Here is a 57671-nt window from a genome sequence, read left to right as displayed (position 1 = left end):
GCTGAATTTACAGAGCATAATATTAATACGTTCCGTAACCAAATTAAATCATTAGGTTTCTCTTACGATTGGGACCGTGAAGTAAATACAACAGATCCAAACTACTATAAGTGGACGCAATGGATCTTCCTAAAACTATTTGAAAAAGGCTTAGCTTACGTTGATGAAGTACCTGTAAACTGGTGCCCAGCACTTGGTACAGTACTTGCAAACGAAGAAATCATTGACGGTAAGAGTGAGCGTGGTGGACATCCAGTTGAGCGTCGTCCGATGAGACAGTGGATGTTAAAAATTACAGCTTACGGAGATCGTCTATTAGAAGATCTAGATGAGCTTGATTGGCCTGAAAGCTTAAAAGATATGCAACGTAACTGGATCGGTCGTTCTGAAGGTGCAGAAGTACACTTCAACATCGATGGTACAGACGAGAAATTCACAGTTTTCACAACACGCCCTGATACATTATTTGGTGCAACATACTGTGTACTAGCTCCAGAACATGCACTTGTTGCAGAAATTACAACAGCAGAACAAAAAGAAGCGGTAGAAGCTTACATTAACGCTGTAAAAATGAAGAGTGATCTAGAGCGTACAGAACTTGCGAAAGAAAAAACTGGTGTATTCACTGGTGCTTACGCAGTTAACCCAGTAAACGGTGAGAAATTACCAATCTGGATTGCTGACTATGTTCTTGCAACTTACGGAACAGGTGCTGTAATGGCAGTTCCAGCTCACGATGAGCGTGACTATGAATTCGCATCAGTATTTAATCTTCCAATGAAGGAAGTTGTAAAAGGCGGAGATATTACGAAAGAAGTGTACACAGGTGATGGTGCACACGTAAACTCAGCATTCCTTGATGGTTTAAATAAAGAAGAAGCAATCGCAAAAATGATTGAATGGCTTGAAGTAACGAGCGCAGGAAATCAAAAAGTAACGTACCGTCTACGTGACTGGTTATTCAGCCGTCAACGTTACTGGGGTGAGCCAATTCCAGTAATTCACTGGGAAGATGGTACAATGACAGCTGTGAAAGAAGAGGAATTACCATTAGTTCTTCCGAAAACAGAAAACATCCGTCCTTCAGGTACAGGTGAATCACCACTTGCTAACATTGACGAGTGGGTAAATGTTGTTGATCCTGAGACTGGTAAAAAAGGTCGTCGTGAAACAAATACAATGCCGCAATGGGCTGGTAGCTGTTGGTATTACCTACGTTACATCGATCCAAACAATAGCGAAGCACTTGTAGATCCTGAAAAAGTAAAACAATGGCTTCCAGTTGATATTTATATCGGAGGAGCAGAGCACGCTGTACTTCACTTACTATATGCTCGTTTCTGGCATAAAGTATTATACGATATCGGTGTAGTTCCAACGAAAGAACCGTTCCAACAATTATTCAACCAAGGTATGATTCTAGGTGAAAACAACGAGAAAATGAGTAAATCAAAAGGTAACGTTGTAAACCCTGATGATATCGTAGCAAGCCACGGTGCAGATACACTTCGTCTATACGAAATGTTCATGGGACCATTAGATGCTTCAATCGCTTGGTCTGAAAATGGTCTTGACGGAGCTCGTCGTTTCCTAGACCGCGTATGGCGTCTATTCGTTCAAGATAACGGTGAATTAAGTGAGAAAATTACTGACGCACCAAATAAAGAGCTTGAAAAAGCTTACCATCAAACAGTGAAGAAAGTAACAGAAGACTATGCAGAGCTTCGCTTCAACACAGCGATTTCTCAAATGATGGTATTCATCAATGATGCATACAAAGCTGAAACACTTCCAAGAGAATATGTAGAAGGTTTCGTAAAAATGATTGCACCAGTTGCACCTCATATCGGGGAAGAGCTATGGAGCAAACTTGGATACAATGAAACAATCACATATGCAAGCTGGCCAACATTTGATGAGTCTAAACTTGTAGAAGATGAAGTTGAAATCGTTGTTCAAGTTATGGGTAAAGTTCGCGCAAAACTAACAATGAGTAAAGACGCATCAAAAGAAGAAATGGAACAACTTGCACTTGAAGCAATTCAAGACCAAATTGAAGGGAAAACAGTTCGTAAAGTAATTGTTGTTCCTGGAAAACTTGTTAACGTTGTTGCAAACTAAATCATTTGAAAAAGCTCAGAGCGTTTATGTTCTGAGCTTTTTTGTATAGAAAATAATCTCAGGGTCACCTTCATCTAAGTTTTCAACTATTCCGCTACGTATAAAACCATTCGAGTTAAATACTTTCTGCATACTTTCATTCGATTCGTTCGTTGAAGAAAATATTTTTTGAGTAGGAGAATGACTTAACATATATGAGATTAACGAGCTTGCATAGCCTTGCCTTCTTTTAGTTGGTGAAACAATGATTAATGAGAGGAAAGTACAACCAAAGAAATTTGTATCGTATGTTAGAAAGCCAGAGATAGAATTTTCTTCTGTTACAATGATGCATCTGCCTTCATGGATAGTGTGCTTAATATAATTTCGTCTACTATCGTTTCCAATTACGTCAATATCTATATGGACGATTGAATCTAAATCATTGATAGAAGCCTTTGTTACATTCTTCAATATAAATACCTCCTAGAAAAAATATTCAGTTAATTAATTTTATCATGAATGAAGAAAAAGAAGCGGAATTCTAGTGCAGACAAACACCTATTCTTCTATAGGAAATATGATAAAAAAGGTAGGCTAAATTGAGTAGAAGAGGTGAAAGGAATGAAAGGGATGGACAATAATGCACCACATGGTTTCTTCGGGAGTGGATCGGATAGTTATGAACAAATGATGTTAATGGGAGGAGGACAACAAGGATACGGTGGAATTCCGAACTGGATGGGCGGAACACCTGGAGGGTTTTCTACATCAGTAGCGGGTGTACAAACTGGAATTCCAACATTAACAGGAGGATTTCCATCATCGGTAGCCGGAGTGCAAACTGGAATCCCAACATTTGTTGGCGGAGCGGCGGGAGGAGTACCAGTAGGCGTACCAACTGCATTTCCATCTTTCGTTGGAGGAGTACAGACAGGATTTCCTGTACCGGGAGTAGGTGTTGTAGCAGGAGGAGTAGGTGGATATCCGCAAGTAGTTCACGGCTACCATGGTCATCATCACCACCATCAAGGTCAACATGGCCATCATGGACATCACCACCATCAAGGTCAACACGGCCATCATGGACATCACCACCATCAAGGTCAACACGGCCATCATGGTCATCACCACCATCAAGGTCAACACGGCCATCATGGTCATCACCATCATCAAGGTCAACATGGTCATCAGGGGCAACAAGTACATCACCACGGTCACCACCACATTCATCCGCAAGCTGTTCTTTATCAAACTCACCAAGGCCAACATGGTCACCATGGACATCACCACCAAGGCCAACATCATGGACACCAAGGTCACCACCATCACCAAGGTCATCAAGGCCAACACGGTCATCATGGGCACCAAGGCCACCAAGGCCAACATCATGGACACCAAGGTCAACATCATGGACACCAAGGCCAACAGCACCAACAGCACCAACAGCACCAACAGCACCAACAGCACCAACAATATCAGCAATATCAACAACAACAACAATCTTCTCCTTGGACAGGTGGAATTGGAGCAGGAGGAGCAGGGGCAGCAGCAGGAGCAGCTAGTATTAGTGGAGCAGCAGGACACGCAGGGCACGTGGGTCATTAATGATTGGCAGAAAAAAAGCCATAATAAAAAACTGCTAGGAAATCCTAGCAGTTTTTTTCAGCTTCTTGACGCTGACGTTCAATTTCAGCACGAAGTTGTGGTTCCGGTGCTTGCCAGCCTTCTGGCTTTAGAATCTTACCGTCGCCTTCACGGAATCGAGGCTTCCCATCAGGGAATAGTTTTGCCATGTTGGCGTTGTTTACAATTTCGAATCCTTTATCTGGACGTACGCCCATTTCTGCAAACGTTCCGAATGCAAAGTAAATAAGGTCAATCAGTGCATCGTATTGATCTTCAACAGTCGTTGCCTCTAGAAATTCTTCTAGTTCTTCCTGCATAAAACTTGCACGGATTTTTGCACGCTCTTCTGTTAATTTTGTTGGAGTATTTGTCACAGGATGTCCGAATACTTCATGCATTTTCGCAACAAGTTCGTATCCTTTATCTAAACCTTTTTCGTTTGTCATGTTGTTTCATCCTTTCTTACGTTATGCCGAAGTTTATTGTAACATAAGGTGATTATGAAATGAAAAGAACATCTTATCGAAATAAGATGTTCGCTCGTTATTCTTCTTTTTTTATTAAAAGCGATGAAATAAGATCGATGCCAAAAATACCGACGAGTAACATTGGTATAACGACAAGTAAGTAACGTGTGAAGGAAACATTTTTTAAGTATGTATGAGCAAATAAAAAGACGCCGAGAAATAAAATACCATTTAAAATAGGCTTTACTAATTTTTTAGACATAAGCTCCCCCATAAATATCTTCTCTCTCTATTTGATAATAAAAAACTCCTCTCTCCGTTGTATCATGCTGGAGAGAGGAGTTCAATCATTTCTCATTCAATAACACCAGAATTTGTAATATTTACGGTGTATTTTATATGAACCGGAACATCTTTATACATTTGTCTCCATTCTTCTAATTTGAATGGGCGATAATGTTGTTTATACTTTGCACCTAGCCCGAGAGGATCGACGCCTAAAGATTTAAGTTGCTTAATTAACTTAGCAGCTTGTTTATCTAATTGTTTTTGGACATCTTTTTCAATATTTTTTGTATTCTTTTTATTTTCTAAGTTAATTTGTTTCGATAGTTCTTGAATACGTGCATCAAGACGAACGTGAATGAAAAAAGAAGGCTTCCCATTTTTAATTTTTATATCGTAAGTTGGAACAGAACGAATATTATTAATCATTACGTACGCAGAATCTGTTTTAAATTCATGTGAATCTAATTTATGTTTTTCTAATAGTCCTTTAAATATGAACATATCTTTTTCCGCAATTTTACCGATATATTTATCTTTTTTAAAAAGGCCAATTCCAGTGATTTTTATTTTATCACCATGCTTTTTTAGAATTGGAATGTAGTAGTCTTGCCCTTCTTGATAATAACGGAATGCTCCTACATGCAGATTATCCGTTGGTAAAGGACCAGTTTCCATGTTATGTTCTAGCAATTTTTTTATATAAATTGCAACGTTGTATGAAGTCGAATATTTGCCTTTTAAAAGTTCAGTACCATTCCCCTCTAATAAACCAACACATAAAGCGTTCCCTATATTCACATCTCGGAGTAATGTATCGAATGAAGTAGACATTCCTTTTTTTGCAAGTCTTATCGTATATAGAGCGACACGCATTTGTCCGCTAGCAAATGGTTGAGAAGACTCTAAAGATGTGTTTGCTTTTACTTGTTTTACCGCATTTGCGCTTCCTTCAAAAACTTGAACTTTATTTCCTTTTTTCTGAATGGGACAAACGAATGTTACTTTTACTTTATTATCTTTTGCTGCATCAAAAACTGTTCCTTGAATCAGCTGTACATCGTCGATAATATTTTTTTGTAAACATCCAGTTAGACTGAAGAATGTTATACAAGAAATAAGTATTAATTTGCTTGTGCTTTTGATTTTTTCCATTTTCTTTTCACCCACACAATAATAAATAGGATTGGGATGTATACATAAATGAGCCAAAAACTAACCTTTGATACATTGCTAATAAAGTTATTAATATCTTGTCTGTTTGTTAAAAGTTGTGAAACAATGAGAGTGATAAAGATAAAAGCGATTAAAACACCCCTTTGTTTTACACGGAATATTTCATGAGTTGCTCTCATTGACGCCCATAAAGGGAGGATAAAACTTGAAATAATAACGAGTGCGTAGCCTGAAATTGCAATATATTCGAGTCTTTCTATAAATGGTAATTGAATGACTTGGGTCATAGAAAGTTGTGCCCATATCGTTTTTAACAATTGTTTTTCACTAAAAAATGCAAAGGCTAAAAGGGTGCTAAATAAATATAGAAGATTTGAAAATAGTGCTCCAAGCTGAGCGTATTTATGAGATTGCATAGGCTTTTTCACAAATGGATATACCATGAGGTAAATCTCAAAACCGGTCATACTGTAGATTGACAGTTGAGCGGATTTTAAAATGTCTGAAAAAGAATGTGTGAATATAGGTAGTAAATTATCCCAATGTGAATATTTCAAAACGAATAAGCTTAGAAATAAATATCCTAATGTACCACCAACAGAGATGACACAAATGCCAGTAATGACACGAAATCCAGAAGAGATAATGTAATAGCTAACTAAGCACAAAAAGAGTGTTAACATAAAGGTGGAAGCGGTAGGAAACATCCATACTTGAATGATTTCAACATATGTTCGGATGACTGAAATACTAACGATTAAAAAATAAGCCATAAAGATGATGCTAATGCCATTTCCTAGCCATTTTCCAAATGTTTGCCGATGTAAATCAACTAAATTCCCATTTGTTTCTTTTAATAAGACATACATCATCCATATAAGAATATGGATGAAAATTCCTGTGATTATAACTCCTATCCATCCGTCGTATCCAGCGGCCTTTGCGATGATTCGAGCGAAGCCGAGAACGCCAGCACCAAACTGTGCACCGTGAATTAAGAAGAAAACAAAGACAGGAGATATTTGATATTTTTCTTGAACTTTACTCATCAATGCACCTCATTTCTTAATCATCAAAATCCGATCTATGTTTTGTTGAAATTCCTTTCGCTGCTTTTTTTACATGTTGTGGCCTTGCTTGTACATCTCTTGTATCAATCATTGTTAAAGGAAAACGGATCCAAGAATCTTTAACAGATTGTTGTCTTGTTGGATAAAACAAAGCGTACGGCTTGCGTAAAGAAGTAAGTCTAAATAGATGGGTGAATAAAAAGATAAATCCAAGTGAAATACCGAAAAGTCCTCCTATTTCTGCAAATATGAGAAACGGGAAACGTAGTAATCGAACCGCATTACCCATTTTATAAATAGGTGTAATAAAGGAAGCGAGTGCTGATAAGGCAACGATAATTAATAAAATATTACTCGTTAAACCTGCTTGTACAGATGCTTGCCCGATTACGATACCCCCTACGATACCGAGCGTTTGACCAACTTTCATCGGTAACCTCGCGCCAGCTTCTCTCAGTAAGTCGATCGCAAGTTCTAAAAAGAGAGCTTCAATTAAAGGCGGGAACGGTACTTGTGCTCTTGATAAAATTAAAGTTTCAAGTAAATCACTCGGAATAAGTTCATAATGATAATTTAAAACTGCAACGTATAACGGTGTAGCGCAAATTGAAAATAGAACGGCAATTAATCTTAAAATCCTTGAAAATGTAGCGTACATCCAGGAGACGTTATAGTCTTCTGGTGAAATGAAAAAATCGAAATAGGATACAGGTGTTAGTAAAACACTCGGAGAACCATCAACAAAAATAGCAATTTTCCCATCAATTAGTGCTTTTGTAACTCTATCAGTACGTTCTGTATTGATATAGAGAGGGAAAATCGATTTTTCACCCATTAATTCTTGTAAATAAGCACTATCATTAATTTGATCATATTCAAGAGCGCGTAATGACTCTTCTAGAAAATCTACATTATCTTTTTCAGCAAGGTTGTCTAAGTACATCATGACAACTTTTGTTTTGGAAAACTCGCCGATAATCATTTCTTTTGTTTGTAAATCTAAAACAGGAAGACGTTTTCGAACTAAATTAATGTTTGTATCAATATCCTCTACGAAACCTTCTTGCGGACCAATAACAGTTGATTCGTTTAAAGGAGGGGTTGGTGCACGATAATTATCAATTGCAATGTTTGCAAGCATACATTTTTGATCTTGCTGATTCAATTGAATGATCGCATGTCCCTTTAAAACCATGTCTTCAATTTTTTGCAAGTCGTTCGTAATTGTAATGCCACTCATCGGAATATGTTCTTTTAGTTCTTCTAGCGAAGTACAAGGTCTCTCTAAAAGAGTAGGCATTAAATATTTTTGTAATTTCTCCCCATCAAGTGAAGGGCGATAGTAAGAAATCCAATAAGGCATCGTTTCATCGTCAGATGTATGGTAATTAATAAAATCACTAGACTTTTTAAGTTTCTCTATTAAATCTTGTAGAGAATGAATACGGTCTTTTTCTGGTTTTGTAAAGTCATAAATACTATTACCTCCAGAGCTTTGTTGCTTACTTTGAGAAGGTTCATCTTGCTTAGCGTTTTGTTGTTTATCTTGAGACGAATCACCTTGTTTAGCACTTTGTTGTTTATCTTGAGATGAATCATCTTGTTTAGCACTTTGTTGCCTATCTTGAGACGAATCATCCTGTTTAGCGCTTTGTTGCTTATCCTGAAACGAATCATCTTGTTTAGCGCTTTGTTGCCTATCTTGAGACGAATCATCTTGTTTAGCACTTTGTTGCCTATCTTGAGATGAATCATTCTGTTTAGCGCTTTGTTGTTTATCCTGAGAAGATTCATCTCGTTTAGATTTTTGTTGTTTATCTTGAGAAGAATCATCTTGTTTAGCACTTTGTTGTTTATCTTGAGATGAATCATCTTGTTTAGCACTTTGTTGCCTATCTTGAAATGAATCATTCTGTTTAGCGCTTTGTTGTTTATCCTGAGAAGATTCATCTTGCTTAGAACTTTGTTGCTTATCCTGAGAAGAATCATCTTGTTTAGCGCTTTGTTGTTTATCCTGAGAAGAATCTTTTTGCTCGTTATTTTTACCTTTATTATGTTTTATACTTCTAGTCTGTTCTTTGTTATCATCCTCTTCATTGTTAGAATGTTGCTCCTGGTTATCTCTTTCGTTTGCTTCTGGTTTATTTAATTTTTTTTTCTTACGTAACCAATTCCAAATCATATGTATGCCCTCTTTAATCTTGTAATATAGTGCTATTTTGTGGCTAATTTTGTATATTATTCATTTATTTATGAAAAGAAGAAGGAGATTAGTTGCATGGAAAAAAATCTTTAGTAAGCAGTTCATACTATAATGGGGAGAGGGAGAGTCTGTGCAAATTGTAAAAAAAGAGAAGTTTGTTTTAAAAGAGTTTACGTTTGAAAATGGCAGGGAAATTCCTGTTCAAATGGGATACGAGACATATGGTACGTTAAATAGAGAAAGGTCAAATGTGATTTTGGTTTGTCATTATTTTAGTGCAACAAGTCATGCGGCGGGAAAATATACAGTGCATGATGAGAAGTCTGGTTGGTGGGATGGGCTCATTGGACCTGGGAAAGCAATTGATACAAATAAGTATTTTGTTATATGTACGGATAATCTTTGTAATGTGCAGGTGAGGAATCCATATGTGATTACAACAGGACCGAAATCAATTAATCCAGAAACTGGAGAAGAATATGCTATGGATTTTCCGATTTTTACATTTCTTGATGTAGCTCGTATGCAATATGAGTTAATAAAAGGTATGGGAATTTCAAGGTTACACGCTGTAATTGGACCGTCGGCGGGGGGAATGATTGCACAACAATGGGCGGTTCACTATCCACATATGGTAGAGCGGATGATTGGTGTTATTACGAACCCACAAAATCCAATTATTACGTCAGTAAACGTAGCGCAAAATGCGATTGAAGCAATTCAACTGGATCCAAGTTGGAAAGATGGAAAATATGGAGAACAGCAACCGATAAAGGGGCTTCATTTAGCAAATAGAATGATGTTTATGAACGCGTTTGATGAGCATTTTTATGAAATGGCATTTCCTCGTAATAGTATAGAGGTAGAACCTTATGAAAAGTTTTCTACACTAACATCATTTGAAAAAGAGATAAATAAAGCGACATATACAAGTATAGAGCTAGTAGATGCAAATTCATGGATGTATACTGCGGAGGCAGTTTTATTGCATGATATTGCACATGGGTTTTCTTCACTAGAAGAATCTCTTTCTAACATAGAAGCGAATGTGCTTATGATTCCGTGTAAACAAGATTTGCTTCAGCCGTCTCGTTATAATTATAAAATGGTAGATATTTTGCAAAAACAAGGGAAATATGCGGAAGTATATGAGATAGAAAGTATAAATGGGCATATGGCAGGAGCACTTGATATTTATTTATTTGAAAAAAAAGTTTATGAATTTTTGAATCGGAAAGTATCTAGTTTTGTGTAGAAGAAAAATGATGGGGAAAAGGTGCAATGTTTGTAGTAGGCACCTTTTTTCACATGATTTGTAGACGGAAAATATATGTAGCTATTGCTATACCAAAGAACGCTATGCTAAGCAATAGAAATAAGAATGACATTTCTTGTGAGGATTTTATTTTTTTATTATTTTTCATACTGAGAGTAATAATTGCAGCGATTAAGAAAATGATGCCCATAATGAAAAGGGAAAGTGTCATTTTCATTGGCTCCTTTCATAAAACAAGTATATTGAGGATACAATGCAAGAGTTATGTTTGTAAAGAATAAGTTTTGCGGGAAAATTGAGAAATAGTTTTTCGATTCTTTGCGTTCTTTCTTTTGCATGCTAAAATTGGTAGAGAATGTTTGTGAAAAAGAAACTAAAGGTTTTATTGTATATAAGGAGGAACTACATATGACAGAAGTTAAAACAATTACTACAGAAGAAGTGCAAGAGCGTTTAGAAAATGGAGAAACGTTATTTTTAGTGGACGTAAGAGAAGATGAAGAAGTAGCGGCAGGGAAAATTCCAGAAGCTGTACATATTAAAATGGGTGATATCCCACATAAAGTAGATTTCTTTAATAAAGAGAATGAATATATCTTTATTTGTCGTTCAGGAATGCGCAGTGAAAATGTATGTCATTATTTAAATGAGCAAGGATTTAAAACAGTGAACATGGTCGGCGGTATGCTTCAATATGAAGGTGAAACGAAATAGTAAATAGTTAAAAACTTGAAACGAGTATGTTTCAAGTTTTTTTTCTTTTGCATACAGTATATAAAAGGAGGATGGAGAAGATGGGAATTAACATGCGTAAAGTAAAAATTATAAATAATACAGGAGCTGTTAATGTTGGCGATTGTTATGATCTCTCACCTTTTGCTGTATCAAAAGCGTATGCGGGTGCTGGAGGGGCGAGTGCGGCTATTTTTTTAAATGGGAAAAGGCAGCCAGAAGCGGTAATTAGAACATCAGTATTTCTTCCACCATTAGCAACAAGTACACGTACGTTAGGTTCGTAAAGGAAAGGTAGTGTGTAAGTATGCCGGCACATATAAAAGAGTTTGTTATCGTTAATAATACAGGAAATATATTTACGGGCGATAATTTAAGAGACACTTCATTTACTGCTTCGAAATCGTATAGTGGTTCAATGGGGTGTACTTGGATTGATGTTGTTACTGTAATAGGGACGGAGACAAAGCTTTGTTTACAGCCAGGAGATTCTGTCACAACAACGTATACGAGAGGTACTCCTGCTGGTACTGTAACAGGAACGAATACTGGGCAAGGTGCAAATGTGTCGAGTACTATGCAGGCGGTGCCAAATACAGATAATATGGATTCAGTTGCTGGACTCCCTTAAGGAATTAAGGGAGTTTTTATTATTTAAAATAAAAATAGTCTTGGAAATTATTTTTGTAAATAGATTAAGAAGAGGTTTATTTATTATGAAAAAGAAGGTTTGTAGGTGGTGAAAGTGTGAAGAAACGTGATAATAATGGGAAGCAAAATTCGTTAAGCTCTAATTTTAGAATTCCACCCGAACTTATTGGACCTACTTTCCCTCCTGTTCCAACTGGATTTACAGGTATAGGGATTACTGGCCCAACAGGTCCACGGGGTCCAACTGGTCCTCAAGGACCGAGAGGGTTACAAGGTCCGATGGGGGAGATGGGCCCGACAGGACCTCAAGGTGTGCAAGGGATACAAGGACCAGTTGGTTCAATAGGTGCAACTGGACCAGAAGGACAGCAGGGACCACAAGGGTTAAGGGGGCCACAAGGAGCAACAGGAGCGACAGGTTTACAAGGGGTGCAAGGAATTCAAGGTCCGATTGGTTCGACAGGAGCAACTGGAGCGCAGGGGATACAGGGCGTACAGGGATTACAAGGTCCGATTGGAGCTACTGGACCTGAGGGACCTCGAGGAATCCAAGGTGTGCAAGGAGTGCCAGGGGTAACTGGTCCTCAAGGAATTCAAGGAGCTCAAGGAATTCAAGGGGCACAAGGACTAACTGGAAGTACGGGGTTAACGGGAGCAACTGGTCAGGGGATAACAGGCCCGACTGGAATAACAGGTCCAACTGGGATAACTGGACCATCTGGAGGACCTCCTGGTCCGACGGGGCCGACTGGTGCAACAGGTCCGGGCGGTGGACCGAGTGGAAGTACAGGTGCGACTGGAGCAACTGGGAATACTGGAGCTACAGGAAGTACAGGGATAACAGGAGCAACGGGAAGTACAGGTCCGACTGGAAGCACGGGAGCACAGGGCTTGCAAGGAATCCAAGGGATTCAAGGGCCAATTGGTCCAACAGGTCCAGAAGGTCCGCAGGGTATTCAAGGTATTCCTGGTCCGACGGGAGTAACTGGTGAACAAGGAATACAAGGAGTTCAAGGTATTCAAGGGGCAACGGGAGCAACAGGGGATCAAGGTCCACAAGGTATACAGGGGGCTATAGGGCCTCAAGGGGCCACAGGAGCAACAGGAGATCAAGGTCCACAAGGAATACAAGGAGTACCAGGGCCATCAGGAGCAACAGGCCCACAGGGAGTTCAAGGAATACAAGGTCCGATGGGTGATATAGGACCAACAGGTCCAGAAGGCCCAGAGGGACTTCAGGGCCCGCAAGGAATACAAGGTGTGCCAGGGCCAGTTGGAGCAACGGGTCCAGAGGGTCCTCAGGGGATACAAGGTATTCAAGGATCGGTAGGAGCAACAGGCCCACAAGGTCCACAAGGAATTCAGGGAATACAAGGTGTGCAAGGGATAACGGGAGCAACTGGAGTACAAGGAGCAACTGGAATTCAAGGGATACAAGGGGAAATAGGAGCAACGGGTCCAGAGGGTCCCCAAGGAGTGCAAGGTGCTCAAGGGGAGATTGGTCCAACAGGTCCGATGGGTCCCCAAGGTGTGCAAGGAGTACAAGGAATTCAAGGAGCGACGGGCGCACAAGGAGTGCAAGGTCCACAGGGAATTCAAGGAATCCAAGGTCCGACGGGGGCAACAGGAGATACGGGAGCAACTGGGGCGACAGGGGAAGGCACTACAGGTCCAACAGGAGTAACCGGTCCAACAGGGGTAACAGGCCCATCTGGAGGACCAGCAGGACCGACCGGCCCAACGGGGCCATCAGGTCCGGCGGGAGTAACAGGTCCATCTGGTGGACCACCTGGCCCGACAGGAGCAACCGGGGCGACAGGAGTAACAGGAGATACTGGGGCGACAGGCTCAACTGGAGTGACAGGAGAGACAGGAGAAACGGGAGCAACCGGAGTGACGGGTTTGCAAGGTCCGCAAGGAATCCAAGGTGTGCAGGGAGAGATAGGTCCGACCGGTCCCCAAGGTGTTCAAGGTCCCCAAGGAATTCAAGGAGTAACCGGGGCTACTGGAGATCAAGGTCCGCAAGGGATTCAAGGCCCACAAGGCGACATAGGTCCAACCGGCCCACAAGGAATTCAAGGCCCACAAGGTTCTCAAGGAATCCAAGGAGCGACAGGGGGAACAGGAGCACAAGGTCCACAGGGAATCCAAGGTCCGCAAGGTGACATAGGTCCGACTGGGCCACAAGGTCCAACTGGAATCCAAGGGATACAAGGAGAGATAGGTCCAACAGGTCCAGAAGGCCCAGAGGGACTTCAGGGCCCGCAAGGAATACAAGGTGTTCAAGGGCCAGTTGGAGCAACGGGTCCAGAGGGTCCTCAGGGGATACAAGGCATTCAAGGACCGGTAGGAGCAACAGGCCCACAAGGTCCACAAGGAATACAGGGAATACAAGGTGTGCAAGGGATAACGGGAGCAACTGGAGCACAAGGAGCAACTGGAATTCAAGGGATACAAGGGGAAATAGGAGCAACGGGTCCAGAGGGCCCCCAAGGAGTGCAAGGAATACAAGGGGCGATTGGTCCAACCGGTCCGATGGGCGCACAAGGAGTGCAAGGAATACAAGGGATTCAAGGAGCAACAGGTGCGACAGGAGTAACAGGAGATACCGGGGCGACAGGCTCAACTGGAGTGACAGGAGCGACAGGAGCAACGGGAGCAACCGGAGTGACGGGTTTACAGGGCCCGCAAGGAATCCAAGGTGTTCAAGGAGAGATAGGTCCAACCGGTCCACAGGGTATTCAAGGTCCACAAGGAATCCAAGGAGTAACGGGGGCAACCGGAGCACAAGGTCCCCAAGGAATTCAAGGCCCACAAGGCGACATAGGTCCAACCGGCCCCCAAGGAATTCAAGGTCCACAAGGTCCTCAAGGAATCCAAGGAGCGACAGGGGCAACCGGGGCACAAGGCCCACAGGGAATCCAAGGTCCGCAAGGTGATATAGGCCCGACCGGCCCACAAGGCCCGCAAGGAATTCAAGGCCCGCAAGGAATTCAAGGTCCAACGGGAGCTACAGGAGCAACCGGATCGACAGGTCTCCAAGGAATTCAAGGCCCACAAGGAATCCAAGGCCCGCAAGGAATTCAAGGTCCAACGGGAGCTACAGGAGCAACCGGAGCGACAGGTCCCCAAGGAATTCAAGGCCCACAAGGAATCCAAGGCCCGCAAGGAATTCAAGGTCCAACGGGAGCTACAGGAGCAACCGGAGCGACAGGTCCCCAAGGAATTCAAGGTCCCCAAGGAATCCAAGGTCCAACGGGGGCTACAGGAGCAACCGGTTCACAAGGTCCAACTGGAGATACAGGTCCAACTGGAGCTGGAGCCACTGGAGCGACCGGGGCGACTGGAGTTAGTACAACTGCAACGTATGCATTTGCGAATAATACATCAGGAACCGCTATTTCCGTTTTATTAGGTGGTACGAATGTACCATTACCGAACAATCAAAATATTGGTCCAGGAATAACCGTTAGTGGTGGAAATACTATATTTACAGTTGCGAATGCAGGAAATTATTATATAGCTTATACAATTAATTTAACGGCAGGATTAGTTGTAAGTTCTCGTATAACTGTAAATGGCAGTCCGCTTGCGGGAACGATAAACGCTCCGACAGTGGCTACTGGTTCATTTAGTGCAACAATAATTGCTAACTTGCCTGCTGGAGCTGCTATTAGTCTGCAGTTATTTGGATTAGTTGCAATAGCTACATTATCTACGGCAACGCCAGGAGCTACTCTAACGATTATTAGATTAAGTTAATAAAAAGAAAACCTTGGGGCTTTTATGCTTCAAGGTTTTTTTATCCTTGTATTTGTAAGTAAACCTCGTTAACCAGGGGGAGTGGATCCCCTCTAATTATTTAAAGTTTCACTTTATTCACTTGAGCAAAAACATCGCAGTTCGAAAATATATTATAATAGAATGAAAAGAAAGAAATTTGGCAGAAAGGGAGGGTGGCGATGCAGGAGATGGTTAAAGATTTTTTTGGACGCCCACTTCAAGATTTACGTATATCTGTCATTGATCGTTGCAATTTTAGATGTACATATTGTATGCCAGCGGAAATATTTGGGCCAGAATATGCTTTTTTGAAAGACGAGTTTTTACTAACTTTTGATGAAATTGAGCGTTTGGCAAAATTATTTGTTAGCATCGGTGTACGGAAAATTAGACTTACTGGCGGTGAGCCACTGCTTCGTAAAGATTTAACAAAACTTATTGCACGTCTTGTGAAAATTGATGGGCTAATAGATATAGGGTTAACGACAAATGCTATTCATTTAACGAAACAAGCGAAGGCATTAAAAGAAGCTGGATTACATAGAGTGAATGTTAGTTTAGATGCGATAGATGATGACATATTTAAGAATATTAATGGTCGAAATATTAATACGAAACCGGTAATTAAGGGAATTATAGCAGCTAAAGAGGCGGGCTTGGAAGTAAAGGTAAATATGGTTGTGAAAAGAGGGATGAACGATCATCAAGTACTACCGATGGCTGCGTATTTTAAAGAGCAAGGAATCACGCTTCGGTTTATTGAGTTTATGGATGTTGGTAGTACAAATGGGTGGAATTTTGATCAAGTCGTTACAAAGCGAGAATTGATTGAGATGATTCATAAGGTGTATCCGCTTGAGCCAGCTGAAGCGCATTACTTTGGTGAAGTTGCGAAGCGATATCGGTACGTTGGAACAAATGTTGAAGTTGGTTTTATTACATCTGTTTCTGAGTCATTTTGTGTCTCTTGTACGAGGGCGAGAATTTCGGCAGATGGAAAGTTTTATACGTGCTTATTTGCGACAGAGGGTTTGGATGTAAGAGAACTTCTTAGAGGAAATCTTTCGGATGAGGAGTTATTAAGTGTTATACAAGATGTATGGATGAATAGAAAAGATAGGTATTCGGATGAACGAACAGAAGAAAGTGCAAAAAATCGTCCGAAAATCGAAATGTCTTATATAGGAGGATAAGAAAGGGGGGTATCGCATGCAGGAGCGATATTCAAGACAAATATTATTTTCTGGTGTTGGAGAAGAAGGACAGAGAAAAATAAGAGAGAAGCATGTGCTTATTATTGGTGCTGGTGCTCTCGGTGCGGCAAATGCAGAAGCGATTGTTAGAGCGGGTGTTGGAAAAGTAACGATTGCTGATCGTGATTATGTAGAATGGAGTAATTTACAAAGACAACAACTATATACAGAAGAAGATGCAAAGCAGTATAAACCGAAGGCGGTAGCGGCAGCAGAGCATTTAAGAGCGATTAATTCTGAGGTGGAAATAACTCCTGTTGTGACGGATGTAACGGTGCAAGAAATGGAAGAATTAGTGAATGATGTAGATTTAATATTAGATGCGACAGATAATTTTGAAACGCGTCTTCTCATTAATGATATTTCACAAAAGTATAATATTCCGTGGATATATGGTGGGTGCGTTGGAAGCTACGGAGTAACGTATACAATTTTACCAGGGAAAACACCGTGTTTTCGCTGTTTAATGGAGCATCCGGCGAGCGGAGCAACATGTGACACAGCTGGTATTATACAACCGGCAGTACAATTAGTAGTTGCGCATCAAACTACGGAAGCGCTGAAAATATTAGTAGAAGACTACGGAGCGCTTCGTGAAACGATGTTATCATTTGATCTTTGGAATAATCAACAGATGGCATTTAAAGTGAATAGGCAGAAAAAAGATACTTGTTTATCTTGCGGAAGGTTACGTACATATCCGAGTTTAACATTTGAAGCACAAACGAAAACAGAAGTGTTATGTGGGCGAAATACAGTGCAAATTCGTCCAGGTGTGCGGAAGAATTTTAATTTGGAAGAAATTAAAAAGCGCTTACAAAGAAGCGTAGAGATAAAGGCGACACCTTATTTATTGTCGTTTCTGGTAGAAGAATATCGTTTTGTTTTATTTACAGATGGCAGAGCTTTCATTCATGGGACGAATGATATAAATGTAGCGAAAAGTTTATATGCAAGATATATAGGTTGAACCTAAAGGAAATCCTTTAGGTTCAACGGAGAAAGGATTATGAATTTCTCGTATAATCTCCACTTTTTCCACCTGTTTTTTCAAGTAAGTACGTTTCGCCGATAATCATACCTTTATCGACAGCTTTACACATATCATACACAGTAAGAGCGGTAGCCGAAGCAGCTGTTAAAGCTTCCATTTCAACACCGGTGCTACCTTCTGTTTTAACTTTTACTTCAATGAGTAAACGATATTGTTCTTCTGATTGTTTCCAATCGAAAGAAACGTCAACACCTTTTAATAGTAAAGGATGGCACATTGGGATAATATCAGAAGTTCGTTTCGCAGCCATAATGCCTGCGATTTGCGCAACTGCTAATACGTCACCTTTCCCAATTTCATTGTGAGAGATTTTATCGTAAATTTCTTTCGTAACGACAATGCTAGAGCACGCAATTGCTGTTCGAACGGTTGCTTTTTTGTCACTTATATCAACCATCTTCGCGCGTCCTTGGTCATTAAAGTGTGTAAATGAAGACATGGAATTCCTCCTTGAAGTAATTTCTATTGAATATATAAAGTTTAATCGAGATAAAAAAAATTGCAAATATGAGGTGAGAAACGATGGTAGAAAAACGAATTCCAATTCAAGTTGCTGAGGCAGTAGAACGGGTAATGAAATATGCAAAGCATGGTGAAGTAGAAGAAATTTCTATTACGGAAAGTTACGGGAGAATTCTCGGGGAAGATGTTGTCTCAGATCATGACGTTCCTCATTTTGATCGTTCCCCTTACGATGGTTTCGCCATTCGAGCAGAAGATACGAAAGAAGCAACTCAAGAGAATCCAGTTGAATTTGAAGTAATAGGAGAAATCGGGGCGGGTTCTGTTTTTACAGAAGAAGTAGGATCTTTTCAGGTGGTTCGTATTATGACAGGAGCAGCTATTCCAAAAGATTGCAATGCAGTCGTAATGCTAGAGCTGACAGAAGGGTTTGAGAAGAACGGGAAAACATATATGAAGTTAAAACGCCCTTTTAATAACGGTGACAATGTGTCGTTTAAAGGAGAAGATATAAAACAAAATCAAGTTCTCGTTCAGAAAGGCGTTGCAATTAATCCAGGTGTTGCCGCCTTATTAGCAACGTTTGGATATAGCACTGTGAAAGTTGTAAAACAGCCTGTTGTCGGTATTGTAACGACAGGAAGTGAATTATTAGAAGTACATGAGCCGTTAGAGCCGGGGAAAATTAGAAATAGTAACTCGTATATGATCGCAGCTCAAATTATGAAAGCTGGCGGGAAAGTTCGTTATTATGGTCAACTCGCGGATGAGTTAGATGCATGTTTTACAGCTGTTCAATCAGCGGTGGATGAGGTCGACATTTTAATTACAACAGGCGGTGTATCAGTAGGAGATTATGACTACTTACCAGCTATTTATGAAAGGTTACAGGCAAATGTACTCTTTAATAAGATAGCCATGAGGCCCGGAAGTGTAACGACAGTAGCTGAAGTTGATGGAAAGTTACTCTTTGGTTTATCAGGAAATCCGTCTGCTTGTTATGTAGGCTTTGAATTATTTGTGCATCCAATTATAAAAACGTATTTGTATGCGAAGGAACCTCACGTATATAGAGCGGATGCTATTTTACAAAAAGATTTTCCAAAGCCAAATCCATTTACTCGTTTCGTAAGAGCGAACGTAACAATTGTGGACGGGGCGTTACAAGCGATGCCAGTTGGTTTAGATAAATCGAGTGCGGTATCTTCACTTGCAGATGCGAATGCTTTTATCGTGTTACCTGGAGGAACGAGAGGATTTGAGACCGGAATGAAAGTATCCGTATTATTGTTAGAGCACTCTGAGGGATGTGATTGGCCATGGGCAAAGCCCCTTCAATCTTACAAATAGTAGGATATCAAAATAGCGGGAAAACAACACTTGTTGAGAAAGTGGTGCATGCATTAGCTGAACGAAAAATGAAAGTTGCTACAATTAAACATCACGGGCACGGAGGCTTTCCAGAAGTAGCGCAAAAAGATAGCGAAAGACACCATAAAGCTGGTGCTGTCGTAAGTAGTGTAGAAGGTGCTGGATTGCTTTCACTTTCTTCACTAAGAAAGAAATGGTCCTTGCAAGAAATTATTCGCTTATATGAGTTTTTTGAAGTGGATACAATTTTAATAGAAGGCTATAAAAAAGAGAATTACTCGAAAGTAGTGTTACTTCGTTCTGCGGAAGACATTGAGCTTTTACATAAAGTAGAAAATATAGTGGCGGTTATTACGTGGTATGATGTTCCGGCAAATATACGAGAAGAATATAAAGTATTTCATATAACAGAAGAAGAGTTGTACATAGACTGGTTTTTACAAACGGTTAGGAGTGCGAAATGATAAATACATATTATGAAGTAATTGATACAGAAATCTCAATTGAAGAAGTAACGAAGAAAGTAATTCGACGTGAATGCGGTGCTGTTACAACATTTATTGGAACGGTTAGAGAGTTTACGAAAGGGCGTCGTACATTATACTTAGAGTATGTTGCTTATAAGACGATGGCAGAAAAGATGCTAGAGAAAATTGGCTTGGAAGTGAAAGAGAAATGGCCAGGTACATATGTTGCGATTACACATCGCATCGGTACGTTGCAAATTTCTGATATAGCGGTTGTTGTTGCTGTTTCAACACCACACCGTAAAGCGGCTTATGAAGCGAACAAATATATTATGGAACGCATAAAACAAATTGTTCCGATTTGGAAAAAGGAGTTTTGGGAAGATGGTGACTCATGGATTGGTGATCAATTAGAAAAAACACCATATCCGGCGGGAGAGCCTGGGAAGGAGCTATAAGTATGATTAGAGTATTGTTATTTGCGCACTTGCAAGAAGAAGCAGGGACAAGTGAATTACAAATAGAGAAAGAAAATATTACGGTTGCACAGTTAAAAGATGTTGTTGCGAACGAATATAATGTACCAGTTTCAGAGCCAATTATGGTTGCGATTAATGAAGAATACGCAAATGAAGATGACAGGGTCCAATCTGGTGATGTTGTTGCACTAATTCCACCAGTGAGCGGTGGTTAATATTGGATTCATTAAAACGACTTTCCTACATAGGGAAAGTCGTTTTTTTATGGCAGTTTTGAGAACACTAATCTATAGAACAAGGAGGGAACTATGAAAAAAATATGTGTAGTTATCACAATGCTATGTGTGGCCTTTTTCTCTTCTCCAAGCGATTCTTTCGCGAAAGAATCAAGAGAACAGCTTTTAGAGAGTGCATTATCAAATAGGTACTATTCAGTTATTAGACAAGTGACAGAAGATCAACATGAATGTGCTTCAGTTATAGATATAAAGCGTCTCGGCAAGAAAGATGAATTTGTTCCTAGATACGAAGTGAAGCTACAATTTCTTACATTTCAAGGAGCGCATAATCCGCCGAACGATAAAGTTACGCTTACTTTGGAAGACCATTTAGATCACGTAAAGATAAAGAAAGTGGAGCGAGAAAAGAATGTTTCTGACGTTATTGCAGAAAAAGTTTGTGAACGGGAAAAAGAAAAAATAAAAGCTCACTCTAACGACTTAGAGTGATAATCTATGGCATTTAGTAAAGAAAGGTAATGAGTGATGGATATATTTTTAGCGATTTTACCAGCTATATTTTGGGGAAGTATTGTGCTATTTAACGTAAAACTGGGCGGGGGCCCGTATAGTCAAACGCTCGGAACAACGTTTGGAGCACTTATTTTCTCAATTGTTGTTTATATTTTTATGAAGCCAGTATTAACACCTACCGTTATCGGAGTTGGAGTTGTGTCAGGTTTATTTTGGGCGCTTGGTCAGGCAAATCAATTGAAAAGTATTGATTTAATGGGTGTTTCGAGGACGATGCCAATTTCAACAGGACTTCAATTAGTCGCGACGACTTTATTTGGCGTTATCGTATTTCATGAATGGTCCACGACAATATCGGTCGTCCTTGGGATTTTAGCGCTCGTTTGTATTATTATCGGTGTTATTTTAACATCGCTTCAAAGTGAAGAAGAAAAGAATGCAGAGCAAGCAGCAAACTTTAAAAGAGGTATCGTAATTTTATTAATTTCAACAGTCGGTTATTTAGTTTACGTAGTAGTAATTAGGTTATTTAACGTAGATGGCTGGTCCGCTTTGTTGCCACAAGCAGTTGGTATGGTGTTAGGTGGGATTTTGCTTACCTTTAAACATCATCCATTTAATAAATATGCAATTCGCAATATTATTCCAGGATTAATTTGGGCAGCTGGAAATATGTTTTTATTCATTTCACAGCCGCGTGTTGGAGTTGCAACAAGTTTCTCGCTATCGCAAATGGGAATTATTATTTCCACGCTTGGTGGGATCCTTATATTAGGTGAAAAGAAAACGAAACGTCAATTAACGGGTATCGTTGTCGGTATCGTTTTTATTATCGCAGCCGGAATTATGTTAGGTATAGCCAAAAGTTAAAGGAGGTATGGAAATGTATAGTGATTTAGCAGGGAAAGTTGTCGTTATTACAGGATCAGCAACTGGTCTCGGAAGAGCGATGGGAGTGAGGTTTGCTAAGGAAAAAGCGAAAGTGGTTATTAATTATCGCTCACGAGAATCAGAAGCGAATGATGTGTTAGAAGAAATTAAAAAGGTAGGCGGCGAAGCGATTGCTGTAAAAGGTGATGTAACCGTCGAATCAGATGTTGTGAATCTCATTCAATCTGCTGTGAAAGAGTTTGGTACGCTTGACGTTATGATTAATAATGCAGGGATAGAAAACGCGGTACCGTCGCATGAAATGCCGCTTGAAGATTGGAATAGGGTAATTAATACAAATTTAACAGGTGCTTTTTTAGGAAGTCGTGAAGCGATTAAATATTTTGTAGAACATGATATTAAAGGGTCTGTCATTAATATGTCTAGTGTTCATGAGAAAATTCCGTGGCCACTATTTGTGCACTATGCAGCAAGTAAGGGTGGCATTAAACTGATGACAGAAACGTTAGCGCTAGAATATGCGCCAAAAGGTATTCGAGTAAATAATATAGGACCAGGTGCAATTAATACGCCAATCAATGCAGAAAAGTTTGCTGATCCTAAAAAACGTGCTGACGTAGAAAGTATGATACCTATGGGCTATATTGGAAAACCTGAAGAAATCGCAGCAGTAGCAACTTGGCTTGCTTCATCAGAGGCGAGTTACGTAACGGGAATTACGCTATTTGCAGATGGTGGAATGACGTTATATCCATCGTTTCAAGCTGGGCGTGGGTAATATAAAAGGACGAAGAGATAAAACTCTTCGTCCTTTTTTTACAAAAAAAAATAGCGGCCAGCTATTTTAAATTTAGTGATTAATTGTATCTTGAAGAAATTCTGTTGCTTGATGTTCAGTAACATTTTGTACGAGCGCGACTTCGCTGATCATCATTTTTCGTGCATTATCTAGCATTTGTTTTTCGCTCGCATTTAATGTTCTCTCTTTATTACGGCGAAGTAAATCCCGAACCACTTCTGCGCTATCTTGTAAATTGCCATTTTTCATTTTTTCCATATTCATTGTATATCTTTGTTTCCATGAGAGTGATGGGTCTGACTCCCCGTTTTGAAATTCAAGAAGTATATCATCTAACGTACCTCGATCAACGATATAACGAATACCTGATTTTTTTAATTGATCCATCGGAAGCATTACTTGCATATCTTTACTAATGATGCGTATCACACAATATTGACGTGAAGTACCTAATATTTCTTTCTCTTCAATTGCTTCGATGATTCCTGCACCGTGCATTGGATAAACGATTTTATCACCAATTTGAAACAAATCATCCACCTCCATATGTGGTAACCACTTTTAATGATAGCATACGTATGTAAAAATGTCAAATTTTATATGATAACATAATATTTATATTCGAGTCAATAAGATAAAGTGCTTTTTTATGTTTTTTTTGAACTTATTTATCCCGCATTAACGGGCAATAAGACCCCCACCTCAAAATTCAGCGAAAGCAAAGAAGTTAGGTGGGTGGTCGGGCTGATTAAAGTTTCACTTTATAGTGATTTTTTTAGAAAAATAGTACAGGTGAGAAAGAGGGCATATCCACTTATTTTTAAGCATAAAATGTAAAAGCGCTAATACAATATACCTAAATCCGTTCTTTGCAAAGGAGGGAGAGAAGGTGGGGCGCACAATAAAAATTGATATTACAAATAAAGTTGTAGCTAAATTTAGACCAAATTATTTGGAATTATATACGAGTAAATTTATGATAGGTAAGTTTTATGTCTATACTGAAGATAAAAAATATGTGTTAGAAGACGGATATATATATGAGAATGGAAAGTTTTATCGCATCATAGATACGCACCGTGGCAATAATCAAGCGGCGGAGGGCTGCGATCTAGGATGGTGTTAACATGATTCGTGTGAAAGTGTTTGATGAAAGTCACGAAAAAGACTTAGAAGACGCTGTGAATGTGTTTTTGAAAAAGATTGATGATAGCAACTTTGTAGATATTAAGTATCAAGTTGGTGTTTCCATTAACGACGATGAAAACCAAATTTATTGTTTTTCAGCAATGATCGTTTATAAAGCATAAAAAAGAGCTGGCTCACCCAGCTCTTTTTTATGTTTTATGTTGGGACAACATGTGTCGGTAATACGTTCATAATAGATTGGGGTGTGCCTAATTTCTTTGTCGTTAAAAGAGGCTCCCCTGTTTCATGATTTTGGGCATCTTTACACATACCAAGGTGATAACGATCACCTAAAAATGGATCAATATAAAAACCGTTTTTGAATACTTTATCATTCGGATGTTTTTCATGATGAATATCAGAGCAGTTAATGCAATAGAACATAGCTTTCATCCCCTTTTTATTTTTGTTTGAAAAAAGTGAGTCGGTAGTCATTTCGCTCCTGAGGAAATGTTGAGGAGAAGAGAAATAACTACCTACTCAAATGGTGGGCATATTCCTTCTGATTTGTCATATCTCGCGTATTGTCCCTTGAGGGAAGGAGGAGAGACGAAGTACGCATGATATAAGTAAGGCGCTTCTTTCAATATGAATGATGGAGTTCCATGTTGAGAGAAGTTTTTATTTTGTATTGCCTTTGTGAGTATATTATGAGGGAATGCTAAGAGGGTGTTTGTCCTGTTGAAAAAATGTTGAGAATTTCTCAACAGTAAAAGAATTGGCGTTGACATGAAACTAAAAGGTGTTATATTATCGAAGTATAACCAAAAGGTGTTATGTTGTAACGCCGAGTAAAGGAGAATGAAAATGGAACAACAAAATACATTAAATGATATTAAACAAACAATCGTTTTTAACGCGTCTATTCAAAAGGTATGGAGTGTAGTATCAACTGCAGAAGGGATTGCGTCATGGTTTATGCCAAATGATTTTGTATTAGAGGTAGGACATGAATTTCATGTGCAATCACCATTTGGGCCATCACCATGTAAAGTGTTAGAAATTGATGAGCCAAACCATTTGTCTTTCTCATGGGATACAGATGGCTGGGTTGTTTCATTTAATTTGAAAGACTTAGGAGATAATAAAACAGAATTTACGTTAATTCACGGCGGCTGGAAACATCCTGATGAAATTCTTCCGAAAGCAAATGCGAAGAGCTCTATTATTCGCGATAGAATGAGCGGTGGTTGGGTAGCAATTGTAAATGAAAAACTGAAAAAGGTTGTCGAAGGCTAAGTGTCCTCGTCAGCAGCGAAATATGATGTATTTCAAGCAATTGCTGATCCAACCCGCCGAGAAGTAATACGGTTATTAAGTGACAAAGAGTTACCGATTTCCAAAATAACGGATCATTTTCCGATGAGTCGTACTGCGGTTGTAAAGCACCTTCATATTCTTTCGGAAGCGAATTTAGTAAGTGGAAGAAAAAGCGGAAGAGAGAAGATATATCGTTTGCATCCAGAACCATTAGAAGAATTACAACAGTGGCTCTCATATTATGAACGTTTTTGGGATAATAAATTATCCATGCTGAAACATATTGTGGAGAATGAAGAATAAAAAAAGGATGACCAAAATGGTCATCCTTTTTATTGTTGCTCACTTGTTTGTGTAGCTGGCTTTAATAAAAGCCAACCGATAATTAATGTACATACTGCTAATACGAAAGTGCTCATATAAATAACGTGTACACTTGCAGCTAATGCGGATTGTGATTCAGTGGCTACACTTGCTGTAGTCCCGCCGTGTCCACCAGATACAAGATCAAGGTTTTTAATGCCGCGTGCATGAATCATCGTATTAAAGATTGTTCCAAAGATTGCAGCACCTAACGTTTGACTGAATGTATTAATAAATGTGTTTAAACCAACGGCTGTTCCGCGTGTATGAGCTGGTACGGCTGCTTGAATTGTTACCATGTAAATCGGTGTCACAAGCCCCATTCCTAAGCCGAATAATCCGACTGCTACATAAATAAGGAACGATGGTGAATTTGTTGATAGTGTAAATAATAAGAACGTAGCGACTGATAAAATGCTAGCTCCAAGTAAAATGATTTGTTTCGTTTTTAATTTGCCTACTAAGTTACCAGAGAAAATAGCGCCAAATGTCCACATAACAGGGATTGGCATTAAAATAAGTCCAGCTTCTGTAGCATTTTTCCCTAATACACCTTGGCTCCAAATTGGAAGGTACATTGTAATACTAATAATCATTGCGCCAGCAATAAGAGTTAATATATTTATCGTAGATAATGTACGGTTAGAGAAAAGTGCTAGCGGAATTAATGGTTCTGGAGATTTTTTCTCGATGAATAAGAAAATAATAAATGAAATAGCGGCAAAGATTAATAGGCCGATAATTGTCATGTCTCCCCAGTTTTGCTTACTGCTACCTGTTAATAATGCATATAGTAGAGCGATTGTACTTAATGAGAAGACTGTTGCACCAAGATAATCGATATGATGCTTAGCAGGTTTAATAGATTCTTTGTAGTAAATTGCAATCATTAAGCAAGCGATAATTCCGAATGGAACGTTTAGGAAGAAAATATAACGCCAAGAAAGAGAATCAACTAAAAATCCACCTACTAACGGCCCGATAACACCGGATACACCCCAAACGGCACTCATCCAACCTTGTGCTTTCGCGCGGTCTTTCGCTTCGCTATATAAGTCTCCAATAATCGTCATTGTGATTGGCATAACAGCACCAGCACCGATACCTTGAAGCGCGCGGAAGAAGATTAATTGTTCCATCGATGTAACGACTCCGCAAAGTGCAGAACCGACTAAAAAGATTGTAGCTCCGATCAGTAAAACTTTTTTACGGCCAAATAAATCAGCGAGCTTTCCGTATATTGGAGTCGAAACAGCTGTTGCAAGCATATAAATTGCATATACCCAACTAACAAGTTCGACGCCTGACAAATCACTCGTTATACGAGGGATTGCTGTACTAACAATCGTTCCTTCTACCGCAGAAAGAAACGTCATTAACATTAAAGACATCATGACTTTTTTTCTCATTTGTTTTCCCCTTACCCTTTTTAAATATTCAACAATATAAAATATAAAGGTACTAAGGTAAATAAAGCAACAAAAAAGCAATGGAAAGTTACATGGAGCAGATATTTGTCGTTTCTTGTCGGTAAGTCGATAAATTTGGGAAATCGCCGATATAAGTTGCAGAATCGCTGATAAATTTGGGAAATCGCCGATATAAGTTGCAGAATCGCTGATAAATTTGGGAAATCGCCGATATAAGTTGCAGAATCGCTGATAAATTTGGAAAATCGCCGATATAAGTTGCAGAATCGCTGATAAATTTGGAAAATCGCCGATATAAGTTGCAGAATCGCTGATAAATTTGGGAAATCGCCGATATAAGTTGCGGAATCGCTGATATATTTGTGGAATTGCTCATATAATTTCATGTACCTATAAAAAAAGAAACAGGAATCCCTGTTTCTTTTTTTAATACTGCATTTTCGCGTTTTCTCCAGCTGTCGTTCCGGCAATTCTACCAGTAACAAGGGCTGATGTAATATTATAGCCACCAGTATAACCGTGAATATCAAGAACTTCTCCGCAGAAATATAAGCCGTTCGTAAATTTAGAAGACATTTCTTTCGGGTTAATTTCTTTCACGGATACACCGCCGCCAGTAACGAATGCTTTTTCAATTGACTGCGTACCATTTACATTCACAGTAAACTCTTTAAAGTCTTTCACAAGTGCACGAATCTTTTCGTGAGAAACTTGTCCAGCTTGTTCGCTGCCGTCAATTTCATTTTTTTCTAATAAGAATAGGAAGTAACGTTCAGGAACATAACCTTTTAAAACGTTTTTAATTCCTTTTTTCGGATCTTCTTTCATTTGTTTCAGCATGCGCTGAAATAGTTGCTCACTATTTTCCTCTGGCAATGCATCAATACTCATTTGTATTGTATTCGTTTTAAACTTTTTCAGTGCTTTCACGACGAATTGACTACAGCGAAGAGCAGCAGGACCAGATAGGCCAAAATGAGTGAAGAGCATGTCCATTTTGTGAGAAATGATAGCTTTTCCTTTCGGGTTTAATACGCTTAAGTTTATATCACGTAAAGCAAGACCTTGTAATGAGCGGTCACGTATAAACGGCTCGTTTGAAAGGATAGGTACTTCTGTTGGGAATAATTCTGTAATTGTATGACCCGCTTTTTCAGCCCAAGCATATCCGTCTCCAGTAGATCCAGTTTGAGGAACTGATTTTCCGCCAACAGCGATAACGACGTGATTCGTTTCTAACACTTCGCCTGTTTGCAGTATAACTGCTTTCGTTTGACCATTTTCATATTCAATCGTTTCAACAGGCGTATTTGTACGGATTTTTACACCTAAGTCTTTTAATCGTGTTAAAAGTGCGTCTACAACAGATTGTGCTTTGTTTGACACAGGGAACATGCGACCGTGGTCTTCTTCTTTCAATTTAACACCAAGATTTTCGAAGAATGTAATAATATCTTCATTATTAAAAATAGAAAAAGCGCTGTATAAGAAGCGACCGTTTCCTGGTATATGTTTAACAATTTCATCAAGTGGTAGACGGTTCGTTACGTTACAGCGTCCGCCACCAGAAATTGCAAGTTTACGCCCAAGTTTATTTCCTTTATCAAGAAGTAAGACATTTGCGCCTTCTTCTGCAGCAGCAATTGCAGCCATTAGCCCAGAAGGACCGCCGCCGATGACAATAACATCATAATGCATAATATATCGACCTCATTTTCTACATTTCCTGCCTAAAAGAATAGCATGTTTTCCCTTAAAAGAAAAATAGAGTGAAGTACTGCTTAATGAGAGAATTGTGGTACAATACAAAAGTTAGAGTTCAGCACTATCCTGCCATTTGTAGGCGATAAGACTAAAACCTCAAGATTTAGGAGAAGTAAATAGGGAGTCTGTTAGCCTGTAAATGCTCGAATGGTTCAACTAATAAGGAGTAGGAGAGAAGTCTCCAACTAATTATAGTTTCACTTTATGTAGATGTAGGAGGATTTTTGTATGTCCGATTCGAAATTTCTGCGCGGAACGCTTATTGTTACGCTAGGGACATTTTTAGTAAAGTTCTTAGGCATGATTTACGTCTTTCCGTTTCATGCATTAGTAGGAACAGAAGGCGGAACGCTCTATACATATGGATACATTCCATATACGATCTTTTTAAGTATCGCAACGGCAGGTGTGCCACTTGCTGTTTCAAAATTTGTTTCCAAATATAATGCGCTTGGCGATTATAAAACGAGCCGGAGAATGTTCCGCTCGGGAATGGTTATGATGATAGTAACAGGAGTTCTTTCGTTCCTAGTACTGTACATGACGGCGCCATTGTTTGCAGAAGCGATGCTTGGTAAACAAAGTATACACAATAATGTAGGAGAAGTTACGACGATCATTCGTCTTGTAAGTTTCGCACTTATTGTTGTACCAGCAGCGAGTTTAATTCGTGGTTATTTCCAAGGTCACCAGTCTATGGGACCAACTACCGTTTCACAAATTATTGAACAAATTATTCGTATCGTCTTTTTATTAGCGGGTAGTTTTATCGTTATTAAAGTACTTGGCGGTACAGTTGCAACAGCAGTTGGAGTAGCGACATTTGCTGCGTTCGTTTCAGCGGTTGGAGCGCTCGGTGTGTTAATTTGGTACTGGTTAAAACGTAAAAAATATTTGGATCAATATTTAATTGAACAAACTGTACCAGAATCAACAGTAAGCACCGTTCAATTGTTTAAAGAGTTATTTGCATATGCGATTCCTTACGTTGTAATTGGGTTAACAATTCCTTTATATCAACAAATTGATACATTGACATTTAACTCAATTATGCAGGCGATTGGTCAAGGTGATATCGCAGAGCGAGCTCTCGGTATTTTCACAATGTGGACGCATAAGTTAATCATGATTCCTGTATCACTTGCAACAGCGTTTAGTTTAACGCTTGTACCAGCAATTACAAAATCATTTACTGAAAAACAATACCGTTATTTGAAATTACAAATTACACAAACATTCCAGGCGAATATGTTTTTAACATTGCCAGCAGTTGTCGGTATTTCTTCACTGGCATATCCAATTTATACTGCGTTTTACGATTCAGATCCACTAGGTGGACAAGTATTAATGTGGTATGCACCAGTTGCGTTGTTATTCGCTTTATTTACAGTAACAGCGGCAATCCTGCAAGGTATTAACCAGCAGAAGCATGCGATTATTGCGCTTATAATGGGCGTTATTTTGAAATTTGTATGTAACGTAATCTTTATTCGTTATTTCGGTACAGTAGGAGCAATTCTAGCAACAGCAGTTGGTTTCTTAGCTTCTGTTTGGTACACAAATCAACAAATTAAAAAATACGCACACTATTCATTCGGTGTTGTATATAAAAGAACATTCCAAATTGCAGTACTAACACTTATAATGGTCGTTGCTGTAAAACTATCACAATGGCTTCTATCCTTCATGATTTCGCCTGATGGCCGTATTGGTGCTCTTATAACAGTTGCAATTTGTGCAGGTATTGGCGGTCTTGTTTACGGATTGTTAGCAATTCGCACAGGAGTACTTGAAAGAGTATTTGGCGGAGAAGCATTAGATAAAATTCAACGTAAACTTGGTAGTAGATTTAAAATAAAGTTGAAATCAAGAGGGGCGTAATTACGTCCCCTTTTCTATGATAAATAAAGAAGGTGAAAAACGTGAGATTAGATAAATTATTAGCAAATATGGGATATGGAAGTAGAAAAGAAGTAAAGAAATTATTGAAAGACGGCGTTGTGAAAATTGATGGAACACCAGTAAAAGATGCGAAAGTTCATGTAAATGTAGAAGAGCAAGAAGTTATGATTCACGGTGAAGTTGTGGAATACAAAGAATTTGTTTACTTAATGATGCATAAACCACAAGGTGTTATTTCAGCGACGGAAGATGATAATCATGAAACAGTAATAGATTTATTAGAATTAGAAGATGCAATCTTTGATCCGTTCCCAGTTGGACGACTTGATATCGATACGGAAGGTTTCTTATTGATAACAAATGATGGGAAGTTATCACATCAATTATTATCTCCGAAAAAGCATGTGCCGAAAAAATATTATGCACACGTTGCAGGAGTAGTAACAGAAGAGGATGTAAAAGAGTTTGCTAAAGGTGTTATTTTAGATGATGGCTATGAAACAAAGCCAGGTGCACTTACAATATTGAAAAGCGATGATATTTCTGAAATTGAGCTTGTGATTACGGAAGGGAAATTCCATCAAGTGAAGCGTATGTTTGAAGCGGTAGGGAAAAAAGTAGTCTACCTAAAGAGAACAGAGATGGGTCCGTTAGTATTAGATGAAGAACTAGAACTTGGACAATACCGAGAGCTAACAGATGAAGAAGTAGAAATGTTAAAAACATATCAAGTAGATACTGAAAAGTAGTACCTTTATAGGCGCAGAAAAGACCCCTTTCTAATTATTAGAAAGGGGTATGTATTTATTTACATACAATTATTTTTCATTATGAGGTCATTCTCACTTTCTTTCCTGTTGTTGTCCACTTACCGCGGCAAGGGCTATACACGAGTTCATTAAACTGCAACACATTTAGATCACGTTGTATCGTTCGCGGTGTGATCCCGAACTCATCTACAAGGTCTTTCGTCGTTACCGTTCCGTTTTCATTGATGTACATATAAATTGATTTAATGCGTGTTAGCATACGAGTAGTTGTAGGTTTCAAGAGAAAACCACTCCTCTACTAGTTTTTTTGACCCCATTCAGGAAAGAAGGTCGTTACTACCATTGTACTCTACATGATAAAATTCATGCTTTAATCTACTTAAATTTTACAGAAATTTAACAAATATTCATATAGAAAAATATTGGTAGTTGACATTGTATATATGGTCAGTCAACTAACACATAAAATTCTACGTAAAACGCCAAATTCCTGCAAATTTTTTTGAAAAAATAAAAGAAAAACTAATAAGAAATATCTGAAATATTACAATTGTTCGGTATTTAGTTTTCGTGTATGGCATAAGAGATTTCGGTTTGTTATGATGAAAGAAACAATATAGTGAAGGATGGATGCGTGATGTCAGCAATTAATTGGACAGAAGAAGTTGCGAAACGAAAAGATGATTTAATTCGTGATACACAACAATTTTTACAAATTAAAAGTGTATGGGAAGAAGAATCGGCGAAAGAGGGCGCACCATTCGGTGAAGGTGTAGAAAAAGCTTTATCTTTCATGTTACATAAAGGAGAAACTGAAGGTTTTGCTTCTAAAAATTTAGAAGGATATGCAGGTCATCTTGAAATGGGACAAGGAGAAGAGTTAGTAGGCATTCTTTGTCACGTTGATGTTGTACCAGAAGGAGATGGCTGGACGACTCCTGCATATAGTGCGGATATTCGCGATGGAAAGATTTTTGCACGTGGTGCAATTGACGATAAAGGCCCAACGATGGCAGCATATTATGCGATGAAAATTGTGAAAGAATTAGGCTTACCTCTTTCCAAACGTGTTCGTATGATTATAGGAACAGATGAGGAAAGTAATTGGAAATGTGTAGATCACTACTTTAAAAATGAAGAAATGCCAACAATCGGTTTTGCACCAGATGCAGACTTTCCAATTATTAATGCAGAAAAAGGAATTTCTGATATACAAGTTGTGCAAAATGGTAGTGAAGAGAAAAAAGGTACATATGAACTTGTTTCATTTGATTCAGGGCGCCGTTTAAATATGGTTCCTGATTTTGCAGAAGCGGTTATTACAGGAGAAGATGTAAATGAACTTACAGTAGCATATGAAGAATATTTACAAAATGCTAAAAAAATAGGGGAATCGACTATAGAAGGAAATGCAGTGACGTTGCAAATAGAAGGAATTTCAGCGCACGGATCTACTCCTGAAAAAGGAGAAAATGCAGGTTTATTATTAGCAAACTTCTTAACTACAGTTTCACTTAATGGAAAAGCAACTGCATTTGCGACATTTGCAACAGAAACATTTACTGGTGATATTTTTGGTGAAAAAGCTACTATTGCTTATAAAGATGAAATTAGCGGTCCGTTAACAGTGAATGTCGGTCGCATTTCTTATACGAAAGAAAACGGTGGTAACTTAGGGCTAAACGTACGTTACCCAGTTACAACTAACTTTGAAGAAACAATTGTGAAGTTGAAAGAATATGTTGGTACGCATGGTTTTGAAGTGGCCGACTATTCTAATTCTCGCCCACATCACGTCGATAAAGATCACGTATTAATCCGTACGTTACAACGTGTGTATGAAGAACAAACAGGTGAAAAAGCAGAACTATTAGCAATCGGCGGCGGTACTTATGCTCGTTCATTAAAAGCTGGTGTGGCATTTGGCCCGCTATTCCCTGGAAAAGAAGAACTTGCACATCAAAAAGATGAGTATATCGAAATTGAAGACTTATTAAAAGCAACAGCAATTTACGCGCAAGCAATTCATGAATTAGCGAAGTAATGGATATATAAATAATGTCCGCTCTCTATTTTGGAGAGCGGCTTCTTTTTACCTGAATGAGATAAGAAAGAAAAGCAACAATAGAAAGAAGGAGAAGATGTACATGGAACTGCATTATTTTGTCGCAATTACGTTACCGAATCATATAAAAGAAATGCTGTATAACTATAAAAAGGACATGCAAGAGGAATTACAATTTCGTTCATGGGTACATAAAGAAGACTATCATATTACCCTTTCATTTTTAGGGAGTGCAACGGAGGAACAATTAGAGGGAATAAAAAATGGATTACAAACAGTTGCAGAAACAAAAGAACTATCGTTCACGTTACAAGGTTTTTCAACGTTTGGTAGGGAAGATCAGCCCCGTATTTTTTGGGCGAAGGTAAGTGAGAATCACGATTTGTTTCAGTTGCAAAAGCAAGTACATGCCATTTGTGAAGAAAATGGATTTTCTCTAGAAATACGCCCGTATCACCCGCATATTACCGTTGCTCGTAAATGGATAGGAGAAGAAAAGTTTCGTTTAGAAAGTATAAAAGAAGTGCCTGAAATATCATTTCAAGCAGATACAATTACTTTATACGAATCCCACGTGAAAGAAACCCCGAAGTATAAATCGATTGCTGAAATAAAATTACAAAAATAGAATGTTGAAAACGTTTTTTATGCAGGTGAATATACTATAGAGAAGAATGGAGTTACTGTATAGAGTCTTGTTGATAAGAAAAGCCTTATCATTTGCAGCTCATTTTATCTCGCCTAATTGGTGAAGGCTAATAATAAGTGAGGATGGAAAAATTTTCTCGCTCATTAAAGTTTCACTTTATTTTAACTTTGAGAATGATGGTGATTTTTTTATGTTGAAAGTAAAACGTCCATTTGATGCCTATTTAGATGAAATGAATAAAATTACAATTTTGCTCCCACATGCGTATGGAACAAGTCGGACATTTCGTTTGCAAGAAGGAAGTAATGTGAAAGATTTACCGATTGCTCATACTATTGCGCTTCCAGATGCAACGAAGTATGAGTGCTTTATAGAAGAGCCGCTAGATGTGGGGAAGTATTATACAGTACGAGATGAACGGAATGAAGAAACTGATTTACAAATAGGTGCTGTTATTCGAACAAAAATTTTCGATGAAAAGTATTATTACAAAGGTACAGATTTAGGTGCTGTGTATCAAAAACAAGAAACGACATTTAAAGTATGGGCCCCAACTGCAAGGCTTGCGAAAGTAAGAATTTATAAGAGCGATAAAGAATATACCGATCATGAAATGTACAGGGGAGAAAACGGAGTTTGGATTCAAACATTACAAGGTGATTTAGACGGAGCACGCTATACATTTCTTGTTTGTATTAATTTAATATGGAACGAAGCGGTGGATCCTTACGCAAAGTCAGTGACTGTAAATGGAAAGTATGGCATTGTTATCGATTTAGAAAAGACGACTGTAACGAAACGAGAGCAATTACCACCATTACAAGCAATGACAGATGCCATATTGTATGAATTGCATATTCGTGATGCTACTATTCATCCGAACAGTGGAGTGAGTAAAAAAGGGACGTATAAAGGGCTAATGGAAGAAGGAACAACAGGACAAAATGGGACATTGACAGGTTTGTCTCATATAAAAGATTTAGGCGTTACGCATGTTGAATTATTGCCTTTATATTGTTTCGGTGGTGTGGATGAGGCGAATCCTTCTTCTGCCTATAATTGGGGGTACAATCCATTATATTACAATGCACCAACAGGATATTATGCTACAAACCCCTCTGATTCGTATAACAGGATAGTTGAGTGCAAACAACTAATTGAAACATTTCATGAACAAGGTATTAGGGTGATTATAGATGTTGTATATAATCATGTTTATGAAAGAGAGCTATCATCATTTGAGAAGCTTGTTCCAGGATACTATTTTCGTCATGGTGAAGATGGTATGCCTTCTAATGGGACGGGAGTCGGAAATGATATAGCATCTGAACGGAAAATGATGAGGAAATTCATTGTAGAGTCTATTTTATATTGGCTTACTGAATACAATGTCGATGGATTCCGATTCGATTTAATGGGAATTTTAGATGTTGATACAATGAATATGATAGAGAAAGAAGTGCGAAACATAAAACGAGATGCTTTGTTATTAGGAGAAGGATGGGATTTACAAACACCGCTTCCTCTTGAGGAAAAAGCAACGTTAAATAATGCGAAGAAAATGCCACATATCGCGCAGTTTAATGATCAATTTCGTGATGGGATAAAAGGGAGTACATTTCATATAAATAAGCGTGGTTTTGCATTTGGTGGGCATGTAGACTGTAATCATTTGCAGTATATTGCAGCAGGAAGTCTTTTAAGTATGAAAGAAACAGGGCTGTTTTTAGAGCCGGCGCAAAGCATTAACTATGTAGAATGTCATGATAATATGACGATGTGGGATAAACTAGTGCGCAGTAATGAGGAATCAGAAACGATTTTGAAAAAACGTCACCTATTAGCGAGCGCAATGGTTATTCTTTCACAAGGCATTCCTTTCTTACACGCAGGACAAGAGTTTTATCGTACGAAGAAAGGAAATGAAAATAGTTATAATGCAAATGATGAGATCAATCAATTAGATTGGGATCAAAAAGAGAAAGAGATAGAGACCGTTAACTATATAAAAGGTTTAATTGCGATTCGTAAAGAGCATGGGGCATTCCGATTACAAAATGCAGACCTTATAAAAAAACATATGACTTTTTTACAAACATCTACAGAAGTACTTGCATATCACCTAGAGCATGCAGAATCGTTTGGGCCGTGGAAAGAGATTATCGTCTTATTTAATAGCGGTTTAGAAGCTAAAACTGTGCAACTTCCGAAAGAAGCAACGTGGCATGTGTTAGTAAACGAAAACGAAGCGAAAATAGAGCCAATTTCTTCATTTAGAGGAAAGGAACTTAGGCTCGCTCCAATTAGCACGTATATATTGACGATAATGTGACAAATCGCTACTTGACGATGAGAATGTAATAAATGTAGAATTGACAAAGGTGACGATTTTGATAAGTTGTCATTCTATGACAGGTTTTGTAAAATAAAATAGAGGATTTTTGGCTTAGGCTAATTTTTCTTTTCATTTACAGTAAAATATATGAATCCACAACATGTGTAGAAATGTTGCGGTTTTTCTTTTCATAACTATAAAAGATAAGGATTTGTTAACGGGTAATGAATATGGAATGGTTGGAACAATTATTAGGAAAAGAGTGGAGTCTTGTACCGGCTGGTGGAGTAACGGGCGATGCATATATTGCGCAAAACGGACAACAGAAGTTATTTTTAAAGCGGAATACATCGCCCTTTTTAGCGGTATTGTCAGCAGAAGGAATTGTTCCAAAATTACTTTGGACAAGAAGGGTAACGAATGGTGATGTAATTTCTGCTCAAAAATGGCTTCCGGGACAGAAGCTAGAGCCAGAGGATATGAAACTAGAACGTGTTGCGAAACTTTTGAAGAAAATACACTCCTCTAAAGCGCTTGTACAGATGATTCAAAGACTTGGGAAGCAGCCGCTTCACGCACAAGAGTTATTACAACAACTGCAACTCGTTTTAAGAGGAGATATAAGGGATGATGAAACAATTCAGCAAGGCCTTCAATATTTAATGGATTCATTAAAAGCTATTGAATACAATGAATTCGTTGTATGCCATTGTGATGTAAACCATAACAACTGGCTATTGTCGGATGAAGATGAATTGTTTTTAATTGATTGGGATGGAGCTGTAATTGCTGACCCAGCTCTAGACCTCGGTATGTTATTATATTGGTACATTCCGCGCCAGGAGTGGAGTGAGTGGCTCGGTTATTATGATATTGAAATGGATGAATCGCTGCTTAGGCGTATGAGATGGTATGTGATAGCACAAACGATTTTGTCTATTCAATGGCATACAACAAAAAAACAGCAAGCAGAAGCTGAATATTGGCATCAATATTTACAGCAACTACTTGCTTCAGAATAATACTTAAGAAAAATTGTCCATTCCAGCAATCCACTGAGTAAGTTGTTCTTGATTATTGGAAATATGGTTGTCCAAATTAGAGGAAGATTTACCCGATTGACTATAAGAATATACATCGTTTAGCATTGTTTTAGCGTCACTACTTATATTATCGTTTGCGAGTAACGATTGAATGAGGCGCTCTAATTGCTCGCATTCTGAAACTGTCCCGCAGCAATCACTTTGGTGGTTGACTAAAATATCTTTCAGCACTTCTAATTGATGTTGTTGATTAATTGGCATGAACGGATCATCCTTTCGATTGTTTTTCTCTTCAAATGTAAGAGAAAAAGCTGTTTCGTCATGGAATGTTTAATGCTGTATGTAGTTTTTATCAAAATGGTACATCTTATACTTGAAAGAAACGGACCGAGTGCTCGTACGTACTTGGTTTTTTGTTTGGTAGATTGATTAAAAAAGAAAGAAGGAATTATTCCTTTAAAATAGCTATGTAAAGAGAGGGAAACATCTATGCGTTTAAGACATAAACCGTATGCAATGGATCGAATTAATGAATATTCACATATCGTAATCGGAAACCCAGAGGAGCGCGCTGGTAGCTGGAAAGAAGTATTTGGAAACGAACAACCAATTCACATTGAAGTAGGTACAGGTCGTGGCCGCTTCATGTATGATATGGCAAAAGCGAATCCACATATTAATTATATTGGAATTGAAAAATTCACAAGTGTTGTTGTAGATGCACTTGATAAATTAATTGAAGAAGAATTACCAAACTTAAAGTTAATTAATAAAGATGCTGAAGATTTAACAGTTTTCTTTGCGAAAGGTGAAATTGATCGCGTTTATTTAAACTTCTCAGATCCATGGCCAAAGAAACGTCATACGAAGCGTCGTTTAACGTATAAAACATTTTTACGTAATTACGAAGAAGTGTTAGTAGAAGGCGGAGAAATTCATTTCAAAACAGATAACCAAGGTCTATTTGAATATTCTCTTATGAGTATGGCTGAGTATGGTATGTTACTAACGTACTTAAGCTTAGATCTTCATAACAGCGACTTTGAAGGTAACATCATGACTGAATACGAAGAGAAATTCTCTAGTAAAGGTCATCGTATTTACCGAGTTGAAGCAAAATATCGTACAGAGCCTATGCAGTAATGCATAGGTTTTTTTACATCTAAAATAATCAGAATTTTATGTTAAGATTAATTGAAAGGGGGATGTGTAATGGAACAGTTACAAATTGGAGATATAAAAGTAACGTGGTTAAAAGGCGGGAATACACATTTAGACGGGGGAGCGATGTTTGGTGTTGTGCCGAAAGTACTTTGGTCACGTAAGTATAAACATAATGATACAAATCATATTTATTTACGAACAGATCCGTTACTTTTGCAAACGAAAGACGGAAATATGCTCATTGATTCCGGAATAGGAAACGGTAAATTGAATGAGAAGATGAAGCGGAATCAAGGTGTAACAGAAGAATCATCGGTTTATGAATCATTAGAAAAACTAGGATTAAAGCCAGAAGATATTCACTATGTTTTAATGACGCACCTTCATTTTGATCATGCATCTGGTTTAACAAAATGGGAAGGTGATCACCTTGTACCAGCGTTTCCGAACGCGAAAGTTTACGTAAGTGAAACAGAGTGGAATGAAATGAGGAACCCAAATATTAGATCCCGTAATACATATTGGAAGGAAAATTGGGAGCCGATTGTAGATCAAGTTGTTACGTTCCAGCAAGAAATAGAAATTACAGATGAAATAAAAATGGTGCATACAGGTGGTCATAGTGATGGACATGCAGTTATTGCTTTAGAAAGCCATGGGGAAACGATGCTTCATTTAGCAGACCTATTACCGACGCACGCACATCAAAATGTATTATGGGTAATGGCATACGACGATTATCCGATGACCTCGATTGAAAATAAGCAAAAGTGGATGAAGTATGGTGCTGAAAAAGAGGCATGGTTTACGTTTTACCATGACGCATATTATCGCGCTGTGAAGTGGAATGAGGAAGGGCATATCGTAGAAAAAATAGAACGGAAAACGAGTATAGAAGCATAAAAATAGGAGGTTGTTCCATCATATTTATTGGAGCAGCCTCTTTTTTATTGTCGGGTTTTGTCGGTAAGTCGATATATTTAAACGAACGCTGATATAAATTGAGTTGCGCCGATATAATTGGGAAATCGCTGATATAAATTGAGTTGCGCCGATATATTCGGAAAATCGCTGATATAATTTTAATCAATACCCGCAATTTCAAAAAAATAAGAGGTTCACCTAATGGGAACCCTCCTTTTTATGCTGCTATAACCTCTAAAACAGTACCTGTTTTAGCATCAACTAAAAATTCAAATCGTTCTTGTATATCATTTAACATTGTTGTAAGACCGCCGCGATAAACTTCATATGCGACATCATATTTTTCAAATGTCTCTGGAACCATATGTACCCAAGAGCCAGTAATTTCACCTTTATGACTTAATGCTTGTTTCACCATTTTCAATGCTTTTTCTGAAGAAATATGGGATTGTTCTTGTACTTTGTTTGCAACGAGATAACCAGCTGCGAACCCAACGCCAAGACCTGCTACTAAACCTTTCCAGCTCATATATTCACCTCAATTCTATAAAATAAAAATAGTGTACCGATAATAATTATAAAGCAAATACAGCTAAAAAAGAAGAAACTAGAAACATTTCGAAAATTTCGTTACAATAAAAGGGGTATTCTACTAAGGTTTGAAAGAAGGGGACTTCGTGAATAAAGAGACATTACAATTATTTCGTACGTTAACAGAATTACAAGGTGCATCAGGTTTTGAACATGATGTACGCCGTTTTATGAAACAAGAATTAAGCAAATATGCAGATGAAATTGTACAAGACGGTTTAGGGAGCGTATTTGGTCTGAAAAAAGGGGACGGAACTGGCCCGCGTGTTCTTGTAGCAGGTCATATGGATGAAGTAGGTTTCATGATTACGCAAATTACCAAAAACGGAATGCTTCGTTTTCAAACGTTAGGCGGATGGTGGAGCCAAGTTTTATTAGCACAGCGTGTACAAGTTATGACGAAGAATGGTCCTGTTATTGGGGTTGTTGGTTCTATTCCTCCTCATTTATTAAGTGACGCGCAACGTGCAAAACCGATGGATATAAAAAATATGTTAATTGATATAGGTGCAGATAGTTATGAAGATGCGATTGAAATTGGTGTAAAACCAGGACAACAAATCGTGCCGATTTGCCCATTCACGCCGATGGCAAATGAGAAGAAAATTATGGCGAAAGCTTGGGACAACCGTTACGGATGTGGTCTTGCAATCGAATTGTTAAAAGAATTAAAAGATGAAACATTACCAAATACATTATATTCTGGTGCTACTGTACAAGAAGAAGTAGGCCTCCGCGGAGCACAAACAGCTGCAAATATGATTCAACCAGACATTTTTTATGCGCTTGATGCAAGTCCAGCAAACGATGCATCTGGTGACAAAACGCAGTTCGGTCAATTAGGAAAAGGTGCTCTTCTTCGTATTTATGATCGCACGATGGTAACACATAGAGGAATGCGCGAATTCATTTTAGATACAGCAGAAACAAACAACATTCCGTACCAATACTTTATTTCACAAGGTGGTACAGATGCGGGCCGTGTACATACAAGTAACTCTGGTATCCCATCAGCAGTAATTGGTGTTTGTGCACGCTACATTCATACACATGCTTCAATTTTACATGTTGATGATTATGCAGCGGCGAAAGAATTAATTACGAAGCTTGTAAGAACAACAGATAAAACGACGTTAGAGACAATTAAGAATAACGCGTAGAGAAGAAGGGCGAAAAACCCTTCTTTTTTTAGGTTGAATAGATGACCCAGCGATGAGTGGTGGCGGTTAGTGCCTAATGGGTGCTCGAATGATGTATTAAGACCGCGGGTAGGAAGAAAGAAGAAGCCTGTTTTTGTGTTTAGGACCAGTAATATTGTAGAAAGCGACCTTCTTTTATGGGGAGAAGGAATTCCCTGATGGTGTGTGGTAGTGGTTGGTACTTAATTTGTGCCGAAGCGGATATTAGAATAGAATGATGAATTTTTATAGAGGTGAACGAAATGAAAGTAGTAGTTGGATCGAAGAATAAAACGAAGGTTGGCGCTGTGGAGAAGGTTTGGAAAGATGCTGAAATTACATCTCTTTCTGTTCCGTCAGGAGTATCAGCTCAGCCTTTCTCAGATGAAGAGACGATGCAAGGAGCGATCAATAGAGCGAAGCGAGCGCTAGAGGAAGGAGAAGCTCCAATTGGTATTGGGCTAGAAGGCGGCGTAATGAAAACGGAGCACGGTTTATTTATGTGTAACTGGGGCGCGCTAGCAACAAGTGATGGGAAAGTATTTGTGGCCGGAGGAGCGCGTATTACGTTACCAGACGATTTTTTAGCACCTCTTGAAGATGGTAAGGAATTAAGCGAAGTGATGGAAGAGTTTGTGCAGAGAAAAGATATTCGTAGTCACGAAGGTGCGATCGGTATTTTTACAGAGGATTATGTCGACCGTACGGAATTATTTGTACACGTTGTTAAGTTGTTAGTTGGGCAATATAAGTATGACAAAAAGCAAGCATAAACCTTGCACCGTGCGCGATGTATGGTAGTATAAAAGAAAGATTATAACATGAAAAATGCACTCGTTAGAGGAGGAAATATAGATGAAGTCATTAGAAAGCATGGAGCAATTCCAACAATTAAAAAATGAAGAGAATGTAGTCTTTATGTTCTCAGCAGAATGGTGCCCAGACTGCCGCTTTGTAGACCCATTTATGCCAGAAGTAGAAGAGAAATATAGTGATTTCTCATTTTACTATGTAGATCGCGATGAGTTTATTGATCTATGCGTAAAATTAGACGTATTTGGCATTCCGAGCTTTGTAGCGTACAATAAAGGTGAAGAAACTGGTCGCTATGTAAACAAAGATCGTAAAACACAAGAACAAATCGAAGAGTTCATTGAAGGTTTAAAATAAGGCAATTTGCCAATTGAATTGTAAAACAACCTCTACCTTCGCGGGGGAGGTTATTTTTTTGGAAGGGAGGAAAAAGAGATGAAGATGACAAGTAAAAAGATGAAAGATGAGTTAATAAAGAAATTATCTCGCCCAGAATGGGACTTTCAGTATGATAGTGAGAAAGAAGTTTTACGTATTGAACAAAAAGACTCCAAAAAAGGTATTAACGTATCGCTTCCAGGAGTTGTGGCAAAATGGGAAGTGAACAAAGAAAAGGCAATTGAAGAAGTTGCTTATTACGTACAAGAAGCGCTAATTGCGATGCATAAAGAAGAAAATAGCGGAGCGAAAATTTTACCTGTTATTCGCTCTACTTCTTTCCCGAAACAAGCAGAAGAAGGAAATCCGTTTATTATGACGGATCATACGGCGGAAACACGTATTTACTATGCGTTAGATTCGAATAAAACGTATCGACTAATTGACGAGCGTCTATTACAAAAATTAGAACTTACAGAACAGCAAGTGCGTGAAATGGCATTATTCAACGCACGCTCATTAGGTTATGAATTTAAACAAGACACAGTAGCGGGGAATACATTCTACTTTTTAAACACAAATGATGGGTATGACGCGACTCGTATTTTAAACGAATCGTTACTACAATCGATGCGTGAAAAGATTTCTGGTGACATGGTTGTTGCTGTTCCTCACCAAGATGTATTAATTATTGCTGATATCGTCAACGAAATCGGTTATGATATTATTGCACAAATGACAATGAAATTTTTTGCCGAAGGGCATGTTCCGATTACATCACTTTCATTCGTATATGAAGATGGAGAATTTGAACCAATCTTTATTTTAGCGAAAAATCGGAAGAAGACAGATGGAAAAGAGAAAGGATGAACGAAGTGAACGTTTTTTACAACCTTGAAGGAATTGGTGACACTTTAATTGTTGCCTTACAAGATATTACTTTAGAGAACCGTACTTTTGATCGCAAAGGAGATGTTGCACGCGTATACGATCGTGAAAGCAACGAGACAGCAGGATTCAACATCTTTAATGCATCTTCTTACTTAGAAGTAAAAGAAACAGGCAACCTTACATTAACGAAAGAGCTTGTAGAGAAAATCAACGAAATTTTAGCGAAGAATGGCTTTGAAGAAACAGTAGAAGCAGATCTTTCTCCGAAATTTGTTGTAGGCTATGTAGCTGAAAAAGAAAAACATCCAAATGCTGATAAGTTAAACATCTGTAAAGTAGAAATCGGTACAGAAACATTACAAATCGTATGTGGTGCACCAAACGTTGATGCAGGACAAAAAGTTGTCGTTGCAAAAATCGGCGCTGTAATGCCAAGCGGTATGTTAATCAAGCCAGCTGAGCTTCGCGGTGTTCCTTCTTCTGGAATGATCTGCTCTGCACGTGAATTAGAGCTTCCAGATGCTCCACAAGAAAAAGGTATTCTTGTATTAGAAGATAGCTTTGAAGTTGGACAAGAGTTCAAATTTTAATTGATATAAGAAAAGAGAGGTTGTCCTTTTGGACAACCTCTCTTTTTTTTGCATTCATTGTTGGTAATTCGAAATTTCGTGTTGAATCGTTGATATATTGAGAATAGTGATAGATATATTTAAAAAATCGTTGATATATTGAGAGTAGTGATAGATATATTCAAAAAATTGTTAATATGATAAGGATGTCACCTTTTTTCTTAAAATCTATATTGTATTTTATAAACAAACTAGTTAAAATTTAGAAAAATAGAAGGAGATAGACGTATGAAACAGCAACCAAAAATCGCAGAACTTCTAAAACGAATTGAAACTTCAAAACAGCAAGATGTTGAGCTAGGTACTTATGAAATATATTTGTTTAGTGAAAGTGAATTAGAAAAAGGACAAATCGGTTACCGATACGATAAACATAAAAATTCATTAATAAGTGAAGAACACGGAAAATGGAAAGAAGAATGGATTACAATTGGATATGAAACGGATATGGGCGATCTAGTTTTCGTAAATATAGATGATGCCGCTTATCCGCTTTATACTGCAGAACGTGGTACAGAAAAATGGCAGCCAGTTTATATTGGAAATATAGATGAGATTATAGGGCAATTATAAGAAAAACTTTGAATCCGGTGCAAAGTGATGGGGGAGAAGTATGAAGTATATAAAAATAATGAGCATGATTGCATTCATTGGAATATATATGGCCGGTTGTTCACAAGAGCAGCCGAAAAAAGAAACTACATCTTCTATACAAGAGAAAAACAAAGATACCAAAGAAGACGCACCGGTAGAAAAGAAGCAAGAACAAGAAAAGAACGAAGAATCGCAAGCAATTCAAACGAATGACCAAGTAGAACATAAGCAAGAGGAAGTATCATCTGATGAAAAGAAAGAAGAAACTACGCCAGTGCAGCCGACTGAGCAACCAGTGCAAAATAATGAACAAAAAATAGAGAGTAATGAAAAACAAGAGAAGTTTCTCGTCGTTATTGATCCAGGGCATCAACAAAAAGCGAATTTAAATTTAGAGCCGATTGGACCAGGGGCAACAACGCAAAAATATAAAGTGACAGACGGTACAACAGGTGTTGTGACGAAAAAGAGAGAGGCTGTACGTGTATTAGAAATGGCTTTTTTATTAAAAGAAAAGCTTGAAGCAAAAGGGATACAAGTATTAATGACGAGAACATCACAAGACGTTGATATAAGTAATAAAGAAAGGGCGACATTCGCAAATAATCATAAGGCTAATTTATTTTTACGTCTTCATGCAGATGGTTCTGAAAATCCAAACCAAAGTGGATTCGCTGTATTGACGCCGGCAGAAGGAAGTCCGTATACGAAAGAGATTTATGCGGAAAGTCTTCAAATCTCTCAAATGATTGTAAATAAAATGAGGGAGAACCAGCAAGTAAAAGTAAATGGAATTAAATTTCGGGATGATCTTTCTGGATTTAATTGGGCAAAGGTTCCTGGTGTGTTATTAGAACTTGGGTTTATGTCAAACCATGAAGAAGATAAAAAATTATCTGACCCGCAATATGTAAATTCTTTATTGCAAAGTGTAACGGATAGCATAGATGCATATCAGAAGAGTAAAGCTTAAGCGCAGTCTTATATGAAAGGCTGCGTTTTTTCATATGAAACACTCGTAAATTAGAATATTGTGGATAAATATGACATGCTTAATTTTACCTGCACTTTTTGCCGAATGCTGATACAATAAAGGATGTTACTATTTAGTAGAAAGAGTGGTAAGCATGTTAGATTGGATGAAAAAGCTGTTTAACAAAGAGGAAGAACAAACAGCGATGAATAAAGAAGTACCAAAGCAAATTGAAAGTCAGCCGAAAATTCCTCGTGTAAACCACTACACTGAAGCAAGAGAAGCACAAATGGCAAGTAGGAATGCAGGTAAATGCCGTTTTCCTTTAGTACCGGATAATGGGTTCGATGAAGAGGATGAAAGCGAAGTAAATCGCTTCGAAGAACAACCTGTTCAAGGAGTAACATATGAAGAACCGACTGCCCAAAGAGGAATAAAGGTGGAAAGAAGCAGACGACCGTATGTGGAAAAGGTAGTTTCTACATATGAAGAGCCGGAAGTGCAATATGAACCGGTGCGGGAGTCTGTCGTTAAAAAGGCATCTGTACCTTCGCAAGAGAGTAACCGTAGACCATTTCGTCCAACAGAAATGATTTCGCCAATTTATGGATATAATCGTCCTTCAGTAGAGAAAAAGGAAGAAAAGCAGGAGGAAGTAAAGGAAAGAGAAGACCTTGAAATATCTGTAGAGGGTAAATCAGTCGTTGATGCATGGTTAGAGAAAAAAGGATATACATTATCTGATTTCTCAGAAGGACAAGCACCAACTTCTTCTAGTCATAGAGCTGCTAACCAGCAAGGGGAGCAACAATATGAAGAGAATAAAAAGGAAGAAAAGTCAGTAGTTGATCAATGGCTAGAGAAAAACGGTTATGAAATTGAACGCCAAGTGCCTTTAGTAGAAGAAAAAGAAGTGATTCAAGAAATGAGTACACCGCAGGAAGTTTCAGCGGATGAATTACTTCATAAAACAGTAGCTGAGCAGATGGAAAGTGCTAAGCTAGAAAAAGATGTAGTGGTGTTAAACAAAAACAATCTACAAGAAGAATTAGTAGCTTCTAAAGTAGAGCACGAGGATACAATATTATCAGAAGAAATTAAACGTAATACAGAAATAAAACAACCTACTATTGAAGTAGAAAAGCAAGCTCCAGAAGAATCAGTGATTGTCAAAGCAGAAGAAAAACTTGAAGAAACAATCATTGTGGAAATACTAGAAGAAGTGTCAAAAGTAGAAGTAATTGCAGAAACGGAAGAGTTTGAAGAAGTAGTTATGGAAACAGAGGCACCTGAAGAAGTGGAAGTAATTACAGAAACAGAAGAGTCAGAAGAAGCTGAAGTAATTGCAGAAGCGGAAGAGTCAGAAGAAGTAGAAGTAATTACAGAAACAGAAGAGTCAGAAGAAGCTGAAGTAATTGCGGAAGCAGAAGAGTCAGAAGAAGTGGAAGTAATTGCAGAAGCGGAAGAGTCAGAAGAAGTAGAAGTAATTACAGAAACAGAAGAGATAGAAGAAGTAGAAGTAATTGCGGAAACAGAAGAGATAGAAGAAGTGGAAGTAATTACAGAAACAGAAGAGTCAGAAGAAGTGGAAGTAATTACAGAAACAGAAGAGTCAGAAGAAGTAGAAGTAATTGCGGAAGCAGAAGAGTCAGAAGAAGTGGAAGTAATTGCGGAAGTAGAAGAGTCAGAAGAAGCTGAAGTAATTGCGGAAGTAGAAGAGTCAAAAGAAGTGGAAGTAATTGCGGAAGCAGAAGAGTCAGAAGAAGCTAAAGTAATTGCAGAAATAAACGCGCCTGTAGTAGAGACATTTGTAGCACTTGAGGAAATTCAGCAAGAAGATGAAGCAATTGAACAAAAGAGTGAATTCATACATGTTGCTGAGGCTGATGAACAAACGAAGAAAGATGTTCAAAGCTTTGCGGATGTTTTAATTGCAGAAGAACAACCAGTTGTAGAAGAAGCGCCAGTCGCAGAAGAGCAACAAGTTGTAGAAGAGCAACAAGTTGTAGAAGAGCAACAAGTTGTAGAAGAAGCACCGGTCGTAGAAGAGCAATCAGTTGTAGAAGAAGCGCCAGTCGTAGAAGAACAACCAGTTGCCGAGGAAACACTAGTCGCAGAAGAGCAACGAGTTGTAGAAGAAGCACCGGTCGTAGAAGAGCAATCAGTTGTAGAAGAAGCGCCAGTCGTAGAAGAACAACCAGTTGCCGAGGAAACACCAGTCGCAGAAGAACAACCAGTTGTACAAAAAGAAGAACCAAAACGTGAGAAAAAGCGTCATGTACCATTTAATGTTGTTATGTTGAAACAAGATAGAACACGATTAATGGAAAGACATGCAGCTAGAGCAAATGCAATGCAGCCTTCTGCTAATGTACGAGTAGAGAATAAGCCAGTGCAACAAGAGGTAGCAGAACCACAAGTGGAAGGCCCAGTGCAGCAAGTAGTAGCAGAACCACAAGTGGAAGAGCACCCAATGCAGCAGGTGGTAGCAGAACCACAAGTGGAAGAGCACCCAATGCAGCAAGTAGTAGCAGAGCCACAAGTGGAAGAACGCCCAGTGCAGCAAGAGGTAGCAGAACCACAAGTGGAAGAGCACCCAATGCAGCAGGTGGTAGCAGAACCACAAGTGGAAGAACGCCCAGTGCAGCAAGTAGTAGCAGAACCACAAGTGGAAGAGCACCCAGTGCAGCAAGTAGTAGCAGAGCCACAAGTGGAAGAACAACCAATACAGCAAGTAGTGGTAGAGCAAGTACAAAAGCCAATTTCAAGTACGGAAGTACAAGAGAAAGCATATGTTGTAAATCAAAGAGAGAACGATATGCGAAATGTATTGTACACACCACCGACATACACTGTTCCGCCATTAGCGCTGTTGTCGATTCCACAGCAATCAGCGTTAGATAATACAGAATGGTTAGAGGAGCAGAAAGAATTATTAGATACAACGTTTAATAATTTTCACGTTGGAGCACATGTTATTAATGTATCGCAAGGTCCGGCAGTCACTCGTTTTGAGGTGCAGCCAGACCCAGGTGTGAAAGTAAATAAAATTACAAATTTAAGTGATGATATTAAGTTAAGCTTAGCTGCGAAAGATATTCGTATTGAAGCACCGATTCCAGGGAAGAGTGCGATTGGAATCGAGGTTCCAAATAAAGAAAGTAAGCCAGTATTTCTTCGTGAAATTTTAAGAAGTCCTGTATTCACAAAGAGTGAATCACCGCTTACTGTTGCGCTGGGGCTTGATATTTCAGGGGATCCAATTGTAACGGATATTCGAAAAATGCCGCACGGACTTATTGCGGGTGCAACGGGTTCAGGTAAAAGTGTGTGTATTAACGCGATTTTAACGAGTATTTTATATAAAGCGAAACCACATGAAGTGAAGTTAATGTTAATCGATCCGAAGATGGTTGAGCTTGCACCATACAATTCTGTTCCACATCTTGTAGCACCTGTTATTACGGATGTAAAAGCAGCAACAGCTGCATTAAAATGGGCAGTTGAGGAAATGGAACGTCGTTATGAATTGTTTGCGCACGCAGGTGCTCGTGATTTAACTCGTTATAATACGATTGTAAGTGAGCGAGAAATTCCGGGAGAAACATTACCTTATATCGTTATTGTCATTGACGAGTTAGCCGATTTAATGATGGTAGCACCTGGTGATGTTGAGGAAGCGATTTGTCGTATTGCACAAAAAGCACGTGCTTGTGGTATTCATTTATTAGTAGCGACGCAGCGTCCATCTGTAGATGTTATTACAGGTTTAATTAAGTCAAACATTCCAACGCGTATTGCGTTTACTGTATCATCTCAAGTTGATTCGCGTACGATTATCGATATTGGTGGCGCGGAGAAATTACTTGGCCGTGGTGATATGTTATTCTTAGGGAACGGTACATCTAAGCCTGTTCGTGTACAAGGTGTATATGTATCGGATGATGAGATTGAAAAGACAGTTGATCATGTGAAAAAGCAAATGAAGCCGAATTATTTATTTAAGCAAGAGGATTTATTAGCGAAAACAGAACAAGCTGAGTCGGAAGACGAATTGTTCTTCGAAGCATGTCAATTTGTTGTAGAACAAGGGGGAGCGTCCACATCTTCTGTACAGCGAAAATTCCGCATCGGTTATAATCGCGCAGCACGTCTCATTGAAGAGATGCAATCGCAAGGAATTATTTCTGAAGCAAGAGGAACGAAGCCAAGAGATGTCCTTATTTCTGAGGATGAATTCGCTGCTATGCAGGAAACAAATGTATAGTAAACGGTTATGCTGTATACTAAGAGAAAATGTTGGATAGTAAAGTAGGGAGTAAAGCGACATGAAAGAAATTGAATTAAAATTAAAAGGTGAAATAAATAGACTAACAAATAAAACATTTAAATTTGACGAACGCGTTGGAGAAGGTTGGTTCTCTGCCGTTTACTTTTTAAAGACTAGAGAAATCATTGAAGAATTTCGCCCGAAAAGTGTTGTAACGATGCAATTTTTCCAAAAGGAAAATGCAGTTCTTTGCGGAACGGATGAAGTAATTGCATTGCTACAAACATTCGCTAAAAATCCTGAGGAACTTGAGATTAATTCTTTAAAAGATGGCGATAAAATTAGTCCATTTGAAACAGTGTTAACAATTCATGGTCCTTATGAAAATTTCGGATTTTTAGAAGGTGTCATTGATGGGATTTTAGCTCGTCGTACATCGGTTGCGACAAACGTATATAACGTTGTCCAAGCTGCGCGTAGCGTAGATAAAGAAAAACCAGTTATTTTCATGGGAGATCGTGACGATCATTATACACAACAAGCTGGTGACGGTTATGCAGCATACATCGGAGGTATGAGCGCACAAGCGACGCATGCGATGAATGAATGGTGGGGCAAAAGTGGTATGGGGACGATGCCTCACGCATTAATTCAAATGTTTAATGGTGATGTTGTGGAAGCGGCAAAAGCATATCATAAGAAATTCCCAGAAGATGAATTAGTTGTATTAATTGATTACAACAATGATGTCATTACAGATGCACTTCGCGTAGCGCGTGAATTTGGATCAACATTAAAAGGTGTACGTGTAGATACGTCCCGCACGATGATTGATCAATACTTCATTCGCCACCCAGAAGTACTTGGAACATTCGATCCACGTGGTGTAAACCCATCGCTTGTATTCGCACTTCGTAAAGCACTTGATGAAGAAGGATTCCAGCATGTAGACATCGTTGTAACTGGTGGATTTGATGAGAAGCGTATTCGTGAATTTGAAGCTCAAAACGTACCTGTTGACATATACGGGGTAGGAAGTAGCTTATTAAAAATGAATATTGGCTTTACTGGTGATAATGTAGAATTAAATGGGAAACCAGAAGCAAAAGCTGGTCGTAAATATCGTCCAAACCCACGTTTAGAGCGTGTTCAATTAGAAAAAAGAGAAGAGATGTAAAAGAGAGAAAAACTGATAGGTGATTGACCCTATCAGTTTTTCTGTTATCATAGTATAGCGGCTTCTTTTTTGCTATAATGGACTTGTTATGGACATATAAAGAAGTACGTACGAGTTTATCCTGATAAGTGAAGGGAAAAAATAACTTCACTACATCAAAAATGTATGATGATTACCAAAATAAGAAAAGATTCATATACTGTCTTATAGATAGGCCGTTGTATTAGTTCGAAATGTTGGAGGTTCTTTAAGATGACAGTTTACCATTTTGTAGGAATTAAAGGAACAGGAATGAGTTCATTAGCGCAAATTCTTCATGATATGAAGCATACTGTTCAAGGGTCTGATTATGAAAAGCGTTTCTTTACACAAACAGCGTTGGAAAAGCGTAGTATCTCGATCCTTCCTTTTGATAAGAATAATGTAGAAGAAGGACAAGTGATTATTGCAGGAAATGCATTTCCTGATACGCATGAAGAAATCGTAGCAGCAAAAGAATTAAACATCCCAGTCCATCGTTACCATCATTTCTTAGGTGACCTGATGAGCCAATACACAAGTGTTGCTGTAACTGGTGCACACGGAAAAACATCAACAACAGGTTTGTTAGCCCATGTAATGCAAGGTGCACACCCGACATCTTACCTTATTGGAGATGGAACAGGGCATGGGGTAGAAAATAGTAAGTATTTTGTATTTGAAGCTTGTGAGTATCGTCGTCATTTCTTGTCTTATAATCCAGACTATGCAATTATGACGAATATTGATTTTGATCATCCAGATTATTTTGCAGACATCAATGATGTATTCAGTGCATTCCAAGAGATGGCATTGCAAGTGAAAAAAGGCATTATTGCATGTGGAGATGATGAAGAACTTCAAAAAATTCAAGCGAAAGTACCTGTTATTTTCTATGGATTTGGAGAAGATAATGATTTCCAAGCACGCAACATCCAAAAGAGAACAGATGGCACGATATTCGATGTATTCGTTCGTAACACGTACTATGATACGTTCAAAATTACAGGATACGGCAATCACAGCGTATTAAATGCGTTAGCAGTAATCGCGCTTTGCCATTATGAAAATGTTGATGTAGAAGCAGTAAAACATCAATTAACAACTTTTGAAGGCGTAAAACGTCGCTTTAATGAAAAGTCGATGGGAGAGCAAGTAATCATCGATGACTACGCACACCATCCGACAGAGATTAATGCAACGATTGAAGCTGCTCGTCAAAAACATCCAGAGCGTGAAATTGTCGCTGTATTCCAGCCACACACATTCTCACGTACAGAAAAGTTCTTAGATGAGTTCGCAGAAAGCCTAAGCAAAGCTGATCAAGTATACTTATGTGATATTTTCGGATCAGCGCGCGAAAATAAAGGTGAATTAACAATCGAAGATCTGCAAAAGCGTATTGACGGTGCAGAGCTAATTACAGATACAACAACGGATGTATTAAAGAAACATAAAAACGGCGTTCTAATTTTCATGGGCGCAGGTGACATCCAAAAATTCGAAGCAGCTTACGTAAAAGAAGTTCAAGTTGCAGAGAAGTAATAGAAAAGACGCATAGCTTAGCTGTGCGTCTTTTTTATGTTGTCGTGGTTATGCATTAATGTTGAAACGTCTATATATATGGAGTTGTGTTCGATATATTTCAAAAATCGTTGATATATTGGTACGCGTTTTGAAATATAAGTGTTAGAATAATAAGAAAACTAAAAAGGGGACTAAAAAACATGTTCACACTCCGAGTAGATGACGAAATCGAACTACAATTACTAGAAAAACATCATAAAGAGGAATTATATCAATTATTAGATCAAAACCGTAATCATTTACGAAAATGGCTCCCTTGGGTAGATGGGACGAAATCTGCTGATGCTTATGATGAGATTTTTCCGATGTGGTTAAAGAAATTTGCAGAGGGAGATGGTTTTGAAAGTGGCATACGTTACAAAGGAAAGCTCGTTGGGATGGTAGGTATTCATCCAGTGAGCTGGGGGAAGAAAGCGACGAGTCTTGGGTATTATCTTGCAGAAGATGCTGGCGGGAAAGGTATTATGACGCGTAGTGTGAAGGCTGTACTTCACTATGCATTTGAGAATTTAAAATTAAATAAAATGGAAATTAGATGCGGTGTTGAAAATGTGAAAAGCCGCGCTATTCCAGAACGTTTAGGATTTAAGTTAGATGGCATTTTAAGAGATGATGAATGGCTATATGTTCATTTTCACGATATCGCTGTATATAGTTTACTAGCTTCAGAGTGGAAGGAGATTCGATGAACGAGAAGATACGCATTATTCCGTATGAAAGTACGTTTCAAGAGGAAGTAGTAGATCTTATCGTTCATATTCAGCAAAAAGAGTATAATGTTTCAATTACGAAAGAAGAGCAACCTGATTTACTTGAAATAGAAACATTCTATCAAAAGGATTACGGAAACTTTTGGATAGCAATTTATGATGGTAAAGTAGTTGGAACAGTAGCTTTATTAGATATTGAGAATCATCAAGTAGCGTTAAGAAAAATGTTCGTGAAGAAAGAGTTTCGCGGAAAAGAATGGGGCGCATCACATATGTTGCTTCAAACAGCAATTTCATGGGCTGAGGATAAAAAATTGAAAGATATTTACTTAGGAACAACAGTAAAATTTTTAGCGGCACATCGTTTTTATGAAAAGAATGGTTTTGAAAGTGTGAGTATAGACGAGTTGCCGAAAAACTTTCCGGTGCTACAGGTAGATAAGAAATTTTATAGGTACATTGTGTAAAAGGTCATTTAGAAATGGCCTTTTTCTATGAAGTAAAATGGAAATAGTGGTATAATTTGGGTTAGGGGGTGTAGGTATGAACTTTCCAATTCAAAGAAGTAAGTCAGTAGTCATTTTCGTTTGTCTTACGTTAGCGTTTATGTTAATATATCCAATTGTCATGCTTTTCACCAATAAAGCGCATTGGATGTCAGCGTTGATTGGGATGGGTTTATGCTTCATTGTAAATGTACCACTCGTTTGGGAAGTATTTATTAAAAAACATAAAGTAGAAAATGGCGTATTAAAGTACGGTATTTTAAATGATGATATTGTATTAAAAGATGTGAGAATTATACGTCAGGTCGGAAAGTCTCTTGAAATTACGACGAATGCATATAAAGTACATATGGTTGCGATGCCGCAAAATATGGATGAATTCTTGGGGCTTATAGAGAAAGAAAATCCACATGTGAAAATAGAAATGGTAGGAAAGAAATAAAAACGCTCGGCGAAAATTCCGAGCGTTTTTATTATTATTTTAAGTTCTCTGGGTTTAAAGCTTCTAGTTCAGGTACAACGAAGCGTCCGTCTTTACGGATTAGTACGTCGTCGAAGTAAATTTCGCCGCCGCCGTATTCAGGGCGTTGGATGCATACTAAATCCCAGTGGATGTTCGAGTTGTTGCCGTTCCATGCATCGTCGTAAGCTTGTCCAGGAGTGAAGTGGAAGCTGCCATCGATTTTTTCATCGAATAGGATGTCTCCCATTGGATGTAAGATGTATGGGTTTACGCCAATTGCGAACTCACCAACGTAGCGTGCGCCTTCGTCTGTATCGAAGATTTTGTTAATGCGCTCTGTATCGTTTGCAGTTGCTTCAACGATTTGACCGTTCTCAAACTTAAGTTGTACATTTTCAAATGTATAACCGTTGTAAGGAGATGGTGTGTTGTAAGAAACTGTACCGTTAACAGAATCACGAACTGGTGCAGAGTATACTTCACCGTCTGGAATGTTTAAATGACCTGAGCATTTAATTGCTGGAATGTCTTTAATAGAGAATGTTAAGTCAGTTCCAGGACCAGTTAAACGAACTTTATCTGTTTTATTCATTAATGTAACAAGGCTATCCATTGCCTTATCCATTTTACCGTAGTCTAAGTTACATACTTCGAAGTAGAAGTCTTCGAAAGCTTCTGTACTCATTTTAGCAAGCTGTGCCATAGAAGCATTTGGGTAGCGAAGAACAACCCAGCGTGTTTTTGGAACGCGAATGTCTCTATGAACTTTTTTACCAACTGTTTGGCCATGAACTTTCATACGCTCACTTGGAACGTCAGCTTGTTCATTAATATTATCACCAGAGCGAAGGCCGATATAAGCGTCCATGTCTTTCATTACGCTTGCTTCATATGCAGCGATTTGTTCGAAATGTTCTTCAGTAGCACCCATTAATAAAGAGCGATCTACTTGATGATCTTTTAAAGAGACGAATGGGAAACCACCAGCTGCATATGCTTCTTTTACAAGTGCAGTTACAAGTTCTTTTTGTAAGCCAAAGTTTTCAATTAATACTTTTTCACCTTTTTGTAAGCGGATAGAGTAGTTAATTAAATTGTATGCTAACTTTTCAATACGTGGATCTTTCATATGTAAAGCCTCCCTACTAATTATGTATCCTCTCCTATTGTAACCTACTTAGTGGAATTTGTTGAATGATTTATGTTACAGTTAACGAATAAGTATGAAAATTCTAATGATGAGATAGGGATTAGAATGAAACGGAAAATGATTGTATAATAGGGGAAAGTATGAAAAAGATAAAGGAAGTGATGAAATGCAAGTTCTTTTATATGTAAGTGCGGCTATTATCGCGGTTGCTTTCGCAGTATTAGTAGTGTATGTATGCAGAACGTTGTTATCGGTTCAGAAGACGTTGGAAAACGTTGCAAGCACGTTAGAAGGTTTAGAAAAGCAAATGCAAGGAATTAGCGTAGAGACAGAGCAATTATTACATAAAACGAATGCGTTAGCTGATGATATTCAACAGAAGTCACAGTCATTAAATAAAGTGGTAGCGGGTGTAGATGGGATTGGAACGACAATCCAATCTTTAAATACGAAGCTTCGTAATGTATCGGACTCTGTAACGGACGAAATTGAAAATAACGCTGATAAAGTAGCGCAAGTTGTACAGTGGAGCAGTGCGGCGATTGAAGTATACAATCATTACCGTGCGTCGAGACAAGAGAAGAAGGTTGAAAAAGAAGAGCGTAAATTAGAAAGAATTGAGAAAAAAGCTGAAAAGAAAGAGAAGCGCTCTAGATTTCGTATGAGAGGTGAATCGTGATGAATATGACAAAACTTGAAACAATTGAAGAGCTTGAAGTCTTAGTAGAAAAGAACGAGCCGTATGTGCTTTTTAAACATAGTACGACATGCCCGATTAGTCACGGTGCATACACAGAATTTCAAGCGTATTGCAGCGAAGAAAGAGAAGTGCCAGCGTATTACTTATACGTACAAGATGCGAGAGATGTGTCAAATCGTGTTGCAGAACAATACAGTATTAGACATGAATCACCGCAAGTGCTATACATAAAAGATGGGATGGTAGTATGGAATACATCTCATTGGAATATTAAAAAAGATGCTTTAGAAGAGAATATAAAGTAAAAAGAAGCAAGCTAAAGGTGCTTGCTTCTTTTTTTTGTTTTTGTTGAAATATATTTAGTGGTACACTATTAATAGTTCAAACTAAATAACTAGATTGTTGAAAGTAGGTTTTAAGTAATGAAGAAAATGGCATTATCCTTCGCAGTCGTAAGTTTATTACTGGGAGCTTGTAGTAACAATAGTAATACGATTAGTAAGAAGGATGAAGTTATACAAAAAGATACAAAAGAAAAAAGTATGATTCCGAGAACTGCTGTTTCTAAAGATTATTATAGAACTGTTATTCCTTTAAAAGAACAAAAGGTTATTAATACAGCTAATATAAAAACAAATTCTAAATTAGATTTAGCAGAGTATGAAAATGGTTTAATAAATATTGCAACGCAGCAATTTGATACAGAGAGTCACGTACTGCAATTAAACCAGTATATTCCAGAGAAACTAATTGATGAACTAGTTGCGAAAGTAGAAGCGCCAGTTTTGACGAATATTATAGAACAAGACTATTTCGGAAAACAGAATTCAAATGAACTAAGTTTATCTGGTGTTATGATTGGCTTAGCTATGTCTTCAAGTGTATCGAATGAAGAAGCTATGTCTAAAGGGTCTGAAGTTGCTAAACAACTTATTGAAGCTATTAACAAAAATGATAAGTATAACAAATCTCCAATTACGTTTGCTATCTTTAAGCAAGAAAGTACTAGTTCTTTAAAAAATGGTACGTATATTGCTAGTGCTACTGTTCAAAAGAATGATACGAACCTTGGAAATTGGAGTACAATTGATGAAAAGTCGTATTCATATCCTTCTGATGAATTTACACAAGCACATGGAGAAGATAATACAAAAATAAATAACTTTGCTAAGGAAATAAAAGGTTTTTCTAATGGAGATTTTATTCCAGTCAACGCTAAAGTTTCTTATAAGAAAGATCAAATGGATACATTAAATATGAATATTGTTATTAAATATAACGGTAAA

At 38.3% G+C, this 57671-nt stretch carries 60 protein-coding genes (2 of these 60 running past the window's edge); 44 read left to right on the top strand and 16 right to left on the bottom strand.

The features are described 5' to 3' along the window. Positions 1-2121: the 3' portion of a leucine--tRNA ligase gene (gene leuS / locus ACS2CR_RS01205; RefSeq protein WP_000009466.1), read on the top strand. It extends 288 nt beyond the left edge of the window; 2121 of the gene's 2409 nt are visible here — the last part of the coding sequence; its start codon lies off the left edge, out of view; it ends in the stop codon at positions 2119-2121. A gap of 24 nt (positions 2122-2145) precedes the next feature. On the opposite strand, the gene ACS2CR_RS01200 is transcribed toward leuS, so the two are convergent. Beyond that, the gene (locus ACS2CR_RS01200; RefSeq protein ID WP_153602471.1) at positions 2146-2574 is read right to left on the bottom strand and encodes a GNAT family N-acetyltransferase; all 429 of its coding nucleotides are present in this window, start codon (positions 2572-2574) and stop codon (positions 2146-2148) included. 150 nt (positions 2575-2724) lie between these two features. Between ACS2CR_RS01200 and ACS2CR_RS01195 the strand changes: the two genes are divergently transcribed. After that, positions 2725-3708, top strand: a complete 984-nt coding sequence (locus ACS2CR_RS01195) for a hypothetical protein (RefSeq protein WP_153602472.1) — start codon at positions 2725-2727, stop codon at positions 3706-3708. Positions 3709-3752: 44 nt separating this feature from the next. On the opposite strand, the gene ACS2CR_RS01190 is transcribed toward ACS2CR_RS01195, so the two are convergent. The 5 genes from ACS2CR_RS01190 to ACS2CR_RS01170 all read right to left on the bottom strand — a co-directional run bounded on the left by ACS2CR_RS01190 (position 3753) and on the right by ACS2CR_RS01170 (position 8909). Beyond that, positions 3753-4175: a hypothetical protein gene (locus ACS2CR_RS01190; protein WP_000180554.1), complete on the bottom strand. Its 423-nt coding sequence runs from the start codon at positions 4173-4175 to the stop codon at positions 3753-3755. Positions 4176-4272: 97 nt separating this feature from the next. Then, the gene (locus ACS2CR_RS01185; RefSeq protein WP_000038781.1) at positions 4273-4458 is read right to left on the bottom strand and encodes a hypothetical protein; all 186 of its coding nucleotides are present in this window, start codon (positions 4456-4458) and stop codon (positions 4273-4275) included. Between the two features lie 92 nt (positions 4459-4550). Further along, positions 4551-5636, bottom strand: coding sequence for a spore germination protein GerHC (gerHC, locus tag ACS2CR_RS01180; RefSeq protein WP_153602473.1), 1086 nt, complete (start codon positions 5634-5636; stop codon positions 4551-4553). Further along, positions 5606-6706 carry a spore germination protein gene (locus tag ACS2CR_RS01175; protein WP_053514562.1) on the bottom strand — a complete coding sequence of 367 codons (1101 nt, stop codon included), beginning with the start codon at positions 6704-6706 and terminating at the stop codon, positions 5606-5608. Before ACS2CR_RS01175 ends, gerHC begins: the two co-directional genes overlap by 31 nt. Before the next feature lie 16 nt (positions 6707-6722). Then, a complete protein-coding gene (locus tag ACS2CR_RS01170; RefSeq protein WP_074643206.1) occupies positions 6723-8909 on the bottom strand; it encodes a spore germination protein in 2187 nt (728 codons plus the stop codon). A gap of 151 nt (positions 8910-9060) precedes the next feature. On the opposite strand from ACS2CR_RS01170, the gene ACS2CR_RS01165 reads away from it, so the two are divergent. Next, a complete protein-coding gene (locus ACS2CR_RS01165; RefSeq protein WP_053514561.1) occupies positions 9061-10185 on the top strand; it encodes an alpha/beta fold hydrolase in 1125 nt (374 codons plus the stop codon). A gap of 49 nt (positions 10186-10234) precedes the next feature. Here the strand turns inward: ACS2CR_RS01165 and ACS2CR_RS01160 are convergent, their stop codons facing one another. Then, positions 10235-10417, bottom strand: coding sequence for a hypothetical protein (locus tag ACS2CR_RS01160; protein ID WP_002101457.1), 183 nt, complete (start codon positions 10415-10417; stop codon positions 10235-10237). A 197-nt stretch (positions 10418-10614) separates the two neighbouring features. Here ACS2CR_RS01160 and ACS2CR_RS01155 point away from each other — a divergent pair, with 197 nt between their 5' ends. The 6 genes from ACS2CR_RS01155 to ACS2CR_RS01130 all read left to right on the top strand — a co-directional run bounded on the left by ACS2CR_RS01155 (position 10615) and on the right by ACS2CR_RS01130 (position 17595). After that, a complete protein-coding gene (locus tag ACS2CR_RS01155) occupies positions 10615-10920 on the top strand; it encodes a rhodanese-like domain-containing protein (RefSeq protein ID WP_000141207.1) in 306 nt (101 codons plus the stop codon). Between the two features lie 80 nt (positions 10921-11000). Next, positions 11001-11225, top strand: coding sequence for a spore germination protein (locus ACS2CR_RS01150; RefSeq protein WP_000512596.1), 225 nt, complete (start codon positions 11001-11003; stop codon positions 11223-11225). A gap of 20 nt (positions 11226-11245) precedes the next feature. After that, a complete protein-coding gene (locus ACS2CR_RS01145; RefSeq protein WP_016110812.1) occupies positions 11246-11569 on the top strand; it encodes a hypothetical protein in 324 nt (107 codons plus the stop codon). A gap of 116 nt (positions 11570-11685) precedes the next feature. Continuing rightward, positions 11686-15351, top strand: a complete 3666-nt coding sequence (locus ACS2CR_RS01140; protein WP_325839052.1) for a BclA-related collagen-like exosporium protein — start codon at positions 11686-11688, stop codon at positions 15349-15351. 200 nt (positions 15352-15551) lie between these two features. Further along, positions 15552-16565, top strand: coding sequence for a GTP 3',8-cyclase MoaA (gene moaA / locus ACS2CR_RS01135; protein ID WP_048568528.1), 1014 nt, complete (start codon positions 15552-15554; stop codon positions 16563-16565). 16 nt (positions 16566-16581) lie between these two features. Next, positions 16582-17595, top strand: coding sequence for a molybdopterin-synthase adenylyltransferase MoeB (locus tag ACS2CR_RS01130; protein ID WP_048568527.1), 1014 nt, complete (start codon positions 16582-16584; stop codon positions 17593-17595). A gap of 37 nt (positions 17596-17632) precedes the next feature. Here ACS2CR_RS01130 and moaC read toward each other — a convergent pair whose 3' ends face one another. After that, a complete protein-coding gene (moaC, locus tag ACS2CR_RS01125) occupies positions 17633-18118 on the bottom strand; it encodes a cyclic pyranopterin monophosphate synthase MoaC (protein ID WP_000094146.1) in 486 nt (161 codons plus the stop codon). 83 nt (positions 18119-18201) lie between these two features. On the opposite strand from moaC, the gene moeA reads away from it, so the two are divergent. The 7 genes from moeA to ACS2CR_RS01090 all read left to right on the top strand — a co-directional run bounded on the left by moeA (position 18202) and on the right by ACS2CR_RS01090 (position 22879). Further along, positions 18202-19491 (top strand): molybdopterin molybdotransferase MoeA, encoded by a 1290-nt coding sequence (moeA, locus tag ACS2CR_RS01120; RefSeq protein ID WP_000229696.1) that lies wholly within the window; start codon positions 18202-18204, stop codon positions 19489-19491. Next, positions 19461-19976 carry a molybdopterin-guanine dinucleotide biosynthesis protein B gene (gene mobB / locus ACS2CR_RS01115; protein ID WP_053514558.1) on the top strand — a complete coding sequence of 172 codons (516 nt, stop codon included), beginning with the start codon at positions 19461-19463 and terminating at the stop codon, positions 19974-19976. Before moeA ends, mobB begins: the two co-directional genes overlap by 31 nt. Further along, the gene (gene moaE / locus ACS2CR_RS01110; protein ID WP_053514557.1) at positions 19973-20437 is read left to right on the top strand and encodes a molybdopterin synthase catalytic subunit MoaE; all 465 of its coding nucleotides are present in this window, start codon (positions 19973-19975) and stop codon (positions 20435-20437) included. The genes mobB and moaE overlap by 4 nt, the downstream gene beginning before the upstream one ends. A gap of 2 nt (positions 20438-20439) precedes the next feature. Further along, positions 20440-20673, top strand: a complete 234-nt coding sequence (moaD, locus tag ACS2CR_RS01105; RefSeq protein WP_000621778.1) for a molybdopterin converting factor subunit 1 — start codon at positions 20440-20442, stop codon at positions 20671-20673. Positions 20674-20766: 93 nt separating this feature from the next. After that, entirely contained in the window at positions 20767-21186 is a 420-nt protein-coding gene (locus ACS2CR_RS01100) for a DUF3888 domain-containing protein (protein ID WP_053514556.1), read from the top strand. 36 nt (positions 21187-21222) lie between these two features. After that, complete coding sequence (gene glcU / locus ACS2CR_RS01095) at positions 21223-22080, top strand: glucose uptake protein GlcU (RefSeq protein ID WP_000350861.1); 858 nt, start codon at positions 21223-21225, stop codon at positions 22078-22080. 13 nt (positions 22081-22093) lie between these two features. Beyond that, entirely contained in the window at positions 22094-22879 is a 786-nt protein-coding gene (locus ACS2CR_RS01090) for a glucose 1-dehydrogenase (RefSeq protein WP_000286673.1), read from the top strand. Between the two features lie 72 nt (positions 22880-22951). Here the strand turns inward: ACS2CR_RS01090 and ACS2CR_RS01085 are convergent, their stop codons facing one another. Further along, complete coding sequence (locus tag ACS2CR_RS01085) at positions 22952-23446, bottom strand: CarD family transcriptional regulator (protein WP_000451444.1); 495 nt, start codon at positions 23444-23446, stop codon at positions 22952-22954. A gap of 343 nt (positions 23447-23789) precedes the next feature. Here ACS2CR_RS01085 and ACS2CR_RS01080 point away from each other — a divergent pair, with 343 nt between their 5' ends. Together ACS2CR_RS01080 and ACS2CR_RS01075 are read left to right on the top strand one after the other, a co-directional pair. Continuing rightward, the gene (locus ACS2CR_RS01080) at positions 23790-24026 is read left to right on the top strand and encodes a DUF2553 family protein (protein ID WP_000533804.1); all 237 of its coding nucleotides are present in this window, start codon (positions 23790-23792) and stop codon (positions 24024-24026) included. 1 nt (position 24027) lies between these two features. Beyond that, positions 24028-24210: a sporulation protein Cse60 gene (locus ACS2CR_RS01075; protein WP_000621751.1), complete on the top strand. Its 183-nt coding sequence runs from the start codon at positions 24028-24030 to the stop codon at positions 24208-24210. A 34-nt stretch (positions 24211-24244) separates the two neighbouring features. Here ACS2CR_RS01075 and ACS2CR_RS01070 read toward each other — a convergent pair whose 3' ends face one another. Next, entirely contained in the window at positions 24245-24472 is a 228-nt protein-coding gene (locus tag ACS2CR_RS01070) for a DUF3973 domain-containing protein (protein WP_000498988.1), read from the bottom strand. Positions 24473-24895: 423 nt separating this feature from the next. On the opposite strand from ACS2CR_RS01070, the gene ACS2CR_RS01065 reads away from it, so the two are divergent. Together ACS2CR_RS01065 and ACS2CR_RS01060 are read left to right on the top strand one after the other, a co-directional pair. After that, a complete protein-coding gene (locus ACS2CR_RS01065) occupies positions 24896-25327 on the top strand; it encodes an SRPBCC family protein (RefSeq protein WP_000437769.1) in 432 nt (143 codons plus the stop codon). Beyond that, positions 25328-25651 carry an ArsR/SmtB family transcription factor gene (locus ACS2CR_RS01060; RefSeq protein WP_000098837.1) on the top strand — a complete coding sequence of 108 codons (324 nt, stop codon included), beginning with the start codon at positions 25328-25330 and terminating at the stop codon, positions 25649-25651. Positions 25652-25680: 29 nt separating this feature from the next. Here ACS2CR_RS01060 and ACS2CR_RS01055 read toward each other — a convergent pair whose 3' ends face one another. Next, complete coding sequence (locus ACS2CR_RS01055) at positions 25681-27120, bottom strand: MDR family MFS transporter (RefSeq protein WP_001228022.1); 1440 nt, start codon at positions 27118-27120, stop codon at positions 25681-25683. 447 nt (positions 27121-27567) lie between these two features. Then, positions 27568-28839, bottom strand: coding sequence for an NAD(P)/FAD-dependent oxidoreductase (locus ACS2CR_RS01050; RefSeq protein ID WP_153602832.1), 1272 nt, complete (start codon positions 28837-28839; stop codon positions 27568-27570). Positions 28840-29133: 294 nt separating this feature from the next. On the opposite strand from ACS2CR_RS01050, the gene ACS2CR_RS01045 reads away from it, so the two are divergent. Next, positions 29134-30786, top strand: coding sequence for a putative polysaccharide biosynthesis protein (locus ACS2CR_RS01045; protein WP_001284029.1), 1653 nt, complete (start codon positions 29134-29136; stop codon positions 30784-30786). A 41-nt stretch (positions 30787-30827) separates the two neighbouring features. Further along, entirely contained in the window at positions 30828-31556 is a 729-nt protein-coding gene (locus tag ACS2CR_RS01040) for a pseudouridine synthase (RefSeq protein WP_001234947.1), read from the top strand. A gap of 79 nt (positions 31557-31635) precedes the next feature. Here the strand turns inward: ACS2CR_RS01040 and ACS2CR_RS01035 are convergent, their stop codons facing one another. After that, entirely contained in the window at positions 31636-31857 is a 222-nt protein-coding gene (locus ACS2CR_RS01035; protein WP_000805512.1) for a DeoR family transcriptional regulator, read from the bottom strand. Between the two features lie 357 nt (positions 31858-32214). Between ACS2CR_RS01035 and pepV the strand changes: the two genes are divergently transcribed. The 4 genes from pepV to ACS2CR_RS01015 all read left to right on the top strand — a co-directional run bounded on the left by pepV (position 32215) and on the right by ACS2CR_RS01015 (position 37648). Beyond that, positions 32215-33621: a dipeptidase PepV gene (gene pepV, locus ACS2CR_RS01030; RefSeq protein ID WP_053514555.1), complete on the top strand. Its 1407-nt coding sequence runs from the start codon at positions 32215-32217 to the stop codon at positions 33619-33621. Positions 33622-33724: 103 nt separating this feature from the next. Further along, the gene (gene thpR, locus ACS2CR_RS01025; protein WP_000418996.1) at positions 33725-34270 is read left to right on the top strand and encodes an RNA 2',3'-cyclic phosphodiesterase; all 546 of its coding nucleotides are present in this window, start codon (positions 33725-33727) and stop codon (positions 34268-34270) included. Between the two features lie 211 nt (positions 34271-34481). Next, positions 34482-36623, top strand: a complete 2142-nt coding sequence (gene pulA, locus ACS2CR_RS01020; protein ID WP_016110808.1) for a type I pullulanase — start codon at positions 34482-34484, stop codon at positions 36621-36623. A gap of 227 nt (positions 36624-36850) precedes the next feature. Continuing rightward, positions 36851-37648 (top strand): phosphotransferase family protein, encoded by a 798-nt coding sequence (locus ACS2CR_RS01015; RefSeq protein ID WP_001986674.1) that lies wholly within the window; start codon positions 36851-36853, stop codon positions 37646-37648. 3 nt (positions 37649-37651) lie between these two features. Here the strand turns inward: ACS2CR_RS01015 and ACS2CR_RS01010 are convergent, their stop codons facing one another. Beyond that, on the bottom strand, positions 37652-37930 hold the full coding sequence (locus ACS2CR_RS01010) for a YtzH-like family protein (protein ID WP_001122235.1): 279 nt from the start codon (positions 37928-37930) through the stop codon (positions 37652-37654). Between the two features lie 228 nt (positions 37931-38158). On the opposite strand from ACS2CR_RS01010, the gene trmB reads away from it, so the two are divergent. Beyond that, the gene (trmB, locus tag ACS2CR_RS01005; RefSeq protein ID WP_001239385.1) at positions 38159-38812 is read left to right on the top strand and encodes a tRNA (guanosine(46)-N7)-methyltransferase TrmB; all 654 of its coding nucleotides are present in this window, start codon (positions 38159-38161) and stop codon (positions 38810-38812) included. A gap of 69 nt (positions 38813-38881) precedes the next feature. Next, positions 38882-39736: a YtnP family quorum-quenching lactonase gene (locus tag ACS2CR_RS01000; RefSeq protein WP_000436861.1), complete on the top strand. Its 855-nt coding sequence runs from the start codon at positions 38882-38884 to the stop codon at positions 39734-39736. A 238-nt stretch (positions 39737-39974) separates the two neighbouring features. On the opposite strand, the gene ACS2CR_RS00995 is transcribed toward ACS2CR_RS01000, so the two are convergent. Then, positions 39975-40286, bottom strand: coding sequence for a PepSY domain-containing protein (locus tag ACS2CR_RS00995; RefSeq protein ID WP_000118543.1), 312 nt, complete (start codon positions 40284-40286; stop codon positions 39975-39977). Between the two features lie 148 nt (positions 40287-40434). Between ACS2CR_RS00995 and ACS2CR_RS00990 the strand changes: the two genes are divergently transcribed. The 13 genes from ACS2CR_RS00990 (at position 40435) to ACS2CR_RS00930 (ending at position 54514) form a co-directional block, all read left to right on the top strand. After that, positions 40435-41508, top strand: coding sequence for a M42 family metallopeptidase (locus ACS2CR_RS00990; protein WP_053514570.1), 1074 nt, complete (start codon positions 40435-40437; stop codon positions 41506-41508). A 281-nt stretch (positions 41509-41789) separates the two neighbouring features. Next, positions 41790-42299, top strand: a complete 510-nt coding sequence (locus ACS2CR_RS00985; RefSeq protein WP_047386993.1) for a DUF84 family protein — start codon at positions 41790-41792, stop codon at positions 42297-42299. 82 nt (positions 42300-42381) lie between these two features. Beyond that, positions 42382-42696 (top strand): thioredoxin family protein, encoded by a 315-nt coding sequence (locus ACS2CR_RS00980; protein ID WP_000838193.1) that lies wholly within the window; start codon positions 42382-42384, stop codon positions 42694-42696. 78 nt (positions 42697-42774) lie between these two features. After that, complete coding sequence (locus ACS2CR_RS00975) at positions 42775-43587, top strand: DUF1444 domain-containing protein (protein ID WP_000784588.1); 813 nt, start codon at positions 42775-42777, stop codon at positions 43585-43587. Continuing rightward, positions 43584-44198: a YtpR family tRNA-binding protein gene (ytpR, locus tag ACS2CR_RS00970; RefSeq protein WP_001006761.1), complete on the top strand. Its 615-nt coding sequence runs from the start codon at positions 43584-43586 to the stop codon at positions 44196-44198. Before ACS2CR_RS00975 ends, ytpR begins: the two co-directional genes overlap by 4 nt. Before the next feature lie 267 nt (positions 44199-44465). Beyond that, the gene (locus ACS2CR_RS00965; RefSeq protein ID WP_053514554.1) at positions 44466-44810 is read left to right on the top strand and encodes a hypothetical protein; all 345 of its coding nucleotides are present in this window, start codon (positions 44466-44468) and stop codon (positions 44808-44810) included. Between the two features lie 40 nt (positions 44811-44850). Further along, complete coding sequence (locus ACS2CR_RS00960; protein WP_053514553.1) at positions 44851-45804, top strand: N-acetylmuramoyl-L-alanine amidase; 954 nt, start codon at positions 44851-44853, stop codon at positions 45802-45804. Positions 45805-45958: 154 nt separating this feature from the next. After that, on the top strand, positions 45959-50071 hold the full coding sequence (locus ACS2CR_RS00955; protein ID WP_438905917.1) for a DNA translocase FtsK: 4113 nt from the start codon (positions 45959-45961) through the stop codon (positions 50069-50071). 61 nt (positions 50072-50132) lie between these two features. Next, positions 50133-51251: a nicotinate phosphoribosyltransferase gene (locus ACS2CR_RS00950; RefSeq protein WP_000658370.1), complete on the top strand. Its 1119-nt coding sequence runs from the start codon at positions 50133-50135 to the stop codon at positions 51249-51251. Between the two features lie 252 nt (positions 51252-51503). Beyond that, positions 51504-52814 carry a UDP-N-acetylmuramate--L-alanine ligase gene (gene murC, locus ACS2CR_RS00945; protein WP_053514551.1) on the top strand — a complete coding sequence of 437 codons (1311 nt, stop codon included), beginning with the start codon at positions 51504-51506 and terminating at the stop codon, positions 52812-52814. Between the two features lie 182 nt (positions 52815-52996). Continuing rightward, the gene (locus tag ACS2CR_RS00940; protein WP_153602462.1) at positions 52997-53545 is read left to right on the top strand and encodes a GNAT family N-acetyltransferase; all 549 of its coding nucleotides are present in this window, start codon (positions 52997-52999) and stop codon (positions 53543-53545) included. Next, positions 53542-54033, top strand: coding sequence for a GNAT family N-acetyltransferase (locus ACS2CR_RS00935; protein WP_001003149.1), 492 nt, complete (start codon positions 53542-53544; stop codon positions 54031-54033). The genes ACS2CR_RS00940 and ACS2CR_RS00935 overlap by 4 nt, the downstream gene beginning before the upstream one ends. A gap of 76 nt (positions 54034-54109) precedes the next feature. Beyond that, complete coding sequence (locus ACS2CR_RS00930; RefSeq protein WP_053514550.1) at positions 54110-54514, top strand: PH domain-containing protein; 405 nt, start codon at positions 54110-54112, stop codon at positions 54512-54514. Between the two features lie 34 nt (positions 54515-54548). On the opposite strand, the gene ACS2CR_RS00925 is transcribed toward ACS2CR_RS00930, so the two are convergent. Continuing rightward, positions 54549-55664: an aminopeptidase gene (locus tag ACS2CR_RS00925; RefSeq protein WP_000654731.1), complete on the bottom strand. Its 1116-nt coding sequence runs from the start codon at positions 55662-55664 to the stop codon at positions 54549-54551. Positions 55665-55851: 187 nt separating this feature from the next. Here ACS2CR_RS00925 and ACS2CR_RS00920 point away from each other — a divergent pair, with 187 nt between their 5' ends. The 3 genes from ACS2CR_RS00920 to ACS2CR_RS00910 all read left to right on the top strand — a co-directional run. Then, a complete protein-coding gene (locus ACS2CR_RS00920; protein WP_001197720.1) occupies positions 55852-56364 on the top strand; it encodes a DUF948 domain-containing protein in 513 nt (170 codons plus the stop codon). Beyond that, a complete protein-coding gene (gene ytxJ, locus ACS2CR_RS00915; protein WP_001057469.1) occupies positions 56364-56690 on the top strand; it encodes a bacillithiol system redox-active protein YtxJ in 327 nt (108 codons plus the stop codon). Before ACS2CR_RS00920 ends, ytxJ begins: the two co-directional genes overlap by 1 nt. Before the next feature lie 117 nt (positions 56691-56807). Further along, positions 56808-57671, top strand: partial view of a CamS family sex pheromone protein gene (locus ACS2CR_RS00910; protein WP_000738024.1) — the 5' portion only. Its footprint extends 159 nt past the window's final position; only the first 864 of its 1023 coding nucleotides appear in the window; it begins with the start codon at positions 56808-56810; the stop codon falls past the right edge of the window.

Source organism: Bacillus cereus group sp. BceL291 (assembly GCF_051776705.1).
Lineage (GTDB): Bacteria > Bacillota > Bacilli > Bacillales > Bacillaceae_G > Bacillus_A > Bacillus_A cereus.
The sequence above is the reverse complement of the archived record's forward strand: the minus strand, read 5'-3'. Positions and strand labels throughout refer to the sequence as shown.

Excerpts from the sequence above, each read along its gene's own strand:
- ACS2CR_RS01085 (WP_000451444.1), bottom strand. The coding sequence starts at position 23,446 with ATGGAGGTGGATGATTTGTTTCAAATTGGTGATAAAATCGTTTATCCA.
- ACS2CR_RS01015 (WP_001986674.1), top strand. The coding sequence starts at position 36,851 with ATGAATATGGAATGGTTGGAACAATTATTAGGAAAAGAGTGGAGTCTT.
- trmB (WP_001239385.1), top strand. The coding sequence starts at position 38,159 with ATGCGTTTAAGACATAAACCGTATGCAATGGATCGAATTAATGAATAT.
- ACS2CR_RS00920 (WP_001197720.1), top strand. The coding sequence starts at position 55,852 with ATGCAAGTTCTTTTATATGTAAGTGCGGCTATTATCGCGGTTGCTTTC.
- ACS2CR_RS01190 (WP_000180554.1), bottom strand. The coding sequence starts at position 4,175 with ATGACAAACGAAAAAGGTTTAGATAAAGGATACGAACTTGTTGCGAAA.
- moaE (WP_053514557.1), top strand. The coding sequence starts at position 19,973 with ATGATAAATACATATTATGAAGTAATTGATACAGAAATCTCAATTGAA.
- ACS2CR_RS01065 (WP_000437769.1), top strand. The coding sequence starts at position 24,896 with ATGGAACAACAAAATACATTAAATGATATTAAACAAACAATCGTTTTT.
- ACS2CR_RS00985 (WP_047386993.1), top strand. The coding sequence starts at position 41,790 with ATGAAAGTAGTAGTTGGATCGAAGAATAAAACGAAGGTTGGCGCTGTG.
- thpR (WP_000418996.1), top strand. The coding sequence starts at position 33,725 with ATGGAACTGCATTATTTTGTCGCAATTACGTTACCGAATCATATAAAA.
- ACS2CR_RS01100 (WP_053514556.1), top strand. The coding sequence starts at position 20,767 with ATGAAAAAAATATGTGTAGTTATCACAATGCTATGTGTGGCCTTTTTC.
- ACS2CR_RS01145 (WP_016110812.1), top strand. The coding sequence starts at position 11,246 with ATGCCGGCACATATAAAAGAGTTTGTTATCGTTAATAATACAGGAAAT.
- ACS2CR_RS00960 (WP_053514553.1), top strand. The coding sequence starts at position 44,851 with ATGAAGTATATAAAAATAATGAGCATGATTGCATTCATTGGAATATAT.
- pulA (WP_016110808.1), top strand. The coding sequence starts at position 34,482 with ATGTTGAAAGTAAAACGTCCATTTGATGCCTATTTAGATGAAATGAAT.
- ACS2CR_RS01000 (WP_000436861.1), top strand. The coding sequence starts at position 38,882 with ATGGAACAGTTACAAATTGGAGATATAAAAGTAACGTGGTTAAAAGGC.
- murC (WP_053514551.1), top strand. The coding sequence starts at position 51,504 with ATGACAGTTTACCATTTTGTAGGAATTAAAGGAACAGGAATGAGTTCA.
- ACS2CR_RS01185 (WP_000038781.1), bottom strand. The coding sequence starts at position 4,458 with ATGTCTAAAAAATTAGTAAAGCCTATTTTAAATGGTATTTTATTTCTC.
- ACS2CR_RS00965 (WP_053514554.1), top strand. The coding sequence starts at position 44,466 with ATGAAACAGCAACCAAAAATCGCAGAACTTCTAAAACGAATTGAAACT.
- ACS2CR_RS01155 (WP_000141207.1), top strand. The coding sequence starts at position 10,615 with ATGACAGAAGTTAAAACAATTACTACAGAAGAAGTGCAAGAGCGTTTA.
- ACS2CR_RS00935 (WP_001003149.1), top strand. The coding sequence starts at position 53,542 with ATGAACGAGAAGATACGCATTATTCCGTATGAAAGTACGTTTCAAGAG.
- ACS2CR_RS01150 (WP_000512596.1), top strand. The coding sequence starts at position 11,001 with ATGGGAATTAACATGCGTAAAGTAAAAATTATAAATAATACAGGAGCT.
- ACS2CR_RS01075 (WP_000621751.1), top strand. The coding sequence starts at position 24,028 with ATGATTCGTGTGAAAGTGTTTGATGAAAGTCACGAAAAAGACTTAGAA.
- ACS2CR_RS01010 (WP_001122235.1), bottom strand. The coding sequence starts at position 37,930 with ATGCCAATTAATCAACAACATCAATTAGAAGTGCTGAAAGATATTTTA.
- pepV (WP_053514555.1), top strand. The coding sequence starts at position 32,215 with ATGTCAGCAATTAATTGGACAGAAGAAGTTGCGAAACGAAAAGATGAT.
- ACS2CR_RS00940 (WP_153602462.1), top strand. The coding sequence starts at position 52,997 with ATGTTCACACTCCGAGTAGATGACGAAATCGAACTACAATTACTAGAA.
- ACS2CR_RS00925 (WP_000654731.1), bottom strand. The coding sequence starts at position 55,664 with ATGAAAGATCCACGTATTGAAAAGTTAGCATACAATTTAATTAACTAC.
- ACS2CR_RS01090 (WP_000286673.1), top strand. The coding sequence starts at position 22,094 with ATGTATAGTGATTTAGCAGGGAAAGTTGTCGTTATTACAGGATCAGCA.
- moaD (WP_000621778.1), top strand. The coding sequence starts at position 20,440 with ATGATTAGAGTATTGTTATTTGCGCACTTGCAAGAAGAAGCAGGGACA.
- ACS2CR_RS01160 (WP_002101457.1), bottom strand. The coding sequence starts at position 10,417 with ATGACACTTTCCCTTTTCATTATGGGCATCATTTTCTTAATCGCTGCA.
- ACS2CR_RS00950 (WP_000658370.1), top strand. The coding sequence starts at position 50,133 with ATGAAAGAAATTGAATTAAAATTAAAAGGTGAAATAAATAGACTAACA.
- ACS2CR_RS00975 (WP_000784588.1), top strand. The coding sequence starts at position 42,775 with ATGAAGATGACAAGTAAAAAGATGAAAGATGAGTTAATAAAGAAATTA.
- moeA (WP_000229696.1), top strand. The coding sequence starts at position 18,202 with ATGGTAGAAAAACGAATTCCAATTCAAGTTGCTGAGGCAGTAGAACGG.
- ACS2CR_RS00995 (WP_000118543.1), bottom strand. The coding sequence starts at position 40,286 with ATGAGCTGGAAAGGTTTAGTAGCAGGTCTTGGCGTTGGGTTCGCAGCT.
- ACS2CR_RS01050 (WP_153602832.1), bottom strand. The coding sequence starts at position 28,839 with ATGCATTATGATGTTATTGTCATCGGCGGCGGTCCTTCTGGGCTAATG.
- ACS2CR_RS00930 (WP_053514550.1), top strand. The coding sequence starts at position 54,110 with ATGAACTTTCCAATTCAAAGAAGTAAGTCAGTAGTCATTTTCGTTTGT.
- mobB (WP_053514558.1), top strand. The coding sequence starts at position 19,461 with ATGGGCAAAGCCCCTTCAATCTTACAAATAGTAGGATATCAAAATAGC.
- ACS2CR_RS01045 (WP_001284029.1), top strand. The coding sequence starts at position 29,134 with ATGTCCGATTCGAAATTTCTGCGCGGAACGCTTATTGTTACGCTAGGG.
- ytpR (WP_001006761.1), top strand. The coding sequence starts at position 43,584 with ATGAACGAAGTGAACGTTTTTTACAACCTTGAAGGAATTGGTGACACT.
- ACS2CR_RS01170 (WP_074643206.1), bottom strand. The coding sequence starts at position 8,909 with ATGATTTGGAATTGGTTACGTAAGAAAAAAAAATTAAATAAACCAGAA.
- ACS2CR_RS01195 (WP_153602472.1), top strand. The coding sequence starts at position 2,725 with ATGAAAGGGATGGACAATAATGCACCACATGGTTTCTTCGGGAGTGGA.
- ACS2CR_RS01175 (WP_053514562.1), bottom strand. The coding sequence starts at position 6,706 with ATGAGTAAAGTTCAAGAAAAATATCAAATATCTCCTGTCTTTGTTTTC.
- gerHC (WP_153602473.1), bottom strand. The coding sequence starts at position 5,636 with ATGGAAAAAATCAAAAGCACAAGCAAATTAATACTTATTTCTTGTATA.
- ACS2CR_RS00980 (WP_000838193.1), top strand. The coding sequence starts at position 42,382 with ATGAAGTCATTAGAAAGCATGGAGCAATTCCAACAATTAAAAAATGAA.
- moaA (WP_048568528.1), top strand. The coding sequence starts at position 15,552 with ATGCAGGAGATGGTTAAAGATTTTTTTGGACGCCCACTTCAAGATTTA.
- moaC (WP_000094146.1), bottom strand. The coding sequence starts at position 18,118 with ATGTCTTCATTTACACACTTTAATGACCAAGGACGCGCGAAGATGGTT.
- ACS2CR_RS00955 (WP_438905917.1), top strand. The coding sequence starts at position 45,959 with ATGTTAGATTGGATGAAAAAGCTGTTTAACAAAGAGGAAGAACAAACA.
- ytxJ (WP_001057469.1), top strand. The coding sequence starts at position 56,364 with ATGAATATGACAAAACTTGAAACAATTGAAGAGCTTGAAGTCTTAGTA.
- ACS2CR_RS01130 (WP_048568527.1), top strand. The coding sequence starts at position 16,582 with ATGCAGGAGCGATATTCAAGACAAATATTATTTTCTGGTGTTGGAGAA.
- ACS2CR_RS01070 (WP_000498988.1), bottom strand. The coding sequence starts at position 24,472 with ATGTTCTATTGCATTAACTGCTCTGATATTCATCATGAAAAACATCCG.
- glcU (WP_000350861.1), top strand. The coding sequence starts at position 21,223 with ATGGATATATTTTTAGCGATTTTACCAGCTATATTTTGGGGAAGTATT.
- ACS2CR_RS01055 (WP_001228022.1), bottom strand. The coding sequence starts at position 27,120 with ATGAGAAAAAAAGTCATGATGTCTTTAATGTTAATGACGTTTCTTTCT.